At 51.7% G+C, this 42,505-nt stretch carries 31 protein-coding genes; 14 read left to right on the top strand and 17 right to left on the bottom strand.

The window, feature by feature from the left end; genetic code table 11:
• The 7 genes from AAF564_07035 to AAF564_07005 form a co-directional block, all read left to right on the top strand.
• A partial coding sequence (locus AAF564_07035; protein ID MEM8485286.1) for a biopolymer transporter ExbD occupies positions 1-475 on the top strand: 475 nt, incomplete at its 5' end.
• A 39-nt stretch (positions 476-514) separates the two neighbouring features.
• Positions 515-973 carry a biopolymer transporter ExbD gene (locus AAF564_07030; GenBank protein ID MEM8485285.1) on the top strand — a complete coding sequence of 153 codons (459 nt, stop codon included), beginning with the start codon at positions 515-517 and terminating at the stop codon, positions 971-973.
• Between the two features lie 63 nt (positions 974-1,036).
• Positions 1,037-2,119, top strand: a complete 1,083-nt coding sequence (locus AAF564_07025) for a hypothetical protein (GenBank protein MEM8485284.1) — start codon at positions 1,037-1,039, stop codon at positions 2,117-2,119.
• A gap of 110 nt (positions 2,120-2,229) precedes the next feature.
• Positions 2,230-3,714: a hypothetical protein gene (locus AAF564_07020; GenBank protein MEM8485283.1), complete on the top strand. Its 1,485-nt coding sequence runs from the start codon at positions 2,230-2,232 to the stop codon at positions 3,712-3,714.
• Between the two features lie 11 nt (positions 3,715-3,725).
• On the top strand, positions 3,726-4,499 hold the full coding sequence (locus tag AAF564_07015; protein MEM8485282.1) for a hypothetical protein: 774 nt from the start codon (positions 3,726-3,728) through the stop codon (positions 4,497-4,499).
• Positions 4,500-5,210: an HAD-IA family hydrolase gene (locus AAF564_07010; GenBank protein MEM8485281.1), complete on the top strand. Its 711-nt coding sequence runs from the start codon at positions 4,500-4,502 to the stop codon at positions 5,208-5,210. It begins immediately after the preceding gene.
• 317 nt (positions 5,211-5,527) lie between these two features.
• On the top strand, positions 5,528-6,085 hold the full coding sequence (locus tag AAF564_07005; protein ID MEM8485280.1) for a GNAT family protein: 558 nt from the start codon (positions 5,528-5,530) through the stop codon (positions 6,083-6,085).
• A 313-nt stretch (positions 6,086-6,398) separates the two neighbouring features.
• Here the strand turns inward: AAF564_07005 and AAF564_07000 are convergent, their stop codons facing one another.
• From AAF564_07000 to AAF564_06985, 4 genes are all read right to left on the bottom strand, one after another.
• The gene (locus tag AAF564_07000) at positions 6,399-7,664 is read right to left on the bottom strand and encodes a peptidoglycan DD-metalloendopeptidase family protein (GenBank protein MEM8485279.1); all 1,266 of its coding nucleotides are present in this window, start codon (positions 7,662-7,664) and stop codon (positions 6,399-6,401) included.
• A gap of 193 nt (positions 7,665-7,857) precedes the next feature.
• Positions 7,858-8,409: a cob(I)yrinic acid a,c-diamide adenosyltransferase gene (locus AAF564_06995; GenBank protein MEM8485278.1), complete on the bottom strand. Its 552-nt coding sequence runs from the start codon at positions 8,407-8,409 to the stop codon at positions 7,858-7,860.
• Entirely contained in the window at positions 8,406-9,185 is a 780-nt protein-coding gene (locus AAF564_06990) for an ABC transporter ATP-binding protein (protein MEM8485277.1), read from the bottom strand. Before AAF564_06990 ends, AAF564_06995 begins: the two co-directional genes overlap by 4 nt.
• Positions 9,182-10,669, bottom strand: coding sequence for a gluconokinase (locus AAF564_06985; GenBank protein MEM8485276.1), 1,488 nt, complete (start codon positions 10,667-10,669; stop codon positions 9,182-9,184). The genes AAF564_06990 and AAF564_06985 overlap by 4 nt, the downstream gene beginning before the upstream one ends.
• A gap of 126 nt (positions 10,670-10,795) precedes the next feature.
• On the opposite strand from AAF564_06985, the gene AAF564_06980 reads away from it, so the two are divergent.
• Complete coding sequence (locus AAF564_06980; GenBank protein ID MEM8485275.1) at positions 10,796-11,320, top strand: hypothetical protein; 525 nt, start codon at positions 10,796-10,798, stop codon at positions 11,318-11,320.
• 24 nt (positions 11,321-11,344) lie between these two features.
• Here the strand turns inward: AAF564_06980 and AAF564_06975 are convergent, their stop codons facing one another.
• Complete coding sequence (locus AAF564_06975) at positions 11,345-11,755, bottom strand: DUF5004 domain-containing protein (GenBank protein ID MEM8485274.1); 411 nt, start codon at positions 11,753-11,755, stop codon at positions 11,345-11,347.
• Between the two features lie 249 nt (positions 11,756-12,004).
• Between AAF564_06975 and AAF564_06970 the strand changes: the two genes are divergently transcribed.
• Positions 12,005-13,789 carry a lamin tail domain-containing protein gene (locus AAF564_06970; protein ID MEM8485273.1) on the top strand — a complete coding sequence of 595 codons (1,785 nt, stop codon included), beginning with the start codon at positions 12,005-12,007 and terminating at the stop codon, positions 13,787-13,789.
• On the opposite strand, the gene AAF564_06965 is transcribed toward AAF564_06970, so the two are convergent.
• The 5 genes from AAF564_06965 to AAF564_06945 form a co-directional block, all read right to left on the bottom strand.
• Entirely contained in the window at positions 13,779-16,256 is a 2,478-nt protein-coding gene (locus tag AAF564_06965) for a response regulator (protein MEM8485272.1), read from the bottom strand. The two genes, AAF564_06970 and AAF564_06965, sit on opposite strands and share 11 nt — an antisense overlap.
• Positions 16,257-16,377: 121 nt before the next feature.
• Complete coding sequence (locus tag AAF564_06960; GenBank protein ID MEM8485271.1) at positions 16,378-17,346, bottom strand: L-threonylcarbamoyladenylate synthase; 969 nt, start codon at positions 17,344-17,346, stop codon at positions 16,378-16,380.
• A gap of 41 nt (positions 17,347-17,387) precedes the next feature.
• Positions 17,388-20,426, bottom strand: a complete 3,039-nt coding sequence (locus AAF564_06955; protein MEM8485270.1) for an efflux RND transporter permease subunit — start codon at positions 20,424-20,426, stop codon at positions 17,388-17,390.
• Between the two features lie 51 nt (positions 20,427-20,477).
• On the bottom strand, positions 20,478-23,768 hold the full coding sequence (locus AAF564_06950) for an efflux RND transporter permease subunit (protein MEM8485269.1): 3,291 nt from the start codon (positions 23,766-23,768) through the stop codon (positions 20,478-20,480).
• A gap of 136 nt (positions 23,769-23,904) precedes the next feature.
• Positions 23,905-24,960, bottom strand: a complete 1,056-nt coding sequence (locus AAF564_06945; protein ID MEM8485268.1) for an efflux RND transporter periplasmic adaptor subunit — start codon at positions 24,958-24,960, stop codon at positions 23,905-23,907.
• 206 nt (positions 24,961-25,166) lie between these two features.
• On the opposite strand from AAF564_06945, the gene AAF564_06940 reads away from it, so the two are divergent.
• Positions 25,167-26,132: an isoaspartyl peptidase/L-asparaginase gene (locus AAF564_06940; protein MEM8485267.1), complete on the top strand. Its 966-nt coding sequence runs from the start codon at positions 25,167-25,169 to the stop codon at positions 26,130-26,132.
• 5 nt (positions 26,133-26,137) lie between these two features.
• On the opposite strand, the gene AAF564_06935 is transcribed toward AAF564_06940, so the two are convergent.
• From AAF564_06935 to AAF564_06915, 5 genes are all read right to left on the bottom strand, one after another.
• Positions 26,138-26,740: a hypothetical protein gene (locus AAF564_06935; protein ID MEM8485266.1), complete on the bottom strand. Its 603-nt coding sequence runs from the start codon at positions 26,738-26,740 to the stop codon at positions 26,138-26,140.
• 17 nt (positions 26,741-26,757) lie between these two features.
• Positions 26,758-28,791 carry a TonB-dependent receptor gene (locus AAF564_06930; GenBank protein ID MEM8485265.1) on the bottom strand — a complete coding sequence of 678 codons (2,034 nt, stop codon included), beginning with the start codon at positions 28,789-28,791 and terminating at the stop codon, positions 26,758-26,760.
• A 47-nt stretch (positions 28,792-28,838) separates the two neighbouring features.
• Positions 28,839-30,362: a SpoIID/LytB domain-containing protein gene (locus tag AAF564_06925; protein ID MEM8485264.1), complete on the bottom strand. Its 1,524-nt coding sequence runs from the start codon at positions 30,360-30,362 to the stop codon at positions 28,839-28,841.
• A gap of 333 nt (positions 30,363-30,695) precedes the next feature.
• Positions 30,696-31,547, bottom strand: coding sequence for a response regulator transcription factor (locus tag AAF564_06920; protein ID MEM8485263.1), 852 nt, complete (start codon positions 31,545-31,547; stop codon positions 30,696-30,698).
• Between the two features lie 32 nt (positions 31,548-31,579).
• Positions 31,580-34,150 carry a histidine kinase gene (locus AAF564_06915; GenBank protein ID MEM8485262.1) on the bottom strand — a complete coding sequence of 857 codons (2,571 nt, stop codon included), beginning with the start codon at positions 34,148-34,150 and terminating at the stop codon, positions 31,580-31,582.
• 145 nt (positions 34,151-34,295) lie between these two features.
• On the opposite strand from AAF564_06915, the gene AAF564_06910 reads away from it, so the two are divergent.
• The 3 genes from AAF564_06910 to AAF564_06900 all read left to right on the top strand — a co-directional run bounded on the left by AAF564_06910 (position 34,296) and on the right by AAF564_06900 (position 38,199).
• Complete coding sequence (locus AAF564_06910; protein MEM8485261.1) at positions 34,296-35,102, top strand: TatD family hydrolase; 807 nt, start codon at positions 34,296-34,298, stop codon at positions 35,100-35,102.
• A 180-nt stretch (positions 35,103-35,282) separates the two neighbouring features.
• Positions 35,283-37,511: a T9SS type A sorting domain-containing protein gene (locus AAF564_06905; protein MEM8485260.1), complete on the top strand. Its 2,229-nt coding sequence runs from the start codon at positions 35,283-35,285 to the stop codon at positions 37,509-37,511.
• Positions 37,512-37,842: 331 nt separating this feature from the next.
• Positions 37,843-38,199, top strand: a complete 357-nt coding sequence (locus tag AAF564_06900) for a DUF6404 family protein (GenBank protein ID MEM8485259.1) — start codon at positions 37,843-37,845, stop codon at positions 38,197-38,199.
• 146 nt (positions 38,200-38,345) lie between these two features.
• On the opposite strand, the gene AAF564_06895 is transcribed toward AAF564_06900, so the two are convergent.
• Positions 38,346-40,727: a TonB-dependent receptor gene (locus tag AAF564_06895; protein MEM8485258.1), complete on the bottom strand. Its 2,382-nt coding sequence runs from the start codon at positions 40,725-40,727 to the stop codon at positions 38,346-38,348.
• A 207-nt stretch (positions 40,728-40,934) separates the two neighbouring features.
• Complete coding sequence (locus tag AAF564_06890; GenBank protein MEM8485257.1) at positions 40,935-42,167, bottom strand: crosslink repair DNA glycosylase YcaQ family protein; 1,233 nt, start codon at positions 42,165-42,167, stop codon at positions 40,935-40,937.
• A 155-nt stretch (positions 42,168-42,322) separates the two neighbouring features.
• Between AAF564_06890 and AAF564_06885 the strand changes: the two genes are divergently transcribed.
• The coding region (locus AAF564_06885; GenBank protein ID MEM8485256.1) for a YdeI/OmpD-associated family protein at positions 42,323-42,505 on the top strand (183 nt) is incomplete at its 3' end.

Here is a 42,505-nt window from a genome sequence, read left to right as displayed (position 1 = left end):
CGTTGCCGGCACAGGGCGCCATAAGCAAGTGCTGTTCGCCGGCAAATTGTCCCCATTCACTGCAATTTACTATACCATGCGCGCATCTGGATTCATTCTGCGTTTTGTAGACGTTGTATTGATTCTCCTCTTTGGATTTATCAGTATATCGAACCTCCAGGATACAGAAGTCAACCTGCCCGAAAGTACGGAAACAGCGCCTGTTTCGATGGACACCGAAGAAGTGGTATTCATCGGCGTTTTACCCGAAGGCAATTATCTCATTGAAGACGAATCAGTCCTGATTACTTCAGTTGACTTGCTGAGAGATCACCTCGTAGCAACCAAACAAGCATTTGGCGATGTGCCACTCAAAGTGCGTATCCGTAGCAGCAGAGATGCTTCTGCTAAAGACGCATTTGCCGTTGCAGCGCTATGTGATGAACTCGGCCTTGCAAAAGCATTGGAAGTTGAGTTGAAAATGCAGGACTCCTGATTCTTACGCTCCCTATTCATTATCCAGACTTGAGACTACATGCGTCGTCGAGGCTACTTATTAAGATTTATTGATCTCGGGCTCATCATTCTCTTTGGTTTTCTGATGATCAGTGATATTACGGTGATTTCCCAGGTGACTTTACCGGGCAAATCAGACGAGCCGGCTGATCCCGAACAAAAGGATGACCAGGTGCACCTTGGGGTAACGATTGGATCAGATGGCCGTTTCGAGGTTATTGATCTTACAGATCGTACCCAGCTTCATGTGGGCATCAGTTCTACCGAGGAGCTACAGTTTGTATTGCAGACCCTGGATACCCAGCACAGTGCGCGCCAGCAAGTGCTCAATATCCTGATTGAACCTACGCCGGCCTCTCCGATGCAAAAGCTGGTCGATGTACTGGATGTCTGCGAACGCCTCGGGATTCAGAAAAACATCAACACCGAAGCGGTCTTCAATCCGCCCGTACCCACAGTACCAACGGTGGAGTCTTAGCCTACCCGGGCACAGAAATTAGCAAACAAGCTGGCGTAGCCGGCAAACAAGCGTTTACACATCATGATTCTGCCAGAACCAAGGAAAGACGGCATCCATCAGCGAGGCAAAGCCTTTTTGAGCACCATTGTATTTGTTGCAATTGGCTATGCCTGTCTGCTTTTTGCCTCGTTTTCCATCGAAAAGCCATCGCGCAAAATTTTTCGGGAAGTAGACCTGGCGAGTTTTGCGCCGCCCGTGGTCACGCCCGAATTTGTATCAACACCGGATGATGCCGATGTACCCGAAAATGAACCCGAAACGGTAGAGCCTACGGTTGTTGAAGCCAGCACCCAGTCGCTGGACCAGCTCGATCTCAACCAGCTTTTTCCAGATGAGCTGGATGTTGACCTTGCGCCGGCCGCAGCCAACGAAACGGCCCGCAATGCCCAACGTGATAACGAAAACGATGCGCCACAAATTGAAGTCGCGTCAGGTGGTTTGCAGGGACTCGGGAGCCTCGATGGCCTGGACAACCTTGGTGCGCCAGTACCGACGTCACGCGGGCGTGCCAACCGGCAGTCGCAGACTGGGAATAACGGGGGAGGGATTTCCATTGCGAGCGGGAGTGGTACCGTATCACCTGGTCAGAACACAGGATCCACAACCACGACAAACGTCGTTGGCGAAAATACCCGCCGGGCTGCTGTAGCTGAATCTGCGGATTTTAATGTTGAACGGATGTCACTTGACGCGTTTGGCACGGATTATGAGAACCTGGAAGTGCAGGATTTGATTGCATGGATGAAAGCAAATCCGGGTGAAATGCCGGTTGGCGTCCGCAAGCTGGTCCGGCACCGGGATGCATTCCTTACGTCTGCTACCTCCTTCGACCTGGGTGGCAAACGCTACGAACTCTTTCTTATGTGTAAAGAGCGGTTGATGGAAGTGCACATCGTGCTGGTAGATACAGACGAAGCCACGTACCTCATCGACCGGAGTTTCCAAAAACTGAGTACTTACCTGCGCGAAGGCCGCGTTGGTCGTACGCCGGCGCAAGGCATCACCGCGATCAATTCTAAGCGCAGCGCAGCTTCAGACGAACGCTCTAAAGAATTTTACGCCCTGTTCCTCTCCTGGTGGGAGATCGCAAAAAACGATATTTAATAGCTTCTGCGTTTGACCCATTTTTCTGATTGATGCTGTTCCGGCGTTTCCGCACAAAACGCTGCATCCCATACATCGCTCATACACCGCCAGGTGTTGTTGATATTGCCATGAAGTCCTCTGTCTTTTTATTTATCCTCTGTTTAGGCCTCGCCGGCTGTGCCGGTTCTGGTGGATTGAAAAACGAAGCGCTCAACAGCGAAGCGTTGTTTATTCCTGCCGGTGTTGATAGCGCTGTAGCTGCTGTTGCTGATTCTATTGCGCAAGCGTCTTTTGTGTCAATCCCCGACCAGGAAGTTGCCGCTGGTCAGAAGCAAGACGGCATTGATATTTCTGCATTTAGCGATTCCTTGTGGATTTATCTGGAGATGTCGCAAGATTCCGTTGGCAACGTTGATCCTGCTTCAGCAGAGGCCGCATTGCGCGCTGCTAACCAGGCGGTAAATCCGCTTAAAGAGCTGATTCAGTTGAATCAATCGGCAGATCTGGATAGCATGACCATTGTGCGCCGGCAAGAAGCTTTGCTGAACCGCGCCCAGACATCGCTGGAAGAAGCCATCAAGCTCAACCCATTCGATTTGCAAACGCAATCTGTGCTAGCAAGGGTTTACACGGCGCAGGCGCAGCGCCTCGGCCGTGCCAATGCATTCCAGGAATCGATCGATGTGCTGGAGAAGCTCACGCGCCTGCGTCCTGATCAGCACAACTTGTTCGTCGCGCTAGCCAATAATTACTACCAGACAAGCAAGTGGAACGAGGCGGCATACAACTACGAACGGGCAGAAGAAATCTACTTGCAAACTTACGACCTGACGCCAACGGATGAGCCGGTTTCGGCAGATTCGCTGCTGCTCTACCAATACGTATCCCGGCAGGCAGACGTGCACGTATTACGACGTGATGCCGGCGCAGCAGTTACAGCCTACGACCGCGCGTTGTCGCTGGCACCTGATGCTGAAGAAATTGCGTTTATCAAAGGGGAGATGGAATGGATCAATTGGGACAACGGCAACCTTTCTGCCAGCTTTGCGCGCGACTCACTAATCGGGCTTGAACAAAGTAACCTGTTACCGGAAGCGGAACGCGGATACGAGCAGCTCTTGCGCGCCGTCCAGAACCCAAAAGCGTTGGATGAGACGGAGTGGCGGCTTGCGTCAGTGCAGTACAAGCTGGGCAAAGGAGACGTTGCTGCAGATCGGTTGCTACAGCTACTTCGCCGTACGGTGGTGACAGATAACGGCGCACCGGTAGATTCAACGTATAGCCGATATTTCGATACATTTGGGACCATTTGTTTTAACCAGGCAATGGTCTTCCTTGGCGAAAAGCGAGACAACCGCACGGCGCTCAAGTATTTGGAGCAGGCGGTACAATTCCCATGGGAAGGCCGGCCGCGCGCATACCTCGAAAGCGCAAAACTGCTACGTAGCAACGTGAAAATTGCGAAAGAGCGCGCGCAGGAAGCCATGCAGGAGCTGGACCTGCTTACGCCTGAAGACCAAAAAGAATTGTTCGGTCTGTTGGCGACCTTCTATCGCACGGAAGGCGACTTTGACCAGGCCCGCAAATACCTCGAACGATACCGCGCCATGTAGCCGCAGCAATAATGAAAAAGTTAAGCCAGTTTACGTTTGCTTTTGCCTTGCTGGGTTGCCTCGCGCTGCCGGCAACGGCACAACCTGACAGCCGGGTAGATTTTAGCCAGGTTACGCGTCCGGTTGTACAAATCAACGAGCCGCAACTGATCACGTTCATGCTCGACGCGTTGATCATCCTCACGGAAGAGGACACGGATATGCTCGAGGTGATCGACATCACCAGCAATGGGTTTGGTCCGGATGACGTGGTTGTTGTCCATCCAACCATGGAGACGCACAAGCTGCCACCGGTTTTGCCGGCAGATGTGCAGGACCTGATGAACAGCTGGCAATTGGAAGCGAACACCCAGTATGATGGGGCCAACGCAACGGCTGAGGTGTATAATCCCGAAATGGATCCGCAGGCAAACACGAGCGAGAAAAAAGCCGAGCAAGCCATTCTTTACGATTTACTGCGCACCCTGGAGCGTAACTACCTCGAGCAGCCAATCAGCATTTTGTTTGAGCGTGATGATGAAGCGTTCTCTTTTCAGATGTGGGATTTTGACGAGCAATCACTGCGCTACACACCACCACCGCCGGCGCAGCCCGACACGGTGAACGCATATGATATGCTTTATGTCGTACGCAACGATTCGCTGATCATTTCCGATACGACAATGTTTGACGTATTCTTTGTCTCGAAGAAGATAGAAGAAACCATCTGGATGCCGGAAATCCCCGACGACCCTGGCTTGAAAGTGCCGGCAGAAGCGGTACGCAGAGACGAAGAAGGGCAGTAGATGCCGGCATCCGCAGACAAGACAGTATTGCGGATCATCGACCAATTTACAACGCTTCTCCTCGACATGAACAGTACGTTCATGTTCAACGAAGACCGTTTTGGGCCGGCAGAAGACTACCACGCAACCTACCGACAATGGGGCGGCGCGCTCACACCTGAGGCGCTTCGCACGGCCATTGAAGCGTGTTTGGCCTATATGGAGATTCGCTACCCTGATCCCGTTTGGCACAATCAATTCCCAACGGTAAAAGCAGTACTCGGGATATTGCCTGAAACTACAGCCTTTGATCTAACGGAGTTGGATCGTATTGCAGAAACTATTGCGCTGCATGAATTGGGCCACATACCCGAAAGCTACGCAGACGTATTGCATCAACTCGCGCAAACCCATCAACTTGCTGTGGTTGCCGACATCTGGTCCGAAAAATCGCTGTGGATTATTGAGCTTGAACGCGCCGGCGTACTGGACTTGTTTGACGTTCAGATATATTCTTCAGATATCGGATCCGTTAAACCGTCTGCAAAGCCTTTTCTTCGAGCAATCGAAGCGCTTGGCGTATCCAAATCTGCGTGTGTTATGGTTGGTGATAGCGCCCGCCGCGATATCGGTGGCGCAGAAGCAGCCGGCATTGCAGGCATCTGGATAGGGAAGGGCGAAGGGCCGGCGTATGCTATAGCGCAGGTTGAGGATTTACGGTTACTGGTTTAGGGTTGCAGGTTGAAGGTTTTAAAATTCTTTGATTGCTGCTGGAGGATTGCGGATCTCGATGCATTTGAGCTGTCGCGCAACTACCCGAATCCGTTTCGTACAACAACGACTATAAGCTACACTTTGCCATAAGCAGATGCCGTCTGTCTGGTAGTGTATGATGTAATGGGGCGCGAGGTACGCGTACTGGTCAATCGTACGGTATCTGCCGGGGCGCATCAAACAACATTTAATGACAAAAGACTTACCTCCGGTGTCTATCTGTACCGCCTGGAAGCTGGTGGCCAAACCCGAACAGGTGTTATGTCATTGATCCCATGATGAATCAGGAAATACCCATAACGCTTGCACTCGAAACAGAACGCCTGCTTATCCGGGCACCACAGCAAGGAGATGCTGCCACATTGCGGGAGGCCATTGCTAAAAGTTTGGAAGAGCTTCGCGTCTGGATGCCCTGGGCGAAGTCAGTGCCTACCCTGGAAGACTCCGTGGAGAGCTGCAACAATGCGGTGACTGCTTTTTCAGCAGGCACTGATCATCGCCTGCATATCTTCCTGAAGGGTACGGAGACGCTAATTGGATGCAGCGGGATGCACGACATAGACTGGGCCGTGCCGAGCGTTGAAATAGGATACTGGCTTTGTACACTGTACACCGGCAAGGGCTACATGACAGAGGCCGTCCGAGAAATTACCCGCTATGCCGCTGAAGAACTCAATATGAACCGGGTTGAAATCAGAATGAGCGCCGATAACGCGCGAAGCAAAGCTGTACCCGAACGCCTCGGTTTTAACCATGAGGGGACGCTACGCAATCACGCCCGCCATATGGATGGTTCACTTCGAGATACCTGTGTATTTGCATGGACCAGATAGGGGAGATGGTTGTCGAATGCCGATTGTCGAATGCCGATTGTCGAATGTCGAATGCCGATTGTCGAATGCCGATTGTCGAATGCCGATTGTCGAATGCCGATTGTCGAATGCCGATTGTCGAATGCCGATTGTCGAATGATGTGAATTAATGGTTGGAAGCAAGATCCAGCTTTTTCTTGGTTTGTACTCTTACGGCACCGATAGTCAAGCTTTCGTGTGCGTCTATTGCAAAAGAAAGAAAACCAATCGGCATTCGGCACTCGAAAATCAGCAATAAACACAACCCTTAATTCGCAAGAATGCCGATTTTCGTTTAATCCAGCGCCGGCTTCAAGGTCGTCATTACCGCTTCAAACTCAGCCCTTAACTCGTCTTTGATGGGCTCTACGGTTGTTGGCAGCTTCTCGCGAAGGGCATCAACCTGTTTGCCATTTTTCCAGAAACGGTAGCAGAGGTGTGGGCCAGTGGCGAGGCCGGTACTCCCAACATACCCAATCACATCGCCCTGTTTTACCTTGACGCCAGACTTAACGCCTTTCTCGATTTTTGAGAAATGCAGGTACTGGGTGGTGTAGGTGCTGTTGTGGCGGACTTTCACGTAGCGCCCATTGTATTTCGAATAGCCGGCTTCCGTAACTACCCCGTCAGCTGTTGCGTGGACAGGCGTGCCCGTTGGTGCGGCATAGTCGGTACCGAGGTGTGCTTTATAACGCTTCTGGACGGGGTGAAATCTCCTGAGTGAGTACCGGCTGCTGATGCGCGAATACCGGAGCGGGGCCCGTAGAAACGGCCGGCGGAGGCTGTTTCCGTTTTCATCGTAATACTCGAGCCGGCCATCCACTTCGTAAGGAAACGCGTAATAATCTTCGCCGTTGTGGTGGAACTTGGCCGCTTTGACGTCAGCTACGCCAATCGATTTATCGCCCACAAATTCTTCTTCGTAAACGACGCTGAAGTGGTCGCCTTTCATGATTCTGTAGAAATCCACCTGCCAGGCAAATACCTCAGACAGTTCGATGGCAAGCATCGGGTTGACGTCTTGCTCGGTTAGCGTGACATACAGCGAGCTGGTGATTTCGCCACGTGCATGACGCTCTTTCTTCACCACAGGCCGTTCGCCGGTGAAGACGTTGAGTGAATCCTGGAGGTCGAAAACGATATAGTCTACCGGATTGCGCTGATAGACAAGGAAGTCAGCCGGCGCTTCGGTTTCAGGTGCATCATAAATGCGGTAGGAATTACCCGCTCGGATTTTGCGGATGTCCATCATCGGTTTGGCCATGGCCGCGAGGTCGTGCACGGTTTTGCCAGAGATGCCAAACGGAGACAACATGTCCGAAAAGGTCTGGTTACGCTTTACAGTAAAGGTTTGCGTATCAAAAGCGTCTTCTCTGAAATCAAATTCGTCGTAGATAACAACAGGAGCGGGTTCAGGGGTTTCGGGTAGGGTGATGAGTCCAGACGAGGGAAGCATGCCTGAGTCGACAGATGCCTGTGGCGCCGGCTTGAAAATGAGAAAGCCTGAAATAAAGAGGGCAAAGAGCGACACCCTGAGGGCCAGACGGGTACGAATGCGCATTATGGGAAGCGAGTTTTAAGTCAGAGGGCAGGTGGGTGGTGCTCTATGATAAAACGATCTTGCCTGCTTTTTGTGAGCGGGACGTATTGACGTAGATGTCGACTTCAGCTTAAAGCGGGTGACGCTTTTGGCTAAAGCCAGTATTATCAATACGCTACGAGAAGGCCAAAGATAAGCTATTCCAAACTAAATGTCACGCCGGCTTCCAGGCTTCTTCTGAAATGCCGGCCTGCTTATTGAGCCAACGGGCCATCACAAAGAGTAAATCCGAGAGCCGATTCAGATAAACGGCGGCTTCTTCATTAAGCGATTCCTGAAGTTGCAAAGCAACCGTGCGCCGCTCGGCGCGCCGGCAAACCGTCCGTGCAAGGTGAATCGTTGATGCAGCCGCAGCACCACCGGGCAGAATGAAATGTTTGAGCGGTGGTAATTCGTCGGTCAGCATATCAATTTCTGCTTCCAGGGTTGCTACGTGCCCCGGTTCAATTCTGGGTACCTGCACTTTTGCATCAGTCGGCGTGGCCAGGTCTGCGCCGAGCACAAACAGCTCGCTCTGAATCCTGTGTAGCATTTGCGCAATGCGTTCGTGGCCGGCTTCGGGGAGCTGGCCGCGCGCGATGCCAATCACCGAGTTGGTTTCGTCGACCGTGCCGTAGGCTTCGATACGAAGGTGGTCTTTGTTTACGCGTCCACCGCCAAACAATCCTGTTGTGCCTTTGTCACCGGTACGGGTATATATTTTCATATCTGATCGATAAACTGAATTTGGGGCGGGGCATGCTCGGGATAGGTAAGCGTGGTTGCCATCCCAAACAGATCCTGAATGAGTTGTGTCGTCAGTACTTCACGCGTTGCACCAGCAGCTACGAGCCGGCCGTCTTTTAAGGCCAACAAGGTATCTGTAAAGCGCGCAGCCATGGTTAGATCGTGAAAGACCACAACAACGGTTTTGCCTGCTGTAACGAGGCCCCGAAGACGCTTGAGCAAGTCAAACTGGTGGTACACGTCCAGGTGAGAGGTTGGTTCATCCAGCAGGAGGGTTTCTGTTTCCTGAACAAGGGCCTGTGCGAGCAGCACCCGTTGCCGTTCTCCGCCGCTCAGGGAGGGCAGGGTACGATCTGCAAGGCCAACCAGATCGAGCATCTCCAATACCGCATCGACCTGGCTTAGGTCGTCTTTGTTTTCGTTTTCAAGCCAGCCTTTGTGCGGGAGCCGGCCGAGCGTCACATAATCACGCACGCGGAAATCAAAGGTGATGCTGGATACCTGGGGCAGTACAGCCATTGCCTGCGCGCGTTTTCTGGTATCCCAGTCGGCTACGGCTTCTCCTTTAAAAGCAAGCGTTCCCTCGTAGGGAAGGAGTCCGCTTATGGCGCGAAGCAGCGTAGTTTTGCCGCTACCGTTTGGGCCAATAATTCCAATCAACTGGCCCGCTTGCAAGGTGAACTGCAAGTCATCCAGAATGCGGGTGCCCTGTAAGTAGACACTTAAGTTGGATGCAGAGAAGATCGGTTGGCTCAACGCGTCGGCAGGCGGACAAAATCTGCCTGCAATTTGTGGTATAAATCGTTAAACAGGGGCACAAGCGCATCGTATTGTGCGTGCGCCTCCGTTGCTGGCAGCAAGCTGTTGCCGGCTGCCTCCTCATCAAAGTCTCGGTTGATGGTCTCTGTTCCAAGCGTTTCCATTGCCAGGATAATTGCGCCGATGGCGGAAGCATCGTCTCCGGGTGTTTTGACCACGCGTTTACCAAACACATTTGCAATGATTTGCAGCCATTCTGGAGAACGCAGCAGGCCGCCATTAGCAAGCAGGATATCGAAAGGTCCACATGTGTCTGTAATGGCTTCCCCGATGTTACGCAACGTAAAGGCGATCCCTTCGAGCATGGCATTCAAAAAATGGGCGCCCGTATGCTGGTAGTGTACACCGAAGAATACGCCCCGGTCGTAGCTATTCCAATTGGGGGCGCGCTCACCGAGCAGGTAGGGAAGACAAAGCAACCCATCGCTTCCCGGAGGAATTGTAGCGGTGGCAGCCAATTGCTCATGGAGGCTGTCGGGCTGGCCCATCAGGTGATCTTTGAACCACTGCAGCATAATGCCGCCATTGTTTATTGAACCGCCAACAATGTACCGCTGATCATCAAGGATATAGGTGAAGAGGCGGCGCTTCTGGTCTACCCGCGGCTCGTGTGTGGTCACGCGGATGGCGCCGCTCGTGCCAATGGTTAAGGCTGCTTTTGCCGGCGTGTCAGCAGCAACACCCAGGTTCGCCAGGCACCCATCGCTTGCACCGATAATCCAGGGGATAGAAGGATCGATCGCCAACTGCTGCGCAATTTCAGGCTTAAGGGGCGGGAGTGTGGTTGTTGTTGAAACGGGCTCAGGCAATTGGTTGGTTGAGATGCCGGCCGCGTCGAGGGCTGGCGCGTACCAGGTGCGGCTTTCCAGATCAAACAATCCTGTTGCGGATGCGATGGAGTGATCCGTAAGCAAAGCGCCCGTTGCAAGGAAAATGAAGTACGCCTTCATGCCCACAACTTTAGCCGCTTGCTGCATCAACGCAGGTTCATGTTGCTGAAACCACCGGAGCTTGCTCAGGGGTGCCATTGGGTGGACGGGTGTGCCTGTATGGTAATAGATGTCTTTGCCGGCCGCTGTGTGCTGAAATGCGGCGGCCTGGGCTTTGCTACGCTTGTCAGCCCACGTAACCAGGGGTGAGATTGGTTGGTTGTGGTGGTCGAGCAGCAGCAGGCCATGCATTGCGCTGCTCAGGCTAACGGCCCGGATTGTACCGCGGGAAGCACAGGCTGTAATGACTTCTTTGAGTCCATCGAAGATAGCCGCAACGATGGTTGCAGCTTCTTGCTCAGCATAGCCCGGTTGTGGCGTGAGCAGGGGATAGGGCCGGCCGGCGGTGTATACAGCCTGTAGGTTGGCGTCGGTAGCGATCACCTTGGTGCTCGACGTGCCAATATCAACACCGATGTATAGGTCTTTCAACTGCTCTACAATATGAGGAGGTTATGCCAGTTGTGTCGCGCAGCTTTACCTGAGAACAAAGCGGCGACAATGGCGGTCAAAGAAGTGCAAAATATATCCCGCAAAAACAACAATTCATACCCAGCCTTGAAACGTTCTGTCGCTTTTCCCATCCTTTGTTGTGTTGCTGTTCTGTTTGCTGTATTCAATGCTGGTTGTGATGCCCAGCAGCAGCAGGACGACTTTGTTTCAGCCGCCGGCGCGCCGGCAGCTGGCATTACGCGCATCCTCGATAACAGTTTTGGCGGTACCATCTGCTCTGAAGATGAAGATGATTGGCGTACTTCGCCGGTTTACAACGGCATTGTGCTTGTTGAGCGGGGCGCTACGCCAAATCCGGCCAGCAGTACACTGGTAACCATCAACATCCGGGTGCTGCAATTTGATCGGGTACGCGGTAGCCTTTCACTTCGTTCGTTTGGCAATGGCAACACGTTTCTGTTCCTCGATACGGTAATCGATGCCAGCTCTCCTGGAGACTATGTTTTCCAGTTCAACTCTTCTTTGCTCACAGAAAATGGCTTGCACCGCGTGTTTATCTTTGACGGTGTAGGTGAACTGGTATCGTACGGGGATGTAGAATTGACTGCAACCCAGCCGCAAAGCTGTTAATCCCGATACCAGGTGAATGGGGTGCTAGTTTTCAGTACGCGTGTGCGTTATCAAAAATCTTTTGTTGAACTCAAATCTTGCTCCTTGCCAGTTCATAGTGCGGCCATCGATTGAAACGATCCAGTAGCTGTCGTCTTCTGCGCCGGCGTCGCTGTTGAGAAATAGCTCGCGCGACGTTTCGTCCATCCGCCAGGTGCCTGTGTTTTTGCCATACGGATCACCACCACTCTCAAAGGTTTGGTCGGCGTTGAACAGAATGAACCGGTTATTTTCCGGGTTGTGCTCCGCACTTACATCATTTGTGCCGTCCTGTACGATCTGTGCCATCTGCCATTGTCCGACCAACTGGTCAGCCAGCAACTTTGAGCCGGATGAACACGAGCAGAGGAGCAGGAGGGATGCTATACATAAAGATTTGAACACGTAATTGGCCATCAGTTTGGTGAGCGGTATCGGACTTCGGTAAGATTATCATCCAGCAAGAAAGTTGCTCGTCAGACTCCAATTCATTTCAGTCTGTTAAGGTTTTGTGCACAATGTCGTATTTATCAAATCCTTCTCGCAATTAGCTTTAAGACGTTATAAATTATTTATATATGTATAAGCATCTGTGCCAATCACCACATCTCGGCCCTTTGCAAAATTGCGCACGCTCACTCTTTGCCAGATCACCCTAAAAGCTTGATGTTGATTGCTTCCCGGAAATGGTTTTTTGTTTTGTTCGTATGCTGTTGTGCCTGGACATCCCTTGAATTACACGCGCAGCCTGTTCCGTTTCGGGTGGTGACGTACAATGTGCTCCGGTTGTCTGACAACGACCAGGAAAGGCAGCAGGCTTTGGCTACGATTTTTGCTGAAGTACAGCCGGATATTCTCCTTACTCAGGAGATGGTAAATACGGACGGTGTTGCGCTGTTGCTTTCCGCGCTCAATGCTTCAGACACGTTGTTCGCAAACGCGCCATTCATTAATGGTGCAGATACCGACAATGCGCTCTTCTATAGAAAGGATCGCGTTCGTTTTATATCCCAGGATACCGTGGATACCGCACTCCGCGAGTTCTCTGAGTACACTGTGGAAGTTGCCGGCAATACGTTTAACCTCTACAGTGCGCACTTGAAAGCCGGTGATGGCCCCTGGAACGAAAACCTCCGCTACGACGAAGCAGAGATCCTGCGGATGCACTTGAATAGTTTGCCTGATAGTGTTGAGTTCATTGTTGCCGGCGACTTGAATATCGGAGAGGATAACGAGGCTGCATATCAGCTGCTGACGCGAATAGGCAGTGATAGTACAGGACAGTTGGTCGATCTGGTTGAGCCGGCGCTTATTGGTCGCTGGCGTAACAATCCGGCTTTTGCAGCCGTGCATTCCCAGAGCCCGCGCGCTATCGCTATTGGAGGTGGGGCGTCGGGTGGTATGGATGACCGGTTCGATTTCATTCTTGGCAGTCAGCATGTGTTCGATACAGAGAAAATCGCCTTCAAAGCCGGCAGCTATACCGTGTATGGCAACGACGGACAGCACTTCAACAAAGCGATCACAGATGGCCCCAACCTGGTTGTCAGTGACGACATGGCACAGGCCCTGCATGATGCGTCGGACCATCTGCCTGTATACGCTGATTTTGTAAGCTATACTGATTCTTCTGTAGCATCTGCGCCCGTCCTGATGTTTAGCGAGATTTTTTATGACACGCCAGGCACGGACGCCGACGAAGAGTGGGTCGAACTATACAACAACGGCACAGGAGCCGTTGACCTTGCCGGCTGGTCGCTGGTAGACAACAACGGCGACGGATTTACATACACTTTCCCAGAAAGCCATGTGATGCAAGCGGGTACGTATTTTACAGTAGCCAACGATGCAAATGCTTTTGTGGCGCTTTATGGGTATGGCGCTGATCTGTACGACAATATCCCACCCTTGAATAATTCGGGAGATGCATTGCTTTTGCGTAATCCTGCAGATGAGGTTATGGATGAGGTTGCATGGGAAGGGGGCGCAAGCAAGGGGGTGCCGGCGCTGTGGAACAGTGACCTCGAACCGAATGCAAGAAGGGGGGAGTCGCTCGTCAGGGCATCGTTTGCGCTGGATACGGATTCATTTGAAGACTGGATTATTGCAACGGGCAACGGCAGTCCGCAGGTGCAGGGCACGGGCGTTGAATTTCATACCGTTGGGACAGATACCGGCTTGCCTCAACGGGTTGCATCCCTTGATCAAAACTACCCGAACCCGGTTGCTAACCAGACGGCCATCAAGTTTTTGTTGCCAGTTGCCCAGACTGTCTCGCTCACTGTATTTGACATGCTGGGACGCGAAGTGGCGCAGTTGGCCCATGGTACGTATGGCGCCGGCGAACATACGGTTACGTACGTTACGGAGGCGTTAAACGCTGGGGTATATATTTACCGTCTACAAACTGAAGCGGGAAGTCAAGTCCGGCAAATGCTGGTTATTCGTTAGGATTTGGCAAAGCCGCCACGAGGTGCGTGTCGAAATCGTCCAGTTTGGCTTTAAGTTCTTTTATGTTGATGGGCTTTGAGAGAAAGTCATTCATCCCCACCGCCATACATTGCTCGTAATCTGAAGCCAGTGCGTTGGCGGTCAGGGCAATGATATAGGGAGGCTTTTCGATATACGTTGTCCTGATTTGCCGTGTGGCCTCAAGGCCATCCATGAGCGGCATTTGCAAATCCATAAAAATCAGGTCGTAGCTCTTTTTCGCCATCTGCTCGAGGGCATGTTGGCCATTGTCTGCCACATCAGCACGGTAACCGAGCACACCAAGCGTACTCAGGGCAACCTGCTGATTCATGATGTTGTCTTCGACGAGTAGGACGCTTACTTCGCGTTTGTGGGGAAGTGCAGCTGCCCGTTTTCGTTTGTTGAGCAAACGCTGTAGCGCCGGCTGGTTGATCGGAGCCATAACCGATTCGATTCGTTTGTAGAACGCGTCCTCTAGGATCGGTTTTGTTAACAAGGCATCAGCCACATCCGCTGAGAATTCTGTTTTTACGCCCATAGGAGCGAGAAGGATAACGCGAAGCGCATTGGAGGCTTTTTTCTTTAAGGCCCGGGCCAATTCAAAAGCGTCCTGGCCGGGTAAGAATATATCGATCATTGCCAGATCGAACATATGGCCGTTTTCGAGGCGTGCATAGACTTCGGAAGGGTCGTTGGTGCTGTAGCACGTATCTCCTTTACGGTTAAATAATTGCTCCATGCGGCGGATAGATGCCGGCCGGTGATCGAGCAGAAGCACCGAGTATGCAGTTTGTGCCGGATCTTCGGGATGGTTAGCCGTGGCTGGTAGCCCAACCGGGATTTTCCAGTGGAACGTCGAACCTTTCCCCAGCAAACTTTCTGCCCAAATTTCGCCACCGAGTAACTCAACCAGTTGCCGCGTAATGGCAAGCCCCAGGCCAATGCCTTCATAGCTACGAGAGAAAGAAGCATCAACTTGTTTGAAGTGCTCAAAAATGGTTTCGAGGGCGTGAGACGGAATCCCAATGCCCGTATCCTGTACGCTGAAGTGAAGCTCGAGTGTGTCGTTTTGCAGGCGTTTCGTTTCCAGGTTGATGCAGATTTCTCCTGTTGGTGTAAACTTGACCGCATTGCCAACGACATTCATCAGCACCTTCCACAGCAGTTTGCTGTCGCCTTCAACCTCCCAATAGCCGGCAGCATCCGGATGTACTACAAGTTCAATTTTTTTGGAGCCGGCTTCCATGGCAAAGAGCTCTGCTACCTCTTCCATAACCAGGACGGGGGAGAATGGCTGAATGTCTAGCTGTGCAAGCCCAGATCCCAACCGGGTGAAGTCCAGAATATCGTTCAGGATACTCATCAGGTTTTCACTACTGGTGTGGATCGTTTGCACGTAATCGCTCTGCTCTTCATCCAGTTGCGTGTAGTTGAGCAAGTTGGCCATCCCTATCACGCCATTCATGGGTGTTCTGAGTTCGTGACTCATTGTAGCCAGGAAGCTGTCTTTCAAGCGGTTAGCTTCTTCAGCAGCTTCTTTGGCAATGCGATACTCATCGATGCGCTTGCCTTGCGTGATATCCGACACCTTAACCAACAACAGGCGGTTGTTACTGCTGTCCAGTTCTTTGATGTGCACGTCAATCCAGCGCCCATCGTCTTCCGGATTGAGCTGTATGCGCTCACTCAGTGGTGTGCTGCTGATGAGGGCGCGCAACGCTGGCTGTGGCTCCAGAGATGCTTCCGAATTTGTGAGCATTGTTGCCAGTTTGCTAAGTAGCTGATCAACTGTGCGCACCTCAAGCGTTTCAAAAACAGTATTGTTATGGCTGATTACGGTTTCTTCTTCTGCATCGATAACAAGAAATGCATCACCACTATCATGGAATACAGTCCCCATGATGGCTTCACTTTTGTCCAATTCATCCATGGCATCAAGCCGTGAATGCAGGATGATGTAGGTGAAAAAGGCAATTACAATGATGGTGCTCAGAAAAAAGAGCGGCACAATCTGTGGCTCTGGTGCTGTAAACGTAACAAGCACGGCGAGCCCGGTAACTACTGAGGCATATACCGCGAGGGCTCGCTTTGTATGAAAGACAAAGTAGATCGTCACAATCACTACGATGAAACCGAGGGTAACCGACGACGATAGGTTGTTGAGATATGCCAGGTAAGCAAGCCAACAGGTTGTAGCGTATTGAATGCTACTGAATAGGGCGGTTGCGTACTTTTTTATTGCTGTGGGGAAGTAGTAGCAGCCGACAGAAAAGGTTGCAAACAGGCCGGCAATACTGAAGCGCATCCACAAAGGATCAACAGCATCGGGATCTGAATAAAGAAAGATAAAGCGGTACAAAATGACCACGGGGCCCGCATAGAGGCTAAAAGTCCGCATCAAATCGAGGTTAATTTTGTCTCGATCTTTTTGTTTAGCCGTGTTCAACGTAATCCGGGTCCGCCGTAGTACTTAATTGGATAATGAGTACTAGACGTATCGGAGGAAAAAGGAATGGCTAAACAACAACCTGCATCTGTTTTTTGCGTGATGGAAATGTGGTTCAGGCCTATCGCGCAGCCGCTTTTTCAAGCCTATCCATCAATGCAGTGCCAAGGCCTTCACGGGTTACAGTTTGACAGAAAACCTGTTGTATGCCGGCCCGGTCGCTGCGACGAAAGAATCTAAACAACTCATACGCATATGCAGCAGTATCTGAGCAGTGCAGGTGGAGTCCCAGTTGTTCGGGGAAGGGATGCGGCGTGCGGCCTATATAGGCAATCGATTGATCTGCTGGCACGTAGGTTGGTTCTTCAACCAGGGAAACCGCCGCTTTTGGGGCATAATGACGGTATTTCATGCCCGGACTCCGTGCTGGCCCGGTCATTTTGTCTTTGTACAAACTGGTGGTTGGCGCAATTTCTTGCAGCGCCTCAAGGGTGATGCCCCCTGCGCGCAGTACCAAGGGTTCTGAGGAGGTACAATCAACCACGGTCGACTCAATGCCCACGTCTGACAAGCCGCCTTTCAGTATGCAGGGGATGCGTCCTTTGAGGTCCGTATAGACATCCTGCCATGAGGTAGGGCTGGGTCTGCCTGATCGATTGGCAGAAGGAGCTGCCACAGGGACATCACAGGCATCAATAAAGGTGCGTGCGAGCCGGTGTGCGGGCATGCGGATGGCTACTGTATCTAGTCCGGCTGTTACGAGGTCAGGTACAGTGGAATTACGCTGGAAAATCAGGGTCAGCGGTCCAGGGAAAAATGCTTCAATGAGCTGATTTGCTCCCGGTGGGATGGTTTTGACGAGGTCGTCGAGCTGATGCAGTGCAGCAATGTGCACAATCAGAGGGTTGTCTGCCGGCCTGGACTTGGCGGCAAAAATTGATGCAATGGCGTTCGGGTTGTTGTATGCACCACCGAGTCCGTAAACGGTCTCCGTGGGAAACGCTACAACCTCACCCCGTTTGACAAAAGCAGCTGCCGTTTCAGGATCTTCTGTAAGGTGCGTTGTGGTAGAGGGTACAGTTTCTTTCATCAGCAGGTAAGCCAAGTGCAACGTGTGCAGCCGGCACACCTTTACGATTTAGCATCGTGGATGGTTCGCCGGCTCCAGTTACGCAAATCATCCAGTAGAATATAAATCGTAGGAAGGATCACCAAAGTTACAACTGTGGAGAAAGTTAATCCGCCAACAATAGCACGCGCCATCGGGAAGTAAGGAGGCCCATCCCCGCCAATCTGGGTGTTGCCAATGCAAAGCGGGATCAGGCCGAGTACGGTAGTCGCAGCCGTCATGACAATAGGGCGGAAGCGATCGTGACCTGCCTGGAGGATGGCCTGTTTGCGCGGTAAGCCTGATTCTCGCAGGAAGTTTATATGGTCTATGAGCACAATGCCATTGTTCACCACCACCCCTATCAGGATTAGCACACCGATCCATGCCATGATCTGCATGGTTGTGCCGGTTATAAGGAAGAACCAATAGACACCGACAATCGCAAAAATGATAGAGCTCCAGATGCCGGCTGGATGAATCAGCGATTCAAAGAGGGCAGCCATCACAAAGTAGATCAGCACGAGTGCCATCAGAATGTTGATCATCATCAACTGCTGCGAGTTCTCTTCATCGTTGCGGCGCTGACTGAAGCCCCATTGATAGCCGGCCGGCAGATCGTAGTTTTCGAGTACCTGGTTGAGGCGTTCCGTACCATCTTCTTTTGAAATACCATCCAGGCCAATTTTAACGCCCATCATGGTAATGCGATTTTCACGCTGGATGGAACGGGGGCCACGGGTAGTCCTGAAATCAGCAAGGGCGGCAAGCTTGAGGGGATCGCCATCCGGCCGTTGAATTGAGAGGTTGCGGAGGTTGTTTACTGATGCCTGATCCGCATCCTGGAAGGCAAGCCGCATGTCTACTTCGCCATCTGGTGTTCTGAACCGGCGCAGGTTGAAGCCGCGCATGGCTGTTGATACGGTACTCGCAATCTGCTGGGTTGAGAAGCCGTACTGTCGGGCGCGTTCGCGGTCGACAACCACCTGAACTTCTTCTTCGCCGCTTTCTGCTTCTGATCGGACGTCAATAAACCCATCAACACGTGACAGGACACCGGCTACCTCATGCGATAGCTCTTCCAGCCGTTCACTGGATTCGCCCGAAAGAATAACCCGCAGGCCTTCTTCAGGATTGTTAGATTGCCAGCTGAACGAAGGATTGGCAATGGCCATTTTGGGAAGATCCTCTCGGATTTCTTCCTGTATGAGCTGTACTGATTTCTCAGCAGAATCACCGTCTTTCAGCATAATTGTAGATGACGCGAAGCCGGCGCGCCAGTAGCTGTAAACCGATTCTATTTCAAAATCATCTTTGTTTTCAAACAGGTACGCCTCAACTTTGTCAACTTCTTCCTCAATCCGCTCAATGGTATAAGAGCCATTGATATGATAAAAAAGTCTGATCTGGCGTTCTGTCCCTTCATTGTCAGGGAAGAAATCTGAATTTACAAAATTAATGGGGATGGCTACGCTAAAGAGAATGAGCAGCATCAAGCTCACTGAAATCCACCGACGATTGATCAGCCAGGCAAGCAGGCGGTCATAATAGACCACAGTTTTATCGACAATTGTGACTTTGTTTTTCTTGGGTTTCGGCTTCAGGCGCGCCATCAACAGGGGCACGATGGTCTGCGAAATAATCAGCGAAATGCCCAACGCAATACAAATAGAGATCGACACGTGTTTGAGGAACAGCGTCACATCATCTGCCGGGCTCACGATAAAGGGTAAAAACACAATGCCTGTTGTGATGGTGCCGGCTGTTACCGCAATACTGACTTCTTTAACGCCTCGAACCGTCGCTTTTACCGTGTTTTCCGGGTCATCAAGCTGATGCCTGTGGATGCTTTCCGTAACCACAACCGCGTTGTCGACCAGCATACCTACCGCTAGCATGAGTCCCATCATCGACAGGATATTCAGCGAAAGGCCGAGGAAGTAAATACCGCCGAGGGTGATTACAATCGAAATTGGGACTGCAAGTGTCACAATAAGGGTAGTGGACATCCTGCGAAGGAAGAAGAAAAGGACAATGAGGGCAAACAAGGCGCCCAAGAGCCCCGACATGAGCAAGTTATCGAGCGACGACACAATGCCTTCTGCGGAATTGTCCATGTAGTAAATACTGACGCCTTCCAACTCTGGATCTGATTTTAGCTTTTCAACTTCATCAACTACGCGCTTTGCTGTTGCAACCGTGTTGGCTTCAGATTCCTTTGTAATATTCATGCCAATGGCATAACTGCCATCCAGGTGCCGGCCTTCTTCGCGTTTTGGCTCCTCGAACGATACCTCTGCAATATCGCGCAACCGCAATCCACGGTCGTTAATGGTAAGATTTGCTACCTCATCTATACTTTTGAGCTCACCCATGGGGCGGACCATGAAGCGCTTGTTGCTGTCGTTGATTTTTCCCGCAGTAAGCGAAAAGTCACTGGCGCGAAGCCTGCTCGATAGCTCGACAAGGTTGACTTTATGCGCCGAAACCCGGTCAGCAACCAACTCAATACGCACTTCTTTGGGATACACCCCGTAAAGCTCGACCTGCGACACCCCGTCCAGCCGCTCAAGTTTTCGTTTGATTTTGCGGTTGAGCATTTCAAACGAACCCGATAAGTCGCGCTCAGACGAAATACGCAACGTCAGGATGGGCATGTCTGAGGTAGAAAACTGGAACGTGTAATACCGTTCGAGGTCACTGGGCCATTGCTTACGAATACCGTCTAGTTTTTCCCGGACTTCAAGCGCGCGTATTGTGGTTTCTTCACCCCAATCAAAAGACAGGAAAATGTCAGCGCCGTTTTCGTGCGACGTTGAACTCATTTGTTTGAGTCCGCTGATCGTGGCAAGTACCTCTTCTGCCGGCCGCGTTACTTGTTTTTCGATTTCTTCCGGGGAAGATCCTGGATACGGGATCTGTACAAAGACACCGGGAAAGTCAATCGATGGAAAATATTCCAGCGCGAGCAGCCGCGATGCAATGATGCCAATGACGATAAACGACATGAAAGACATAACCGTCGTTACCGGGCGCTTTATTGCGAATTCTGAAACGTGCATGGCTTTACTCCGGGTGTAGCGTCAGTGTAAAAACTTTGTAGACGGTTATTATTATTTAGCCGGTTCTGGCTGTGGCTTTACATCGGGCCGGCGATCGAGCACCATGTACATCACCGGAATCACAACCAGCGTAAGCAGGGTAGATACCAGCAAGCCACCAATCACCGTGATCGCCATTGGCGCACGAATTTCAGTACCTTCTCCAACGCCAAATGCGAGGGGGAGCAGGCCAAGTGTTGTAGTGAGGGTTGTCATCAGAATGGGGCGTAGGCGGAGACGGCCGGCTTCCATAATGGCTTCGCGTTTCGGCATGCCTTTTTCGCGGAGCTGGTTGATCAGGTCAACCAGTACAATGGCATTGTTTACCACAATTCCCGCAAGTAATATTAATCCGATAAACACCACAACGCTGATCGTAGAACCTGTTGCGTAGAGCGCCCACACAGCGCCAATCAGTGCGAGCGGGATGCTGAAGAAAATCACAAACGGGTGCAACAGCGATTCAAACTGTGATGCCATGATCAGGTATACGAGGAATACGGCAAGCGCGAGGGCAAGCAGCAAAGAACGGAAACTGTTGTTCATCTCTTCGCTCTGTCCACCAAGGCTCACTTCGAGGCCCGGTGGTACGGCAACGTCATCCAGGATCTCGTTGATTTCTTCAGCTGCAGAACCCAGGTCGCCGAAGTTCAGGTTCGCGCTAACGAGTGCTACACGTTCCTGGCTTATACGGCGAATTTCACCCGGCCCTACATCGATCACAACGTCTGCAACGGTAGACAAGGGAATAGGCCGTTCGCTTTCTGGATTGACAACGAGCTCTTTGATCCGGTCGATGTTTGCCCGGTCCTCTTCTTTGACGCGTACCAGTACGTCAATTTTACGGTCACGCCAGGAATAACGCGTGGCAACATCTCCGCGTACATTGCTTACTACCCGGCGGGCAACGTCGCTTACGGCGAGTCCGAGTGCTGCTGCACGTTCGCGGTCGAAGTAAATCTGCACCTCAGGGTTGCCCTGTTCCATGGTGGATTTTACATCGATGAAGCGATCTGACTGGTCGAGCCGGCCTTTGATGGCTTGCGAGACGCGTTTCAGTTTGTCGAGTTCATACCCCGTGATTTCTATTTCAACCGGGGTGTCGAACGTGAACAGGGTGGGGTAGTTGAACTCATACTGTACACCGGGTTCGCTTTCCAGTACGTCACGAAGCGCATCCATCGCATTGGCTTCTCCGTTCTCACCTGCGTCTGTCTGTAAGGCAACATGCACTTCCCCCCAGTTTTCACCACCCTGATCCGGGTTGGCGTCGAGTCTGTTTCCTGTACCGGCAACAGCAAAAGTTGTGTTGATCTCAGGGACCGTATTGGCGGTCTGTTGGAGGTTGCTGAGTACGATATCAGTTTGCTCAAGGGGCGTGCCGGGTGAGAGCTTGAACTCGACATTAAATTCTCCTTGCGACAGCTGCGGGATGAGTTCTACCCCAAGTCTGGGTACCATGAGCATGGTGCCGGCAAACAACCCAAATGCAATAACCAACACAAACGCCTTTCTGTTTAACGCCCAGGCCAGGAAGCCAGGATAGCGGGCAGAAAGGGCATTGTTCATTTTTTGCACTCCTTTAGCAAAAGGAGAGAAAAGTAAACGGAATAACGCACTTGTTTTGCGGGCTGCGGTGATGATGAGCCATGCAATAAAGGTTGGGATCGTGTTGAAGATGAAAACACGAGTTTTCCTGAGGACGCGTCCAAATGCTGTTCTTGGTTCTTTCAGTTCAGGCCGTGCTATTTCATGTTTTTTGCCGTCTTTGCCAAAGGAGGCCAGCATCGGAATCAAGGTGATGGCAACAACAAGCGAAGCAATCAAGGAGAAGGTTACGGTGAGCGCCTGGTCTTTGAATAACTGGCCGGCGATACCATCGACAAAAACCAGCGGGAAAAATACCGCAATGGTTGTGAGGGTGGAGGCGATAACAGCCTGTGCCACTTCGCTGGCGCCTATTCTTGCTGAATCAATCGTGTTTTTACCCAGCTCTCGATGTCGGGCTATGTTCTCCAACACCACAATGGAGTTATCCACCAACAGCCCAATACCCAGGGCAAGGCCACCCAGAGACATGATATTGAGCGACAGGTCATTGCCAAACATCATGTTGAAGGTCGCGATGATGGAAACCGGAATCGAAACCGAGATAATGACTGTTGTCTTGAAATCCCTGAGGAAGAGGTAAAGGATTAGGATGGCAAGGAGGCCCCCAATCAAACCTGCTTTGACAACGTCGTTAACGGCGCCTTCGATAAAGGTCGACTGGTTATAGACGTTGACGAGCTTCATTTCGCTCGGCAATTCTTCCTGTATGCGATTTAGCCGGCGCTCTATATTTTGTGCTACTTCAACGGTGTTGGCGCCACCTTCTTTGTAAATGGCAACTTCAACAGCTTCCCGACCATCTATGCGTGTGATGGCTTCACGCTCTTTGTAGCTCAGGTCTACCGATGCAACATCCCGCAGATAAATTGGGGTGAGGCTGCCGTTATCAATAATGACATTGCCAATTTCGCTGACACTTTCAAACTCGTTAACGGTACGGACGAGATATTGCTGAACGCCTTCTTCCAGCCGGCCACCAGAAAGGTTTACATTTTCCGCATTGAGGACTTGTACAACCTGGTCAATGGTGATGCCGAGTTGCGCAATTTTGTCCTGGTCAATCAGCACCTGTACTTCGTCTTCGAGGCCGCCACTGATTTTGACGGCCGCAACGCCGGCAGTAGATTCGAGGTCTTTTTTGAGCTGCTCATCCGCAAAGCGGCGGATGTACTTAAGTTCGTCTTCGTCGAGGTTATACGAGGCGTTTAGCTGCGTAGGGATGATATTGGAATCAGCACTGGCAACCAGAATATCACTATCATCAATATAGAGCCCAAAACGCATGACCGGGTCCAGGGAAGGATCAAAACGCAGCAATACAGGGCGCTCAGCTTCGAGTGGTAGTTGGAGCGCGTCTAGCTTTTCGCGCACTTCCATTCGGGCGATGTCGATGTCGACACCCCAGGCAAACTCAAGGACAACATCCGACTGTCCCGTGCGGGAAATCGATTCCATTTTGCCCAGGTTTTTAACAACACCTAGGGCTTCCTCAATCGGCTTGCTAATGAGGTTCTCAATTTCTGCAGGCGCAGCACCTTCGTAGGCGGTTCTTACCGTCAGGGTGGGGAAGGTAAGGTCCGGCAAAAGGTTGATTGAGAGCCGGGAAAGGGAAACGGTACCGAAGAGGAGGATTGCCAGGGTGAACATAGCAATCGTGACTCGCCGGCGAATGGAGAGGTCGATTAATTTCATGTCATTGTCCAGGATCTGGGAAGGTGGCGGGTGGTTGCCACCAGGATAAGCGAGATCCGTGATGCAGCACGTTGTGTGCTCATTTGTCGCAGGGTAAACACACAGCGCCCTGCATCACGGACCAGATTGTGCCAGGTTATTCGATTACGTCAACCCGGGCACTGTCGCGCAGGCTTCCCTGGCCTGCTGTAATGATTTGTGCGCCATGTTCTACGCCACTCAGAATCTCAACATACAGCTCATCTACATAACCGCGGTCAATGACTTTGCGGAATGCCTGGCTGTCTTGCACAACGTACAGTGAGACTTCACTGTCTTCTTCGATCACAGCCTCTTTGGGTACGAGCAGTGTTTCTGCATGGGTGTCATACACAACTTGCACGCGGCCAAACATACCTGGCTTGAGTACGCCGCTCTTGTCATTGACTTCGATCGTTACTTTGAACGTGCCGGTTGTTGCGTCAACAATAGGACTGATGCGTTTGATTTCGCCGCTGAATACGGTGCCAGAAAGGGCGTCTACAGTCAGGTTAGCGTGCTGCTTAACGCGCAGTTTGCCCAGTTCTTTTTCCGGTGCGTACATAATGGCAAGCAGCGGATCGAAGTCCGAAACGGTAAACGTCTGTTCATTGACATTGAGCGTGTTGCCCACTTTGATGAGGCGCTGGGATACGATGCCTGAGATCGGCGCGCGTACCGTTGTGTAATCCAGTTCGAGCTTTGCCAGGTTGTATGCTGCCTGTTGGGCTTCGTAGTCTGATCTTACGCGCTCATATTCTTCGACGCTGATGAGCTGCTTTTCATACAGCCCTTCGTTGCGTTCGTGTTCGCGCTTCAGTTTGTTGAGGCTTACTTCAGAACGGGCAAGTTCAAGGGCAAGGCGTTCGCCATCGAGTTTGGCGAGGGCCTGGCCGGCGCGGACCCGGTCTCCTTCTTCAACATAAATCTTGGTTACAACACCGCCCGCTTTTGCCGCTACGTTTGCTTCTTCTTCAGCTTCCAAAGAAGCCGTGCCTGAGAAGAACGCAGAGATATCACCCCGGGTAACATAGGCTGCTTCTACGGGGACAGCCGGGACGGCTTCTTCTTCCTCTTCTTCGGGAGGTTGGGATTGGGCATTGCTGCAGCCCATCTGGTAAGTGGCCAGAAGCAGGAAGGCCAGGAGGTAAGTTAATCGCGACAAATGATACATGGGTTTTCGCATTGGTGCGTTGTAAACAACAAAAGGAGAGGTCAGCCGATGTTTAGTTGCTCTCGCCTACGGACATATTTCAAATAAGGTTACATAACAACTATGCCGAATGGACGAGTTGCGCGAACCAATAGTTACAACCGAAGTAAGGTGTTTGTGTTAAGATTCCCCCAGGTGTATAAGCGGCGAAGCCCCGCTGTTCTAAAATGATCGTAGTAGAACCCTACTGCCGGCCTCCGGGTCACGCCGGCCCCATGTTGCTCGTCCATGGCGGCGCATGGAATATCCCGGATGTCGAATGTGATGCCCATCTTGCCGGCCTGCAAATTGCAGTAGAAACAGGAAAAAATGCCCTCCAGGCAGGTAATTCTGCGCTTCAAGTGGTTGCTGAGGTGGTTGCCCATATGGAAGGAGATGGTGCCTTTGATGCGGGGTGCGGTGCCGTACTAACCCGGTCTGGCAAGGTCGAACTTGACGCGGGAATCATGGACGGCACTGCCCGGCATTTTGGATCTGTTGCCGGGATCCAGCACTTCAGGCATCCCATTAAAATTGCCCTCTCCGTGCTCGAAAATGGGGGGCGAACCTTCTGTTTTCTTAGTGGTGCCGGGGCAGAAAAATTTGCTGACGCGTCCGGCTTTTCTCGCGTGAAAAATGAGAACCTGGTTTGTTTGCGTGAGCAGCAACGCTACGATTCGCTGGCTGCACAGGCGGCTTATCATACAAGTCACCCTTTTCTTGCGGATGAGGATGTGCCCCGGGGTACGGTTGGATGTGTAGCCATTGATCAACATGGAAAGCTGGCTGCGGCGACGTCGACTGGCGGGACACCTTTCAGGCCAGATGGACGGGTTGGAGATTCTCCAATGCCAGGTGCCGGCTTCTACGCATCCCCGGATGGCGCAGCCAGTGCAACGGGGTGGGGAGAGGCCATTGCCAGCGTGTCGATGTGTTTTGCCGCAGTGCAGCAGCTGTCCTCTTGTTCAGCCGAAGACGCTGCTGAGGCCGCTATTCGAACACTCGGTTTGCAAATCAAAAATGAAGACGGGCAGGGGGCCACTGGAGGCATCATTTTGCTCTCAGCTACAGGCGAAGGGGGATTTGCGTTTTCTACACCCCGAATGGCCCGTGGCGGTTGGTATGCGGGCGGGGACCCGTGGGTGCGCATCTGATGGGCTCAGGGTTTCATAAACGTGAGTTGGAAGGCATTGTCAGCAGGGTTTGCATCTTGCTGGGCGAGGTGAGCCGGCACAAGGAGAAAACGGTAAGCATATCCAAGAATCGAAAAATCTGCCGGCCGTGCAAACGTTATGGGAGCTGCCGGATCCAGGAATAACATCTGGTGTGGCGCCGAGGTGAAGGTAGTGTGTTTGCCGGCTTGTTTGCGCGAGAATGTTAATGCAACAGGACCATGGTATACCCAGGTTGTGTCGTTGCCCAGGTCTGCCTGCGGATTCGAAAGGGATTTGTATACAGCGTTGCCGGTTCGTGCAAGCAGCAAGTACAGCTCAACGACAAGGTTGCTCTTTATTGCATTGGTGCTTTTTCCTGCGTGTTGGCGTACGTCAACTTCGAATACAAAATGCGGCTGAGGTCCGATGTCGTACAAGTAGGCTTCGAGCCCATCTACAATTTTCCGATTGTCAGCTGCATCCACATCAAACATGCGCACATCAGCGATGCCGTAGTCGAAAGTTGCCTGCTGGGCCCAGGCGTGTTGGATGCTGCCGAGGAGGCAGCTGACAAGCAATACAGTGCGAGCAATCCCGGGTATAGCCACTAAAGCAATCAGATTGGTTAGAGAGACACATTGAGGCCCAACTGGAACGTGCGACCGGCAGCTGGCTCGAAGAAGCGTCCGCCAAAGGCATTCACCACAACCGATCCGCTGTAGGTTTCATCTGAGACATTGCTAATGCGAAAGAAAGGCCGCATGGTTGCCGATGATGCTTTGATGCCTTCATGTCCAATGGTAAGGTCAAGGACAGCATAAGCATCGTTTAATTCACTGTTTCCATCGTTTGCGTAAAACGAGGCTACGTGTTCAAAGACAGGTTGGATCCAGAAGCCGCCGCCGCGGATGATGCCGCGGATGTGGGTACGGCTATCGGGGAGTCCGGGGAGTTTGTTGCCACGCAACTCACCGCTGCGAAAAGCAAAGCTGCCTGAGGTATGGGTGAATTGTAACATCATCCACTGCGCAGGATGCGTGGTAAGGGCGAGTTCTATGCCTTTATGCAGGTTACGCCCGCCGTTGCGATAAAAGGTTCGATCTCCGCCTTCTTCAGTTTGGAAAGGAATGAGGAGATCATTGACATTCATTGAGTAGACCGCGGCATCAAAGCGCGTTTGCCAGTTGCTCAGCCGGCCACGGATCCCCAGTTCAAATCCCTGTACGGTTTGTGGGTCAACTTCGGGGTTAAACCCGCCATCGAGGTCCGGGCGGTTTACCAGCTCCGTTGTGGTGGGCGTTTCAAATGAACTGCGGAAGTTGGCGTAAATATGTGCATTGCCGGTTTGGAGGGCGAGTCCAATCGCCGGACTCAAGGCAGAAAAGGTACGGTTGCCCGACTGGTCGCCATTGTCTAGCAAGCGGTCGTCCATCGAAAAGCGCACCTGGTCGTTGCGCAAGCCAGCGGTGACTTGTAGGGGGCCTACCAGTGTTGCATTGATGAAACCGTAGAAAGAAATATTGCGGACCGTTTCATCCTGAGCAATACTAACTTCTGTGCCCGGGTTGCCGTCCTCGTTGTTCAAATTTTGCCGGTCGTCGTCCTGAAAGTCTGCATCAACACCAATGCCCCAGGATAACGCTTCTGTGGTGTTTTGCAGCGCCAGACGCAGGCCATAGGCCGCCCGGTTCAGGTCGATATACGTGAACGATAGCGGGTTGTCGAGGTCGCGGATGAGGGTGTACGCTGTTGCGGACAACTGGCCAATGCTAACTTGCTGGTTAAGGGTTGCACCGGCCTGAAACTGAAGGCTCTGCTTGGCTGCCAATGTGGATACGTTGCGTGCATTTGCGAGGCGCGGGTTTTCATCCAGTTGCTCGCGGGTGAGGGAGCCGGGGTTTTCTGCATCCTGATAGGCAACGGCAGAGGTCAGGGTTAGCACTGCGCGGTTGTTGATCGGCAGGTTGCCATGCAGGGCCGCGCGGGTAAACCGGTTGTTGCTGTATTCTCTGTATCCGTCGCGTCGGTCATCGCTTACATAGAAGTTGAACCGGTTTTTGCCCAGTTGCAGCCGTGATTCGAGGTTGAACTGCTGTAAGCCATCGCTGCCGCCCATGGCGCGCACGCGAACGCCCGGTAGCTGGCTGGTGCCGGCGGAAGAGAGGTAGAGCACGCCGCCGCTGCCGTTGCCCCAAAACAATGAAGAAGGACCACGAATCAACTCGGCTTTCTGGATCATGGAAGGCGAGGCAATGTCTGCTACAGCCTGGCCGTCGGGCATGGTTAGCGGAATGCCATCAAGGAGAATCTGAACCCCACGAACGCCAAAGGCAGCGCGCCAGCCCATTCCGCGAATGGAGATGCGCTCGCCGAGGGTTGCATTGCCGCGGTCACTCACAAAAAGGCCGGGCAATTCGCTGAGCACTTCGTCAAGGGAGAGTCCGGGTTCGAGTTCGCGACGCAACGGTGCGCGTGACATAGTGGTTACGGCCAGGGGGACGTTTTGGCTTGTTAATGCGTTCGCACGCGTCGCTTCAACTTCGATGGGGGGGAGTTCAACCGTTGTGGTGTCTTGGGCAAACAAAACCTGGTCAAACAACGCTGTGGGGGCAAACGCGATGCATGCCAATGCAACCACGCGATACACAAATCCTCGCATGAACTAAAGGGTCAGAAAATTGGGGAATCAGGAAGTGCTGAATATAACTACCAGCCAATCCTTTTGCTTGCCGGCCGTGGTTTCTCGGGTTTACGGTTCGGATCTTTTCTGAGGGGGAAGAGCTTTCTTCGCTGCCGCGCCGGCTTTTCTTCGGCTTCTTCGCGGTAGTCATCTTCATCAAAAGCAACAACATCGAGTGGGGCGTCCAGGTCAACAGTAACAGGGCCGGCTTCATAGGCCTCGTAGGTATTGTCTGTTGGATAGGCATCAATGCTGGGGTTGTACGAATCTTCGTTGTCGAAGAAAAAGTCGGAAGCACCTTCAATGGCGTCACCCGTAGCGGAGAGCATCCGGCTTACGAGGCCACCCTGGTCGATTTCGACGTCGGTGTAATAGTACGCCAGGATTTCGTCGTAGAGGTTACCTTTCTTCGAAAGTTGCAGTGCACCCCATTGGTTAAGGCCAACACCGTGACCAAAACCTTTTCCAGAGAAAATGTACATGTTGGGTTGCACGTTCACTTCGAACAAGGTGCTTTTCAGTGTTTCGCGACCAAACCATTCATTGACGAGGAGTCGGAATTTATTGCTCCTTAGCTCCTCCATGCGGTCGTTTTCACCCGTGACGGCCATCGTGCTGACGCGCCCATCTCTGCTTCTGTTCAGGATGCGAATCCCGTTGGCGGTAAAGCGGAATTCATCGCTCAAGAGCCGCAGAAGACGATCTCGCGAAACGGTTGATTCCCAGTTGTGGTGGGGAGAGTTGAAGTCATAGGGATCGTCTTTGCCGCGCAAATAGGGTTGTATTTTCGATGAATCCCATACATCTTCGTTATTGGCAGTATGGCCACCGCTCGAGGCAAAATAGACGGCTTCAGCGAGTTCGCCATTAAAGCGAATCACTTCGCCTTCGGTTGCTGCAACAGCTTCTCTGACAGTTTCGGTTATCGCGTGTGTGCCTTTGTATACCTGCCACATTTCGTTGTCGGGCACAGCATATTCGGGTCCATGCTGGTTTTGCAGGGTACGGTAAGCGATGGTGCGAATGCTTACGGCCATGGCTTTGGCTGCTTCGAGTTCATTAAACCCGAATTCGCTGGCGAGGACGCTTTCCACGTAGGCATGAAGTGGAACCATGTTAATGATTTTTAACGTAGAGGGCGTTGCGGGATCTACCTGGATCAGGAAAGCCCCCTTGTAGCTGCGCGGACTGATGACGGCACGCGCTTCTGCGACTTCAACGGTGAGTTCTTCGCCGGCTTGCTGCTCAATAATCAAAGACCGGGCATAAATCCCGCCATCAGCAGACCGCAGGTATACCTGGTTGTTGCTTGTAGTCAGGGTCAGCTTTTGCCGGTTACCCAACTGCGCAATTGGATTGGTTGGGTCGCCTGAGTAAAGGTTGGCTGTCGCAGAGCTGCTGACAATGATCGTGCGGGGGGAGATGTCACGCAGCAAGCGTACCTGAACGGGCTCGTTGTCTTGCTGATATGCAGAGACCTGGGAGGGCAGCAGAAAACTAAAAAGCAAAAGGAAAAGATAGAAACGATCTGTTGGGGCAGAACGAAGCATGGTATCTGAGGTAAGTCTTTATTTCTTTTGGACGTAAGATAAATAATTCTAAAGTGAAATGCCGCTTTTTTTGGCGTTTTGTATCCTTTTGGTTTGTGATTTCGTGATCTCGTGTTTTTGTGATCTCGTGTTTTTGTGATTTCGTGTTTTTGTGATTTCGTACTTCCGGATAATGACCCGACAACCCAAAAATCCGACAACCCGATAACCCGATAACCCAAAAATCCGACAACCCGACAACACGAAAACCCGACAACCCAAAAACCCGACAACCCAAAAATCCGACAACCGTGATCACGAATGAAGCATCATTCAGGAATGTGCCGCTTTATCTTACTTCTTCAGATCCACCATCAGGCGTTCTTTCAACAACTTGGAGCGCTCACGGCTGGCGATTACTTCGTGGGTACCGGAGAGGATCAACTTGTACCGCCCACTGAACCAGGGAATCATTTCCTGGATGTGGTCAATCTGCACAATTGCTGAGCGGTGGATACGCATAAAGGCATCCGGGTGCAAATGTTCTTCGAGCTGCTCCAGGGTGTAATTGACGATGTGCTGCCGAATGCGTTGTTTCGGGCTTTCCTGCGCATCACTCAGGATACACAGCCGGGTAATGCCTTCGTTGATTTCTGCTGAGACAAGGCGGTGCACGGGCACAACGAGGATGCGGTCGCGGTAGGGGATCGAGATCTGACGCATGTAGTTTTTGTCGTCTTTCTCGGCCGCCGGCGCTGTAGCTACTTCGTGGTTGTCGAGCCAGTCGAGCAGCTTGTTGAGGCGCTCGTCGCGCGGCAAAGTGTCATCAGATGTTGCACTTCGCAGCTGCTCTGCGCGGGCTACAGATTCTGCAAGCCGTTTTTTCTCGATCGGTTTGAGGAGGTAGTCTACGGCGTTGGCTTCAAAAGCCTTGAGGGCGTAATTGTCATACGCCGTAGTAAAGATCACCACGGGTTGCTGACCAGCAGGAAGCTTTTTGAGGACCTCAAATCCATCGAGTTCAGGCATGCGGATGTCGAGGAAAAGCAGGTCCACATCGTGTTTTTCGAGGAGCTCCAGTGTCTCTATACCATCACAGGCCTCTGCAACGACTTCAATGCGTTTCTCGTCGATCAGGGGTTTCAGCATGCGGCGCAAGCGTTTACGCGCGGGGGGCTCATCGTCTGCAATTAACGTCTTCAGCATAACAATCCGTTTTGATCAAGCAATCGGTTGGTTCACTCGGGGTAGAGTGCCGAGGGTTCGTCTTCTTTGTGTACGCGTTCCGGAAGTATGAGTTTTACTTCCGTGCCTTCATTCGGAAGGCTCGTCATCCGAAAAAGATCTACCCGGCCATACAATTTTTCCAGCCGCATGGCGATGTTGCGTAGGCCGATGCCATAAAAGCTGGTGTCAGATTCGTTTTCAAAAAGGTTCGGGATGCCGACGCCGGAATCCCAGATTCCTACTTCCACTTCGTTTTCGTCGTTCAACTGGCAGCTGATTTTGAGTACACCTTTGCCGCGCTTCTTCTCCAGGCCGTGTTTGATGGAGTTTTCGACAACCGTCTGTACCACAAATGCCGGTACCGGGTGATGCCGCAGCGCCGGATCGAGGAATTCTTCCACAGACAACCGGTCGCCAAACCGCGCCTTCTCGATGCTCAGGTAATGGTTGACCAGCTTGAGTTCTTCTTCGAGCGAGATAAACGAGCGGCTACTGGTTTTTAGCGTGTGACGGAAAATGGCAGACAGGTTTTGAACCGTCTCTTCAGCATCTTCGGGACGCTCTTCAATCAGCGAAATAATGGTATTGAGTGCATTAAAAAGGAAATGGGGGTTGATTTGGGCGCGCAATGCTTTAAGCTCTGCTTCCGCGCTCATCCGAATCAGCATTTTCTCCCGTTCAACAAGGAGCAAGCGCTCAATGGCAAGGGCCAACTGCCCACTCAGGCCACGGAGTAAGTCGACGTCTTCTATGTTATAGATTGCGCGCCGGCGCTTCTTGTTGCCCATAACAATGAGCCCCTCCATGTTCTCCTCGACCATAATCGGCACGGCCAGCGCTACTTTCCGTGCTTTCAGGGTGTCGTAGGTTAGTGCGGATATGTCACTCTCGTTTAATTCCTGGGTAACTGACCACAACTGTCCTTTATGCTCAAGGTCTGGCCAAATCTGGGAGGCAATGCGCTCTGTGAAATAGGGTGGCTCGGGGTGGAAGGCACCGGAAAACCAGGTTGAGGCGCTGTCGGTAGGGCGGATGAACACCAGCACAGATCGCGCGCCATACGCCTCGCCTAAAACCGTTGCCGTTTGCTGCGCGAGCTCAGAAATTCCGAGAATGCTGCCCATTTGCTCTTGCAGCCGTGAGAGTCGGGTGCGGAGTGTCTGGCGGTCGGTGGCAAAGAAACGGTTGGCATAAATCCGCAGCCGGCGCGCGACCCGCTCAAACACAAAGAGCAGGAAGACAACAAAAGAGGCAGCAAGTAGCTTCTGGGAGACGTAAAACCCGGTAACGTAGCGCTGCAGTAACTCAAGTCCGCCTATAAACGTGAAGAAAATCAGCCCCAAAACTGTCAGGTAAGCGAGCGCTCGGCTGAGCACCTGGTCCATTTTACCCTGCCGCAACGTGGCCAACGAAACGAGGATTACCGGAGCAAGTGAAAGCAACTGTGCGGAGACAATCAGCCAGCCGGCCGTTTTGTCGGGCACCGGACCAAAAATGGGCAGCACACCAAGCACAAGCAGCGCCATCAATAGCGATACAACAAGCGTGATTGCGCTCCCTGTTCTGCTCCACCCACCCAGACGCTCCTCAGCTTCTTCCGGGTTGATCACGTAAAGCGTAAAGATCAACGCCGCAGCTGTGGCAACGTAGCAGCAGGCGTAAAAGAGGATGGGGGCAATCAGGCTGTTGAGCGAAAACGGACCAATACTACCACGTACAGCTGAGACCGTTGTGGCTGCCACAAGCACAAGCGTGGGCAGGTAGATGAGGTAGTGGGCTTTGCCGAGCCGGCCGGCGCCGATGAGCCGTGTATCACCCAACACCTTCCGGAGCACCAGCGGGGGGAAGGCAATCCAGCCGGCGATGCTGAAAAACGTAAGCGACTGGAAGATGTCATCAACAAAAGAACCGGTGGTGCCGGGTGGACCTATAATCTCAACAATAAGCAGCCGCGCCCAGTTGCCAAAAATCCAGATCGACGACGCGATGATGAGCATCAGCGAAAAGCGTGCTCGTGGCGCTGTACGCGGACGCAAAGCAACCGGCACCACAATCAGCAAACCAAGCAAGTGGAAAAACGCAGCAAGCGTAAAAGCCCATACTGAAAACCGCCAAAGCGGCATGGAAAGGGGGTAAAGGAACGTTGGGTAGCGGGTAAAGCGGACATCAATTTCCGGGCTATCCCCTGTACCTCGAAGCAATACAAAGGAGTGCGTACTGCCAGGTTGTATGCCGTCGATGGCTTCGTGGAGCTGCTCTACATTGAAATACTGCTGCATGTCGAGCGAGAAAAAAACATCCCCTTCTTCAATGCCGGCCCGTGCACCCGGACCTTTGGGCAAAACATAGGTTGCCTCTATGGTGCCATCGTTTTCTTGCCAGTACACCCAGTCGAACCCGCGCTCAGAAACGCTGACGGTGGATAGCGGTACAAGCCGCGCAAACTCCACCCACTCGTAGATCACCTGGCCAATAGGGGCCAATACGAGAAATGGCAGCAGCAGGACTGCAATGGGCGCTATTTGGATAAAACGCTTAATGGATTGTCGAATGCCGATTGTCGAATGGATGTTGCAGGTCATCGCACCTGTCATCCTGAGCCCCGCGAAGGATCTCTTTCAGGTAGGCAATACCCTTTTATAAATCAAACAACTTTCAACCTTTAACCTTCAACTTTAAACAAGATCCTCTACCCCATACTACACTTCAATCCCCAAAGATAAGTAAATGCCCGATTTGAACCACCCGTTGATTATTGATACGCACGCGCACATTTACCATAACCGGATGCTGAACGACCAGGCAGCGATGATCCAGCGTGCAAAAGACGCGGGGGTTGGGATCATCGTGATGCCGGCCATCGATGTAGCCTCCATCCACGATGCATTGGCGTTGTGTGACGCCTACGACGGGTTGCATGCGATGTCTGCCATTCACCCGAGTGACACCAAAGACGCAACGGACGAAGACTTTGAAGCCGTAGCTGCTTTTTGTGATGATTCACGTGTAGTAGCCGTAGGGGAGAGCGGCCTCGACTACTACTGGGATCGAACGTTCGACGCGAAGCAGCAGGACTTCTTCCGCCGGCACATCCGCCTCGCTATCGAAAAGGACCTGCCGCTAATCCTGCACATGCGCGACAAGCAGGGCAAAGATGAAGTGCACCGCGACATGGTTAAAATCCTGAACGAAGAAAAAGCCGACAACCTCCGCGGCATTTTCCATTGCTTCGGTGGGCCGGCGTGGCTGATCGAGGAAGCTGCGAAGCTAAATTTCCTGCTCGGGATCGGCGGGACGTTGACGTTCAAAAACAGTGGTGTGGCGGATATTGTGAAGGACGTCCCGCTCACGCAGGTTGTGCTGGAGACAGATGCACCGTTTTTGGCCCCTGTGCCGCATCGGGGTAAAAGGAATGAGCCGGCGTACACGCGCCTGGTTGCAGAGAAGCTGGCGGAGGTAAAGGGAATGTCGGTTGAGGAGGTGGCTGCTGTGACGACGGCCAATGCGAAACAGTTGTTTGGGCTGGATGGGTAAGGGGGGAAGGCCGGTAAATGAACTGAAACTGCATCTGGGAGATCGGAGAACGGGTTTTTATTGCTACAGGGATTGGTTAGATTTCTTTCTCGTGGCCAAAAGCAGTCATTTCAGCGTTAAACCAGCTTCAAGGTATTACACGATTCTTTGCGGCCTTCCTCATTGCACACTCTGGAATTCATGATAAAAAAAATAGTAACGATACATCTTCTTGTTAGCGCGTTCATGTTTTTCTCATCTATGGTACACGCGCAAGTTGTAGATGGCAGTGTCGTCTTATCTAATCAGGCTCAAGTAGATGCGTTTAGTGGGACGGATATTACAGGTTCTCTTGAAATCAACGGTTCTGATATAGTTGATTTAGCGCCCCTTTCAACACTTGCTTCTGTAGGAGGGCGTCTGATTATAAGCGACAATGATTCATTAATGTCATTGGCTGGTTTAAACAATCTGACTGCAATAGGTGGTACTCTGATTGTGGAAAGTAATCCTTCTCTCGCTTCTCTTGATGGATTGGGAGGCTTAAGTACCTTGCGAGATCTAGAGTTAAGGGGAAATGTAGCACTGGCTTCACTTGATGGCTTGAGTAATCTGACTTCTATAGGTGGTGATCTGGAAATAACAGGAAATGCCTCTCTGACCACATTAGCTGGTTTGAATAGCCTTCTTTCTGTAGACGGAGATTTTGATGTGAACTTCAACACATCCCTCACTACACTGCAGGGGTTGGATGGTCTTACTTCCATAGCCGGCTATCTGAACATAAATGGTAGCCAGTCCCTGACCTCCCTGGAAGGATTGAACAGTCTTTCTTCCATAGGGGGAATTCTGGGTTTGCAGGATAATGATTCACTGGCCTCATTGATGGGCGCGAACAGTCTTTCTTTGATAGGCGGTCTCATCATAGGTCGCACTCCCATGAACTCTTTGTCTGGTTTGAACAACCTTACCTCCGTGGGAGGCGATATAGTGTTATGGAGCAACTTAAACTTAACCACGCTGGATGGCTTAAATAATGTTACTTTCGCAAGTGGCAATGTCAGTATTTCGGGAAATATCTCTCTTTCTACACTGACTGGTTTGCACGGCCTTGCTGCTGTGGGTGGCTATCTGATCATAGACCATAATGATTCCCTTACTACGCTGAGTGGTTTGAATGCGCTTGAGTCTGTGGATGATGTTGTGCAAATCAGCCACAATGCATCCCTTGCCACTCTCGATGGCTTGGAGGGTCTCACTACCATAGGTGATGACCTTTATATCGGCTTCAATGATTCTCTAACCACCCTGGATGGTTTGCGTAGTCTTACTTCCGTGGGGGGCAATCTGGATGTCGTCGGAAATACCTCCCTAACAACACTTGAAGGATTGGAAGGCCTTATAACCTTGCAATATCTAGTTGTATCAGGTAATCCCTCTCTGACTACACTGACTGGTTTGGACAACCTTGCTGCTGTGGGAAGATATCTGGACATAACAAGCAATCCTGCCCTTACCGCGCTGACTGGCTTGAACGGTCTTACTTCTGTAGGAGGCAATCTGGATATCGACGGAAATAACTCTCTGACTACGCTGACCGGATTGAACAGACTTGCTTCTGTTGAGGGCTATTTCGAAGTAAGAAAAAATGCATCGCTGTCCTCCACGGATGGTTTGGAAAGCCTGACTTCCATAGGCGAGGCTTTGATTCTAGAAAGCAACGTATCCTTAACTACACTGGAAGGCCTGGAAAACCTTTCGACGTTGAATGATTTGACTATTAGCTTTAATGACTCTCTTGCCTCGCTCGACGGCTTGAGCAGTCTTACAATCCTGAATGGCAGCCTGGGTGTAAGAAGCAATATGCTTCTTACCACATTGGATGGCTTGAGCAATCTGACTTCCGTAGGCGGAGAATTGTTTATCAGATATAATGATTCTCTTGCCACCCTGGATGGATTGAGCAATCTTACTTCTGTGGAAAATGGCCTGTATATCAACTACAATACAGCTCTAGATAGTTTTTGTGGCCTTCATTCTTTGCTAAGTTCTCAGGGGTTACAGGGGGAATATAGTGTAAGTAATAACCTGATTAATCCAACCCTTCAACAAGTTGTTGATGCCGGCTCTTGTTCGATGCCTACGACAACCGAAGATGAAATCAGTTCATACGAATACGAATTACTGCCGGCATATCCCAACCCTTTCCATTCGTTAACTACGATCATTTTCGATGTAAAAGAACCAGTATCTGTACGCTTAAGCGTCTATAATGCGGGAGGTCAACTCATTTCGACGCTCATAGACAAAATGATGCAGCCTGGTCGGCATAAAGCCGTTTTTGATGGGCGAAGCCTTTCTGCGGGCCTTTACTTCTATAAGATTCGAATGGGGCCTTATGAATCGACTAAAAAGATAATTCTCTTGTAGAAGGAAGAATCGGCTAAGACCGGTTAGCATACAACATGAGAATTGTGGCTCCACAAGAAAAAAACTCTTCGAAGAGTACTCAGGCTATTGGATCTTTCGGGATTACACTCCTTTATTTCGCTGTATTTACGGGCAATAGAAATTATATCGTATGCACTACCTAAACACGAAGTCAGTATCCACATAAATGTAAAACGGGTATTGTAAAGATACCCAGCCTACGATTTCGTTTTCGTTGGCTCACACGAAATCGGCCGGCTTTATCTTTGGTACAGGATTTGGTTATATTAATTCTGTTCGGCCTTATCACATCACATGATCTTGCTTGCTCATGCAAAACTTTTCAGCGTTTGAGAGAAAATATGCGAAGGCACGCGAGGAGTTGGAAAACAAGATGAACTGGCGTCCGAATTATATTTACCGCCTGACTGAAAAATTCTGGAAACAACTCAAGTTCAGGCCACCATACTACAAGTCGTTTGTGTCCGATTTTGCAGTTTTTACTTTGAGTTTTGTGCTTGCATTTTTGCTTTATGGGTGGGTTATTGCCCCATTGATCGGCGCTACATCAAGTATGACGATGAAACTACTGATGCTTGTTGGTGCAATTCTGATGGGTTTATGGGTTGCCCTCGCCACACGCTATACTGCGCAAAAACATAACCTGTCCAAGTGGCGTGATTTATAGGTTTGTAGCCGGCCGGCTGAATTGGTCCGGTCAGTGCGCCACAAAGTATACAATTCACTGATTTTGGCTATCAGGGCGGTTCGTTTTCAGGACTCAGCCTTGACCATTTTGTGCTAGTATTCGCTTCAGGCCAACCCTTGCTCACATCAAAAGGTATAATCAATCCCAATCCGCAGCGCCCTCGGGTTACCCGGCGTAAAATGCAACTCAGAAACGGGGAAGGCCTCATCAAACAAACGGGATTCAGTGTCAAATTGCGCTTCGTTCCAGTTGATGTTGAAGAGGTTTTCCAGCACAAGCGATAATTTTACATCGCCGAGTTTGTACGCGCCAAATAAGTTGAAGAGCGTATAACCGCTGGCTGTGACGCTGCCCGATTCATTTGCCGGCCGGTCGCCGATATGGATATACCGGAGGCTGCCTTCGAACCCGCCTGGATGTATTACGGTCAGTCCGCCTGTAGCGGTTAGCCGAGGGGCCAGCGGAATGGCATCCTCGCCAGCCGGCGCATCGATGAAGCGGCCGCGCGAAAGGTTGACATCGCTATCTCCTGATAACCATGAAGTGATGCCCAGGCGCGTTTCCAGGTCAATGCCGTAGCGCTGGCTACGGCCGCTAAGCTCGGTGAATCCGCCATCACCGACGTAGACATACTCGTTCTCAAGATCAAGCTTCCACGCAGCCACCGATACGCGCAGGTGGTCCGTCAGGCGGAATCGAATGCCAACCTCGCTTCCGATGGCTCTGGGCAGCGTACCAATGGAAGCCTGGGAGCGGGCAAGATGCTGCGCTGCCAAGGCTTCTTGTATTTGATTGTCGGTGAGCTCCTGCCGCTGATAGATGCGTACAAGGTCACGGACCCGATGCCCTTGCACAACGGCACGGGCATCGTTCGAATGAAAACCAGAACCAACGTTGGCAAACAGGTCCAGTGTGGCACTTGGGCTAAAAACCAGGTTGGCTTTGGGACTTAGAATGGCTTCCTGCGCGTATCCCGAGGCGTGGGGCAGTTCTGCCGGCTTCCCTTCCAGTCGGTCGTCTACATTGAATGTGAAATAATCACCGCGTAATCCGAGTTGGAGCCTGAGTCGGGTAGAAAAGACAACTTCTTCCTGCGCCCACAAAGACAAATTCCGTTCTGCAACGTCAGCGTTGACAAGGCCGGTCTGTCTGAGTCGGTTGGGACTTTTCCAAAGCGACACGATGGTGTCGTCCGCGCGAAATCCGCCGCCAAAGGTTGTGGTTGTGATAAACCTTCCAGTTGTTCTGGTGAACTGATACGTGCCATTGATACCTACCAGGTGCCGGTCATCGGTTTGCTCGATCATGTCGCCGTTGATCGGGTCTTCAAGGAAGTAGGTGAAATTGGAAAAGAGTTTGAAGTTGTAGCGTGTGGCGTAGCCTTGAATCCGAAATTTCTCGTTGCCTTTTTCAGCTGCGTAGGTCAGGTTGATGTCCTGCCGGCCTGTGGTGCCCCCTTCAAGGTCATCAATGCTACCGAAGCGATTGATTACCCCGCGTTCGACCGCGCGTACTGGAATCTGTCCTGAAGCATCCCATGCTGAGCTAAAACCACTGAAGCTCAGGGAGAGTTTGGCTTCTTCGCTGAGGTGGGTGTGGAATTTGCCAAACAAATTGAACCGCTGGAATTCCTGTGGGCTTGATACAGGTCCATCAGTATTGTAAAACTGCCCGCCAAAATAAGCGCCTTGATGCCCGGCCTCCGAAATCGGGATCTGGTAGAGGGCCGTCAGATTTGCGGTGTTGAACCGGCCCCCTTGCATGCGGATCAGGTTCTGATCCAGATGGTCTTTTGTTGAGAACGCAATCGCACCCGCTGTTGCCAGGTTGCCGAAGCGGGTATTATAGGGACCTTTAACCACTTCGATGTTTTCAACAACTTCAGGCATGAGAAAATGCAAGTCTGCATACCCCTGGCCATGGCCGTGTGATACCATGTTGACAGGTACGCCGTCTACCGAAATTGCGACATCCGTGCCGTGATCTGCATCGAACCCTCGTAGAAAGATTTGCTCTGCTTTGCCGCCCCCTGCATGCTGGGCCGTAACCAGGCCGGGCGTCAGTTGGAGCAGTTCCTGCGAGGCGTTTGCCGGACGCGTGATAAGATCGAAGGCACGAATTGTAGCAGAAGAAGCTGCTGAGTAGGGGCGATCTGCCTGCGCGAGGATTTCGCCGAGATGGATCGATGCGGCAGACAACGCTGTGTTGTAGAAGGTCGTAGAATCAGCCGCTATGAAAATCGACGCCTCGCTGGACTCGAATCCTATTCGGCGTATGACGAGCGTATGCCATCCAGCTGAAATCGAATCAAAGCTATAATCACCCGCACGATTTGTCGCAGCACCCTGAATGATATCGACCAATAATACGTTTGCTCCTTCAAGGGGGAGGTTTGTATCTGCATCTGTAACCGTGCCCGTTAAGGTGCCCGTTGTTTGGGCCTGCAGGAAGGATACTAAAAATAAGTTTGCCAGTATTGAAAGCAGTACAAGCGTTGATCTATACATGAGCATGCAAAAGTGAGTTTTAAATCCAACTGCATGCAATATGTGACGCCAAACTGCTCACGTGGAAGATCGAAACCTGCTCATTTTCTGCTCAACCAAAAATTTTGTGTTGTTTCAGTCAACCATATCCATATGGTTCCCTCTGGATTTGGGATTATTTCTGGAAGCATGGAAAATCGCATCACTCCTTGATCTGTATGATCCAGTTCACGCCAGCGCACCCCAGCCAGCCGGCATTTGCAAGTCCTGCGCGCCGACAAATGCGGCGAGGTCATGGAGCGTTTCGCGGAGTGCCTGGTCGAAGCGGGGTGTGCGCTTGAAGGTCTCTTCAAGGTAGATCGATTTGATTTCGAGCAGGGCTTTGTCGCGATGGAGTTTGGGGTCAAGCCGGCCCACGAGTTTGCCATCGTGCAGGATAGGGAGGACGTAGTACCCAAACTGCCGCTTCTTTTGCGGGACATAAATTTCGATGCGGTAGTGGAAATCGAGTAACGCTTCCGCCCGTTTTCTTTGCCAGAGGAAAGAGTCGAACGGACAAACCAGCGTGGTCCCTGTCGGATCATCTAGCGCGTTCAGCTGATCAACATGCTCTGGCAGCATAAAGCAGCGGTCTTTCCGGTCATCGATTTGAACCTCCACGATTCGGCCGGCCTTCAGGTTGCGATCAATGATTGCCCTGCGTTCGGGCGCTTTGAGTTTGGGCGCAGTGAAGTAATTCTCCAGATGTTTTTCGGTGGCAATGCCGTTTCCCTTGAGGCCGATGAAAAGCCAACTGTCATGGTACGCAGCGCGCGTAACAGTTTCTGTTTCAGGGAAGACCCGCTCCGAAAGATCGTAAATGCGTCGGAAGTACCTTCTTGTGGATACGGCCACTTTGCCGGCATGCCAGAGGAGTTGGAGAGAGCGCTTGTCTTCTTTATGCCCAGGCATTACGGGGGCGACTGCACCTAGCTGCTGCGCACGCTTGCGGTCTCCAACAGTTTTCTCGAAATGTGCACTCTCAAGCGGGCCTTCTGTCCGGAGCCGGCGCAATACGCGGCGCTTTGAGGCCGGCGACGTTTGTTGCTGTTTCCACCAACTCGAATTTAACCAGCTTTCGGGTGGAAATAACTTCATCCGCCGGCGTCCGAGTGGCAGGTGGGAGATGGGTAAAATGGACGCCTCATGGCCCCAGTACTCGTAAGCAATTTTGTCTTGATAAATCCATTGGTCAATGTCTGCTTTATCGTAGTTGCCAAACCGGCTCCAAAGGGTGAGGTAGTGCGCCCGTTCCACGACGTTGATGCTGTCGAGTTGCAGGGCGCCAACCTTTTCGAGAAATCCGCTCAGCACTGCCGGCGTCAGTTTTACGGAGCCGCGGGGTCTGTGCATGCTCTGGCAATGAAACCACAAGTTGACAGCAGTTTTGAGGTCTACCTTGACAATCGCTTTACTTTTCATGCGTATAAATTTGGGTGGGATCTCCTACAGATATTAACTTGACCGCTTATCGCAAGCAAAAGGCAGCTTACCGATACGGGGTGACACCATGTTGTCATTGCTGTGAGTTGATAATAGATCAACCTGGGAAATGTAGCAATCGCCATTGATGCCTTATGACCGAACGCGATTTTTCAAAACTAAAACGCCCGCGTTACCCGATGCCTGAATTTGTATTCGAGGCCTTGCATGCGCGCGGGCTGATGGATGCTTACAAAGCGCGGCCGTCCTATCAGCAAAACGATTATGTCGGGTGGATAACGCGCGCAAAAAGAGCGCAGACTGTGCAGAAGCGATTG

The sequence above is a fragment of the Bacteroidota bacterium genome, assembly GCA_039111535.1.
In the GTDB taxonomy this organism is placed as follows: domain Bacteria; phylum Bacteroidota; class Rhodothermia; order Rhodothermales; family JAHQVL01; genus JBCCIM01.
The sequence above is the reverse complement of the archived record's forward strand: the minus strand, read 5'-3'. Positions and strand labels throughout refer to the sequence as shown.

What these genes read in the sequence shown, in the direction of transcription:
- AAF564_07030 (MEM8485285.1), top strand. Translation starts at nt 515, where the DNA reads ATGCGTCGTCGAGGCTACTTATTAAGATTTATTGATCTCGGGCTCATC.
- AAF564_07025 (MEM8485284.1), top strand. Translation starts at nt 1,037, where the DNA reads ATGATTCTGCCAGAACCAAGGAAAGACGGCATCCATCAGCGAGGCAAA.
- AAF564_07020 (MEM8485283.1), top strand. Translation starts at nt 2,230, where the DNA reads ATGAAGTCCTCTGTCTTTTTATTTATCCTCTGTTTAGGCCTCGCCGGC.
- AAF564_07015 (MEM8485282.1), top strand. Translation starts at nt 3,726, where the DNA reads ATGAAAAAGTTAAGCCAGTTTACGTTTGCTTTTGCCTTGCTGGGTTGC.
- AAF564_07010 (MEM8485281.1), top strand. Translation starts at nt 4,500, where the DNA reads ATGCCGGCATCCGCAGACAAGACAGTATTGCGGATCATCGACCAATTT.
- AAF564_07005 (MEM8485280.1), top strand. Translation starts at nt 5,528, where the DNA reads ATGATGAATCAGGAAATACCCATAACGCTTGCACTCGAAACAGAACGC.
- AAF564_07000 (MEM8485279.1), bottom strand. Translation starts at nt 7,664, where the DNA reads ATGCGCATTCGTACCCGTCTGGCCCTCAGGGTGTCGCTCTTTGCCCTC.
- AAF564_06995 (MEM8485278.1), bottom strand. Translation starts at nt 8,409, where the DNA reads ATGAAAATATATACCCGTACCGGTGACAAAGGCACAACAGGATTGTTT.
- AAF564_06975 (MEM8485274.1), bottom strand. Translation starts at nt 11,755, where the DNA reads ATGGCCAATTACGTGTTCAAATCTTTATGTATAGCATCCCTCCTGCTC.
- AAF564_06970 (MEM8485273.1), top strand. Translation starts at nt 12,005, where the DNA reads ATGTTGATTGCTTCCCGGAAATGGTTTTTTGTTTTGTTCGTATGCTGT.
- AAF564_06960 (MEM8485271.1), bottom strand. Translation starts at nt 17,346, where the DNA reads ATGAAAGAAACTGTACCCTCTACCACAACGCACCTTACAGAAGATCCT.
- AAF564_06955 (MEM8485270.1), bottom strand. Translation starts at nt 20,426, where the DNA reads ATGCACGTTTCAGAATTCGCAATAAAGCGCCCGGTAACGACGGTTATG.
- AAF564_06950 (MEM8485269.1), bottom strand. Translation starts at nt 23,768, where the DNA reads ATGAAATTAATCGACCTCTCCATTCGCCGGCGAGTCACGATTGCTATG.
- AAF564_06945 (MEM8485268.1), bottom strand. Translation starts at nt 24,960, where the DNA reads ATGTATCATTTGTCGCGATTAACTTACCTCCTGGCCTTCCTGCTTCTG.
- AAF564_06940 (MEM8485267.1), top strand. Translation starts at nt 25,167, where the DNA reads ATGATCGTAGTAGAACCCTACTGCCGGCCTCCGGGTCACGCCGGCCCC.
- AAF564_06930 (MEM8485265.1), bottom strand. Translation starts at nt 28,791, where the DNA reads ATGCGAGGATTTGTGTATCGCGTGGTTGCATTGGCATGCATCGCGTTT.
- AAF564_06925 (MEM8485264.1), bottom strand. Translation starts at nt 30,362, where the DNA reads ATGCTTCGTTCTGCCCCAACAGATCGTTTCTATCTTTTCCTTTTGCTT.
- AAF564_06920 (MEM8485263.1), bottom strand. Translation starts at nt 31,547, where the DNA reads ATGCTGAAGACGTTAATTGCAGACGATGAGCCCCCCGCGCGTAAACGC.
- AAF564_06915 (MEM8485262.1), bottom strand. Translation starts at nt 34,150, where the DNA reads ATGACCTGCAACATCCATTCGACAATCGGCATTCGACAATCCATTAAG.
- AAF564_06910 (MEM8485261.1), top strand. Translation starts at nt 34,296, where the DNA reads ATGCCCGATTTGAACCACCCGTTGATTATTGATACGCACGCGCACATT.
- AAF564_06905 (MEM8485260.1), top strand. Translation starts at nt 35,283, where the DNA reads ATGATAAAAAAAATAGTAACGATACATCTTCTTGTTAGCGCGTTCATG.
- AAF564_06900 (MEM8485259.1), top strand. Translation starts at nt 37,843, where the DNA reads ATGCAAAACTTTTCAGCGTTTGAGAGAAAATATGCGAAGGCACGCGAG.
- AAF564_06895 (MEM8485258.1), bottom strand. Translation starts at nt 40,727, where the DNA reads ATGTATAGATCAACGCTTGTACTGCTTTCAATACTGGCAAACTTATTT.
- AAF564_06890 (MEM8485257.1), bottom strand. Translation starts at nt 42,167, where the DNA reads ATGAAAAGTAAAGCGATTGTCAAGGTAGACCTCAAAACTGCTGTCAAC.